This is a genomic window from Streptomyces sp. NPDC057694 (assembly GCF_042799415.1).
GTDB lineage: Bacteria > Actinomycetota > Actinomycetes > Streptomycetales > Streptomycetaceae > Streptomyces.
In genome coordinates, this window is the sequence record NZ_JBHVIX010000023.1 from 45,116 (window position 1) to 100,163 (window position 55,048).

The 55,048-nt window shown below is 70.7% G+C and carries 57 protein-coding genes; 38 read left to right on the forward strand and 19 right to left on the reverse strand.

The features are described from left to right. Positions 1-94: 94 nt before the first annotated feature. Both ACFVDP_RS34410 and ACFVDP_RS34415 read right to left on the reverse strand, forming a co-directional pair. Positions 95-1,117, reverse strand: coding sequence for a LacI family DNA-binding transcriptional regulator (locus tag ACFVDP_RS34410; protein WP_383498356.1), 1,023 nt, complete (start codon positions 1,115-1,117; stop codon positions 95-97). A 53-nt stretch (positions 1,118-1,170) separates the two neighbouring features. After that, positions 1,171-1,974 carry a response regulator transcription factor gene (locus tag ACFVDP_RS34415; protein WP_383498358.1) on the reverse strand — a complete coding sequence of 268 codons (804 nt, stop codon included), beginning with the start codon at positions 1,972-1,974 and terminating at the stop codon, positions 1,171-1,173. A gap of 275 nt (positions 1,975-2,249) precedes the next feature. Between ACFVDP_RS34415 and ACFVDP_RS34420 the strand changes: the two genes are divergently transcribed. The 14 genes from ACFVDP_RS34420 (at position 2,250) to ACFVDP_RS34485 (ending at position 12,299) form a co-directional block, all read left to right on the forward strand. Further along, positions 2,250-3,074 (forward strand): alpha/beta hydrolase, encoded by an 825-nt coding sequence (locus ACFVDP_RS34420; RefSeq protein WP_383498360.1) that lies wholly within the window; start codon positions 2,250-2,252, stop codon positions 3,072-3,074. A 48-nt stretch (positions 3,075-3,122) separates the two neighbouring features. Then, positions 3,123-3,377, forward strand: a complete 255-nt coding sequence (locus ACFVDP_RS34425) for a MoaD/ThiS family protein (protein ID WP_383498362.1) — start codon at positions 3,123-3,125, stop codon at positions 3,375-3,377. A 5-nt stretch (positions 3,378-3,382) separates the two neighbouring features. Next, positions 3,383-4,603, forward strand: coding sequence for a hypothetical protein (locus ACFVDP_RS34430; RefSeq protein ID WP_383498364.1), 1,221 nt, complete (start codon positions 3,383-3,385; stop codon positions 4,601-4,603). Positions 4,604-4,705: 102 nt separating this feature from the next. Continuing rightward, positions 4,706-5,434, forward strand: a complete 729-nt coding sequence (locus ACFVDP_RS34435; RefSeq protein WP_383498366.1) for a DUF2993 domain-containing protein — start codon at positions 4,706-4,708, stop codon at positions 5,432-5,434. Positions 5,435-5,637: 203 nt separating this feature from the next. After that, positions 5,638-5,718, forward strand: coding sequence for a putative leader peptide (locus ACFVDP_RS34440; RefSeq protein WP_351257108.1), 81 nt, complete (start codon positions 5,638-5,640; stop codon positions 5,716-5,718). Between the two features lie 141 nt (positions 5,719-5,859). Then, entirely contained in the window at positions 5,860-6,705 is an 846-nt protein-coding gene (locus ACFVDP_RS34445; protein ID WP_383498368.1) for a sulfurtransferase, read from the forward strand. A gap of 35 nt (positions 6,706-6,740) precedes the next feature. Then, positions 6,741-7,028, forward strand: coding sequence for a DUF1416 domain-containing protein (locus ACFVDP_RS34450; protein WP_054232391.1), 288 nt, complete (start codon positions 6,741-6,743; stop codon positions 7,026-7,028). Positions 7,029-7,158: 130 nt separating this feature from the next. Continuing rightward, entirely contained in the window at positions 7,159-7,422 is a 264-nt protein-coding gene (locus ACFVDP_RS34455) for a DUF3099 domain-containing protein (protein WP_383498370.1), read from the forward strand. Between the two features lie 255 nt (positions 7,423-7,677). Then, positions 7,678-8,331 (forward strand): hypothetical protein, encoded by a 654-nt coding sequence (locus ACFVDP_RS34460; protein ID WP_383498372.1) that lies wholly within the window; start codon positions 7,678-7,680, stop codon positions 8,329-8,331. Continuing rightward, entirely contained in the window at positions 8,328-9,149 is an 822-nt protein-coding gene (locus ACFVDP_RS34465) for a hypothetical protein (RefSeq protein WP_383498374.1), read from the forward strand. The genes ACFVDP_RS34460 and ACFVDP_RS34465 overlap by 4 nt, the downstream gene beginning before the upstream one ends. Beyond that, complete coding sequence (locus ACFVDP_RS34470; protein ID WP_383498376.1) at positions 9,146-10,018, forward strand: hypothetical protein; 873 nt, start codon at positions 9,146-9,148, stop codon at positions 10,016-10,018. The genes ACFVDP_RS34465 and ACFVDP_RS34470 overlap by 4 nt, the downstream gene beginning before the upstream one ends. Positions 10,019-10,230: 212 nt before the next feature. Next, entirely contained in the window at positions 10,231-10,803 is a 573-nt protein-coding gene (locus ACFVDP_RS34475; protein ID WP_383498378.1) for an FABP family protein, read from the forward strand. Positions 10,804-10,819: 16 nt separating this feature from the next. Continuing rightward, a complete protein-coding gene (locus tag ACFVDP_RS34480) occupies positions 10,820-11,266 on the forward strand; it encodes a Fur family transcriptional regulator (protein ID WP_383498380.1) in 447 nt (148 codons plus the stop codon). 52 nt (positions 11,267-11,318) lie between these two features. Beyond that, a complete protein-coding gene (locus ACFVDP_RS34485) occupies positions 11,319-12,299 on the forward strand; it encodes a YgfZ/GcvT domain-containing protein (RefSeq protein WP_383498382.1) in 981 nt (326 codons plus the stop codon). A gap of 14 nt (positions 12,300-12,313) precedes the next feature. Here ACFVDP_RS34485 and dtd read toward each other — a convergent pair whose 3' ends face one another. Next, on the reverse strand, positions 12,314-12,739 hold the full coding sequence (gene dtd, locus ACFVDP_RS34490; RefSeq protein ID WP_383498384.1) for a D-aminoacyl-tRNA deacylase: 426 nt from the start codon (positions 12,737-12,739) through the stop codon (positions 12,314-12,316). Between the two features lie 179 nt (positions 12,740-12,918). On the opposite strand from dtd, the gene ACFVDP_RS34495 reads away from it, so the two are divergent. Then, entirely contained in the window at positions 12,919-13,512 is a 594-nt protein-coding gene (locus ACFVDP_RS34495; RefSeq protein WP_383498386.1) for an ABC transporter substrate-binding protein, read from the forward strand. A gap of 505 nt (positions 13,513-14,017) precedes the next feature. Here ACFVDP_RS34495 and ACFVDP_RS34500 read toward each other — a convergent pair. Then, positions 14,018-14,203 (reverse strand): hypothetical protein, encoded by a 186-nt coding sequence (locus ACFVDP_RS34500; protein WP_111665464.1) that lies wholly within the window; start codon positions 14,201-14,203, stop codon positions 14,018-14,020. Positions 14,204-14,416: 213 nt separating this feature from the next. Here ACFVDP_RS34500 and ACFVDP_RS34505 point away from each other — a divergent pair, with 213 nt between their 5' ends. Further along, a complete protein-coding gene (locus ACFVDP_RS34505; protein WP_383498388.1) occupies positions 14,417-15,343 on the forward strand; it encodes a winged helix-turn-helix domain-containing protein in 927 nt (308 codons plus the stop codon). Positions 15,344-15,365: 22 nt separating this feature from the next. On the opposite strand, the gene ACFVDP_RS34510 is transcribed toward ACFVDP_RS34505, so the two are convergent. Further along, positions 15,366-15,557 carry a hypothetical protein gene (locus ACFVDP_RS34510; RefSeq protein WP_111665462.1) on the reverse strand — a complete coding sequence of 64 codons (192 nt, stop codon included), beginning with the start codon at positions 15,555-15,557 and terminating at the stop codon, positions 15,366-15,368. 174 nt (positions 15,558-15,731) lie between these two features. On the opposite strand from ACFVDP_RS34510, the gene ACFVDP_RS34515 reads away from it, so the two are divergent. From ACFVDP_RS34515 to ACFVDP_RS34545, 7 genes are all read left to right on the forward strand, one after another. Continuing rightward, positions 15,732-16,658, forward strand: a complete 927-nt coding sequence (locus ACFVDP_RS34515; RefSeq protein WP_383498525.1) for a GntR family transcriptional regulator — start codon at positions 15,732-15,734, stop codon at positions 16,656-16,658. Continuing rightward, positions 16,607-17,419 (forward strand): HAD family hydrolase, encoded by an 813-nt coding sequence (locus ACFVDP_RS34520; protein WP_383498390.1) that lies wholly within the window; start codon positions 16,607-16,609, stop codon positions 17,417-17,419. Before ACFVDP_RS34515 ends, ACFVDP_RS34520 begins: the two co-directional genes overlap by 52 nt. Before the next feature lie 98 nt (positions 17,420-17,517). Continuing rightward, complete coding sequence (locus tag ACFVDP_RS34525; protein WP_383498392.1) at positions 17,518-18,411, forward strand: winged helix-turn-helix domain-containing protein; 894 nt, start codon at positions 17,518-17,520, stop codon at positions 18,409-18,411. 306 nt (positions 18,412-18,717) lie between these two features. Next, positions 18,718-20,988, forward strand: coding sequence for a phosphotransferase (locus ACFVDP_RS34530; protein ID WP_383498394.1), 2,271 nt, complete (start codon positions 18,718-18,720; stop codon positions 20,986-20,988). Between the two features lie 38 nt (positions 20,989-21,026). Further along, positions 21,027-21,914: a hypothetical protein gene (locus ACFVDP_RS34535; RefSeq protein ID WP_383498396.1), complete on the forward strand. Its 888-nt coding sequence runs from the start codon at positions 21,027-21,029 to the stop codon at positions 21,912-21,914. Positions 21,915-21,946: 32 nt separating this feature from the next. After that, on the forward strand, positions 21,947-22,588 hold the full coding sequence (locus ACFVDP_RS34540; RefSeq protein WP_383498398.1) for a TetR/AcrR family transcriptional regulator: 642 nt from the start codon (positions 21,947-21,949) through the stop codon (positions 22,586-22,588). 41 nt (positions 22,589-22,629) lie between these two features. Beyond that, a complete protein-coding gene (locus ACFVDP_RS34545) occupies positions 22,630-24,705 on the forward strand; it encodes a HelD family protein (protein ID WP_383498400.1) in 2,076 nt (691 codons plus the stop codon). 442 nt (positions 24,706-25,147) lie between these two features. On the opposite strand, the gene ACFVDP_RS34550 is transcribed toward ACFVDP_RS34545, so the two are convergent. Further along, positions 25,148-25,639 (reverse strand): MarR family winged helix-turn-helix transcriptional regulator, encoded by a 492-nt coding sequence (locus tag ACFVDP_RS34550; RefSeq protein ID WP_383498402.1) that lies wholly within the window; start codon positions 25,637-25,639, stop codon positions 25,148-25,150. 136 nt (positions 25,640-25,775) lie between these two features. On the opposite strand from ACFVDP_RS34550, the gene ACFVDP_RS34555 reads away from it, so the two are divergent. Beyond that, positions 25,776-27,227, forward strand: coding sequence for an MFS transporter (locus ACFVDP_RS34555; protein ID WP_383498528.1), 1,452 nt, complete (start codon positions 25,776-25,778; stop codon positions 27,225-27,227). Between the two features lie 146 nt (positions 27,228-27,373). Then, positions 27,374-28,735 carry an MFS transporter gene (locus ACFVDP_RS34560; RefSeq protein WP_383498531.1) on the forward strand — a complete coding sequence of 454 codons (1,362 nt, stop codon included), beginning with the start codon at positions 27,374-27,376 and terminating at the stop codon, positions 28,733-28,735. A 467-nt stretch (positions 28,736-29,202) separates the two neighbouring features. Here ACFVDP_RS34560 and ACFVDP_RS34565 read toward each other — a convergent pair whose 3' ends face one another. Beyond that, entirely contained in the window at positions 29,203-31,605 is a 2,403-nt protein-coding gene (locus tag ACFVDP_RS34565) for an ATP-binding cassette domain-containing protein (RefSeq protein ID WP_383498404.1), read from the reverse strand. Between the two features lie 47 nt (positions 31,606-31,652). Beyond that, entirely contained in the window at positions 31,653-31,997 is a 345-nt protein-coding gene (locus ACFVDP_RS34570) for a VOC family protein (RefSeq protein WP_383498534.1), read from the reverse strand. 458 nt (positions 31,998-32,455) lie between these two features. Between ACFVDP_RS34570 and ACFVDP_RS34575 the strand changes: the two genes are divergently transcribed. From ACFVDP_RS34575 to ACFVDP_RS34590, 4 genes are all read left to right on the forward strand, one after another. Then, entirely contained in the window at positions 32,456-32,845 is a 390-nt protein-coding gene (locus ACFVDP_RS34575) for a DUF805 domain-containing protein (protein WP_383498538.1), read from the forward strand. Between the two features lie 194 nt (positions 32,846-33,039). Beyond that, positions 33,040-33,456 (forward strand): helix-turn-helix domain-containing protein, encoded by a 417-nt coding sequence (locus tag ACFVDP_RS34580; protein ID WP_383498406.1) that lies wholly within the window; start codon positions 33,040-33,042, stop codon positions 33,454-33,456. A 29-nt stretch (positions 33,457-33,485) separates the two neighbouring features. After that, positions 33,486-34,094, forward strand: coding sequence for a hypothetical protein (locus ACFVDP_RS34585; protein ID WP_383498408.1), 609 nt, complete (start codon positions 33,486-33,488; stop codon positions 34,092-34,094). A 117-nt stretch (positions 34,095-34,211) separates the two neighbouring features. Next, entirely contained in the window at positions 34,212-34,547 is a 336-nt protein-coding gene (locus ACFVDP_RS34590) for a DUF2516 family protein (protein ID WP_383498410.1), read from the forward strand. A gap of 48 nt (positions 34,548-34,595) precedes the next feature. Here ACFVDP_RS34590 and ACFVDP_RS34595 read toward each other — a convergent pair whose 3' ends face one another. From ACFVDP_RS34595 to ACFVDP_RS34605, 3 genes are all read right to left on the reverse strand, one after another. Further along, positions 34,596-36,005, reverse strand: coding sequence for a SpoIIE family protein phosphatase (locus ACFVDP_RS34595; RefSeq protein WP_383498412.1), 1,410 nt, complete (start codon positions 36,003-36,005; stop codon positions 34,596-34,598). 308 nt (positions 36,006-36,313) lie between these two features. Further along, positions 36,314-37,402 carry an NlpC/P60 family protein gene (locus ACFVDP_RS34600; protein WP_383498414.1) on the reverse strand — a complete coding sequence of 363 codons (1,089 nt, stop codon included), beginning with the start codon at positions 37,400-37,402 and terminating at the stop codon, positions 36,314-36,316. Positions 37,403-37,569: 167 nt separating this feature from the next. Continuing rightward, positions 37,570-38,301, reverse strand: a complete 732-nt coding sequence (locus ACFVDP_RS34605) for a class I SAM-dependent methyltransferase (protein WP_383498541.1) — start codon at positions 38,299-38,301, stop codon at positions 37,570-37,572. Between the two features lie 266 nt (positions 38,302-38,567). Here ACFVDP_RS34605 and mshA point away from each other — a divergent pair, with 266 nt between their 5' ends. From mshA to ACFVDP_RS34620, 3 genes are all read left to right on the forward strand, one after another. Further along, positions 38,568-39,917 (forward strand): D-inositol-3-phosphate glycosyltransferase, encoded by a 1,350-nt coding sequence (mshA, locus tag ACFVDP_RS34610; protein WP_383498416.1) that lies wholly within the window; start codon positions 38,568-38,570, stop codon positions 39,915-39,917. Then, on the forward strand, positions 39,910-40,410 hold the full coding sequence (locus ACFVDP_RS34615) for a YbjN domain-containing protein (protein ID WP_383498418.1): 501 nt from the start codon (positions 39,910-39,912) through the stop codon (positions 40,408-40,410). Before mshA ends, ACFVDP_RS34615 begins: the two co-directional genes overlap by 8 nt. 156 nt (positions 40,411-40,566) lie before the next feature. Continuing rightward, positions 40,567-42,228, forward strand: coding sequence for a glycosyl hydrolase family 28-related protein (locus ACFVDP_RS34620; RefSeq protein ID WP_383498420.1), 1,662 nt, complete (start codon positions 40,567-40,569; stop codon positions 42,226-42,228). Positions 42,229-42,246: 18 nt separating this feature from the next. On the opposite strand, the gene ACFVDP_RS34625 is transcribed toward ACFVDP_RS34620, so the two are convergent. The 3 genes from ACFVDP_RS34625 to ACFVDP_RS34635 all read right to left on the reverse strand — a co-directional run bounded on the left by ACFVDP_RS34625 (position 42,247) and on the right by ACFVDP_RS34635 (position 44,129). Further along, the gene (locus ACFVDP_RS34625) at positions 42,247-42,438 is read right to left on the reverse strand and encodes a hypothetical protein (RefSeq protein WP_383498544.1); all 192 of its coding nucleotides are present in this window, start codon (positions 42,436-42,438) and stop codon (positions 42,247-42,249) included. A 68-nt stretch (positions 42,439-42,506) separates the two neighbouring features. Then, positions 42,507-42,785 (reverse strand): hypothetical protein, encoded by a 279-nt coding sequence (locus tag ACFVDP_RS34630; RefSeq protein WP_383498422.1) that lies wholly within the window; start codon positions 42,783-42,785, stop codon positions 42,507-42,509. A 30-nt stretch (positions 42,786-42,815) separates the two neighbouring features. Then, positions 42,816-44,129 (reverse strand): MDR family MFS transporter, encoded by a 1,314-nt coding sequence (locus ACFVDP_RS34635; RefSeq protein ID WP_383498424.1) that lies wholly within the window; start codon positions 44,127-44,129, stop codon positions 42,816-42,818. A 135-nt stretch (positions 44,130-44,264) separates the two neighbouring features. On the opposite strand from ACFVDP_RS34635, the gene ACFVDP_RS34640 reads away from it, so the two are divergent. The 3 genes from ACFVDP_RS34640 to ACFVDP_RS34650 all read left to right on the forward strand — a co-directional run bounded on the left by ACFVDP_RS34640 (position 44,265) and on the right by ACFVDP_RS34650 (position 48,897). After that, complete coding sequence (locus ACFVDP_RS34640; protein ID WP_383498426.1) at positions 44,265-45,026, forward strand: phosphoglyceromutase; 762 nt, start codon at positions 44,265-44,267, stop codon at positions 45,024-45,026. Between the two features lie 174 nt (positions 45,027-45,200). Continuing rightward, positions 45,201-47,774 carry a serine/threonine-protein kinase gene (locus ACFVDP_RS34645; RefSeq protein ID WP_383498428.1) on the forward strand — a complete coding sequence of 858 codons (2,574 nt, stop codon included), beginning with the start codon at positions 45,201-45,203 and terminating at the stop codon, positions 47,772-47,774. 46 nt (positions 47,775-47,820) lie between these two features. Next, positions 47,821-48,897: a MerR family transcriptional regulator gene (locus ACFVDP_RS34650; protein WP_383498430.1), complete on the forward strand. Its 1,077-nt coding sequence runs from the start codon at positions 47,821-47,823 to the stop codon at positions 48,895-48,897. Positions 48,898-48,920: 23 nt separating this feature from the next. Here the strand turns inward: ACFVDP_RS34650 and ACFVDP_RS34655 are convergent, their stop codons facing one another. Further along, entirely contained in the window at positions 48,921-49,727 is an 807-nt protein-coding gene (locus ACFVDP_RS34655; protein ID WP_383498432.1) for an SDR family NAD(P)-dependent oxidoreductase, read from the reverse strand. A gap of 125 nt (positions 49,728-49,852) precedes the next feature. Between ACFVDP_RS34655 and ACFVDP_RS34660 the strand changes: the two genes are divergently transcribed. Then, positions 49,853-50,449, forward strand: a complete 597-nt coding sequence (locus ACFVDP_RS34660; RefSeq protein WP_383498434.1) for a TetR/AcrR family transcriptional regulator — start codon at positions 49,853-49,855, stop codon at positions 50,447-50,449. Between the two features lies 1 nt (position 50,450). Here ACFVDP_RS34660 and ACFVDP_RS34665 read toward each other — a convergent pair whose 3' ends face one another. Both ACFVDP_RS34665 and ACFVDP_RS34670 read right to left on the reverse strand, forming a co-directional pair. After that, a complete protein-coding gene (locus ACFVDP_RS34665) occupies positions 50,451-50,867 on the reverse strand; it encodes a hypothetical protein (protein ID WP_383498436.1) in 417 nt (138 codons plus the stop codon). Positions 50,868-50,872: 5 nt separating this feature from the next. Continuing rightward, on the reverse strand, positions 50,873-51,400 hold the full coding sequence (locus ACFVDP_RS34670; RefSeq protein ID WP_383498438.1) for an HAD domain-containing protein: 528 nt from the start codon (positions 51,398-51,400) through the stop codon (positions 50,873-50,875). Between the two features lie 74 nt (positions 51,401-51,474). Here ACFVDP_RS34670 and ACFVDP_RS34675 point away from each other — a divergent pair, with 74 nt between their 5' ends. Further along, positions 51,475-51,942: a hypothetical protein gene (locus tag ACFVDP_RS34675; RefSeq protein WP_383498440.1), complete on the forward strand. Its 468-nt coding sequence runs from the start codon at positions 51,475-51,477 to the stop codon at positions 51,940-51,942. A gap of 150 nt (positions 51,943-52,092) precedes the next feature. Here the strand turns inward: ACFVDP_RS34675 and ACFVDP_RS34680 are convergent, their stop codons facing one another. Then, the gene (locus ACFVDP_RS34680; protein WP_383498442.1) at positions 52,093-52,617 is read right to left on the reverse strand and encodes a chloramphenicol phosphotransferase CPT family protein; all 525 of its coding nucleotides are present in this window, start codon (positions 52,615-52,617) and stop codon (positions 52,093-52,095) included. 25 nt (positions 52,618-52,642) lie between these two features. Beyond that, positions 52,643-54,592, reverse strand: a complete 1,950-nt coding sequence (locus tag ACFVDP_RS34685; protein WP_383498444.1) for a YncE family protein — start codon at positions 54,590-54,592, stop codon at positions 52,643-52,645. Positions 54,593-54,869: 277 nt separating this feature from the next. On the opposite strand from ACFVDP_RS34685, the gene ACFVDP_RS34690 reads away from it, so the two are divergent. After that, a complete protein-coding gene (locus ACFVDP_RS34690; RefSeq protein WP_383498446.1) occupies positions 54,870-55,034 on the forward strand; it encodes a hypothetical protein in 165 nt (54 codons plus the stop codon). The last annotated feature ends 14 nt before the right edge of the window (positions 55,035-55,048 follow it).

Consider the following 55,048-nt stretch of genomic DNA (forward strand, 5'->3'; position numbering starts at 1 on the left):
CTCTCTTGCTCTCCCCCCCCCCCTCCCCCCCCCCCCCCCCCCCCCGCGACCAGCCACGACGAGAGCCGCAGCCGACGACGAACCCGACGGAGTCCTACGCGCAGCCGCAGGACTGCCGGACGACCAGCCGGGACGGGAAGAGCTTCAGGCGTTCGCGCCGCGACCCGGCGACCCGCAATGAGTCGTCCAGGACGAGATCCACCGCGGCCCGCGCCATGGCCGGCCGGTCCGAGGCGACCGTGGTCAGCGGCGGATCGGTGAGCCCGGCCTCCTTCACGTCGTCGAACCCGGCGACGGCCAGCTCGCTCGGCACCTCGATGCGCAGCTCGCGCGCGGCCCGCAGCACCCCGATGGCCTGGTCGTCGGTGGAGCAGAAGATGGCCGGCGGCCGGTGCGGCCCGGCGAGCAGTTCGAGCCCCACCTTGTACGCGTCGTAACGGTTGTAGGGGGCCTCGAAGAGCCGCCCCTCCGTGGACTTGCCCGCTTCCTGCATCGCGCGCCGCCAGCCCTCGACGTGGTCGGAGACCGGGTCGCCGACGGACGGCGTCTCGGCGGTACCGCCCAGGCAGGCCACGTACTCGTAACCGTGTTCGAGGAGGTGGCGGGTGGCCAGCTGCGCGCCGCCGAGGTCGTCGGTCACCACGGCGACGTCGTCGATGGCTTCGGGCCGCTCGTGCAGCAGCACCACGCGGGCGTCCCACGCCTCGATCTCGGTCGCCGCCAGATCGTTCAGACCGTGACTGACGAGGATCAGGCCGGAGACCCGCATGCCGAGGAACGCGCGCAGATGGTGCACCTCGCGGTCGCTGACGTAGTCGGAGTTGCCGACGAGCACCATTTTTCCGCGCTCGGACGCCGCCTGTTCCACCGCGTGCGCCATCTCCGCGAAGAACGGCTGGCGCGAGTCCGGCACGATCATGCCTATGAGGTCGGTACGGCGCGACGCCATCGCCTGGGCGACTCTGTCGGGCCGGTACCCCAGCTCTTTGATGGCGGCGAGAACGCGCTCGCGCGTGGCCGGGGCGACCGGCCGGGGTCCGTTGTTGATCACGTAGGACACGACGGCGGTCGAAGTACCCGCCAGTCGCGCAACGTCGTCCCGAGTCACCTTGGCCACGCGCGGAGTCTACGCGGATGGACCACCCTCTGGGCAGGGCGTAAACCTGCTCGCTACGAGTCGGCCGAAACGGCTTCCGTGCGCCGGGCGGCCGACGTGTCCGCTTCGCCCTGGTTGGTGGTGGAGGCGGGCTTCTCGCTGTTCCCGGCCGCCTTCTCCTTGTCCGCCCGCTCACCCTTCTCCGGCTTCTCCGGGGTGACGAACCGGTAGCCCACGTTGCGCACGGTGCCGATCAGCGACTCGTGCTCCGGGCCGAGCTTGGCGCGCAGCCGTCGTACGTGGACGTCGACGGTCCGGGTGCCGCCGAAGTAGTCGTAGCCCCAGACCTCCTGGAGCAGCTGGGCGCGGGTGAAGACCCGGCCCGGGTGCTGCGCGAGGTACTTCAGGAGCTCGAACTCCTTGAAGGTGAGGTCGAGGACGCGCCCCTTGAGCTTGGCGCTGTACGTCGCCTCGTCCACCGACAGGTCGCCGTTGCGGATCTCCATGGGGGAGTCGTCGGCGACGATCTGCTGGCGGCCCATCGCGAGGCGCAGGCGCGCCTCCACCTCGGCCGGTCCCGCCGTGTCGAGGAGTACGTCGTCGATGCCCCAGTCGGCGGTGACGGCGGCGAGGCCGCCCTCGGTCACGACCAGGACCAGCGGGCAGCCGGGCCCGGTGGAGCGGAGCAGCTGACAGAGGCTGCGGACCTGCGGGAGGTCGCGTCGGCCGTCGATCAGGATCACGTCGGCGCCGGGGGTGTCGACGAGGGCCGGGCCCTCCGCCGGAGCCACCCGCACGTTGTGCAGAAGCAGGCCGAGAGCGGGCAGCACCTCCGTCGACGGCTGAAGGGCATTCGTCAGGAGCAGCAATGAACTCATCGCGCCCCACCTGCCTGGGTCGTCCTACGTTCGTGCACGGTTCGCTCGCCCATAACGTCTGGTTCCTCCTCGGTCCCTGCGAGGACGTTTGCGGCACTGCTTCGTGTTGCTCTACTGCGGTACTGCTCTGTTTCGTGCTGCTGTACGGCCTTGTTCGCGGGCCCGCGCCCCGGGCCCCGCACCGTCGGGAGTGAGGTCGTATACAACGCTCCTGAAAGCACAAAAGGACCCGGGGGCTGCACTGCCCGAGTCCTTCGCCCAGCAGAATAGCCCACATGAGTAGGGGTCCGGCAGGTGAAGGACGTGGATCTTCTGTGCGGCCGATCACTGAACGAGCGCGGCGTGTGATGCTCCGGACACAGGACGGAGTCGCGATCGACGCGGCTTACGAGCCCGGATCAGGGCCCGCCGACGGGCCGGTGATCGTGCTCGCGCACGGGTTCACCGGCGATCTGGAGCGGCCCCATGTACGCCGTGCGGCCGAGGTGTTCGCGCAGGGTGGGGCGGTGGTCACGTTCACGTTCCGCGGGCACGGGCGCTCGGGTGGGCGCTCCACGGTGGGCGACCGGGAGGTGCTCGATCTCGCGGCGGCCGTCGCCTGGGCGCGTTCCCTCGGGCACGCGCGTGTCGTGACGGTCGGATTTTCGATGGGTGGTTCCGTCGTGCTCCGGCACGCCGCGTTGCACAGGGGGCGCACGGAAGCGCGTACCGACGCCGTCGTCGCGGTCAGCGCCCCGGCACGCTGGTTCTACCGCGGGACCGCTCCGATGCGGCGTCTGCACTGGGTCGTCACGCGGCGCACGGGACGCATGGTGGGCCGGCTCGGCCTGCGCACCCGCATCCACCCGTACGACTGGGACCCGATCCCGCTCTCGCCGGTCGAGTCGGTACCGATGATCGCGCCGACGCCGCTGCTCGTGGTGCACGGCGACCGCGACCCGTACTTTCCCGTCGACCATCCCCGGATGCTGGCCGAGGCCGCCGCGGGCGGCGCCGAACTGTGGCTGGAGGAAGGGATGGGGCACGCGGAGCACGCGGCGAGCGACGCGCTGCTCGCCCGGATCGGGGAGTGGGCCCGCATCGCGGGTACCGCACAATAGGACGCCGACCGGAGAACCGGACCGTGGAACCGTGGAGAGGAGCGCCCTGTGGCAACCGGCACCCTTCGTTACTGGGCGGCGGCCAAGTCCGCCGCCGGTGTGGCCGAGGAACCGTACGACGCCGACGACCTGGGCGCGGCCCTGGCCGCGGCCCGCGAGCGGCACCCCGGAGAACTGGTCCGGGTGCTGTTGCGCTGCTCGTTCCTCGTCGACGGGAACCCCGTCGGGACGCGCGGTCATGAGACGGTACGGCTGGCCGAGGGCGGCACGGTCGAGGTGCTCCCGCCGTTCGCAGGAGGGTGACACCGATGAGCGACAACGAGCAGTACCCGTACGACCCGTCCCAGCAGTACGACCAGTACGGGCAGCAGCAGCCCTACGAGGCCGAGCCCACCCAGTACTGGCAGGCGCAGACCTGGGACACCCAGGTCCAGCCCGCGCCCGTGCAGCAGCAGTACCAACAGCAACAGCAACAACAGCAACAACAGCAACAACAGCAGTATCAGCAGCCACAGGCGCAGGCTCAGCAGCCGCAGCAGTACCAGCAGCCGCAGGCTCAGCAGCAGTACCAGCAGCAGTCGTATCTGCCGCAGCAGCAACAGGAGTACGGGTACGGCGAGCAGCCGGCCCAGCCGTTGCCCCCGCAGCAGGAGTGGGCGTACGAGCCGGCGGCGCAGGCCCCGGCCCCCGCTCCGGCCCCCGAGCCCGCCGCGCAGGCCGCCGCGGGCGACGAGCCCGGCTACGGCCCGGCCACCGTCACCGGCAACACCCGCGTCACCGACGCCCAGCGGGCCCGCGCCGAGGGCCGCTCGCCGGTCATCGAGCCGGGCATCCAGCCGGCCGGTCTGACCGCCGTGCTCGGTCTGCTCCTCGCGGGCGGCGCCGCCGTCGGCCCGTACGCGCTGCTCGTCCCGCTGGTGCTGCTCCAGGCGGTCACCGCCGCGGGCTGGTTCCGGCTCAACGGCATGTGGCCCGCCCGCCAGGGCATCGCGCTCGCCTTCATGGGCGGCGTCGTCGCGGACATCGCGCTGCTCGCGGCCGGCCGGGAGCACGGGCCCGCCGCGATCCTCGGCACCCTCGGCGTCTGGGTGCTGCTCACCCTCGTCCTGCAACTGCGCTCGCACGCCTCGCCGGACGAGCGGATGTACGGCCTGATGGCGACCGTCGTCTCGGCGGCGCTCGCGATCGTGGCGACCGGGCATCTCGCGGCCGAGCCCGACGCGGTGACGGTGGGCGCGATCGCGGTGGCCGTCGCCGTCGTGGCCCGCGCGCTGCCGCTGCCGACCGCGGCGTCCGTCGTGGTCGCGCTGCTCGCCGGGGCCGGAGCCGGGGTCGCCGTCGGCGGGATGACCGGGGTCGGGTCGGGCGGGGCGCTGCTCGGGGTCGGGGCCGCCGCGGCCGCGCTGATCGGGCACCGGGTCGCTTCGTACGACTATCCGTCGCGGTTCGTTCACATGACGGCGGGGGTTGCCCTGCCGCTGGCTGCTGCGGCGCCGGTTGTTTATGTGCTGGGGCGGGTCGTCGGCTGACGGGCGGTGGGCACGGGGCTCCGCCCCGGACCCCGCTCCTCAATCGCCGGAGGGGCTTGTTTTCCCCCCGGGACCCGTCCGGCCCCGCGTACGCTCCCGAACATGCGTGCACTGCGAATACTGCTGATCCTCGTCGTGATCCTCGGCGGGCTGTTCGTGATTGCCGACCGGGTCGCGGTGAACATCGCCGAGAGCAAGGCCGCCGACAAGATCCGGGAGAGCGAGGGCCTCGCGAGCACTCCGTCCGTGTCGATCGAGGGGTTCCCGTTCCTGACCCAGGTCGCCGACGGCACCCTGGACGACGTCAAGATCGGCATCGACGACTACGAGGCGAAGAACGCCGACGGCAACATCCGCATCGCGGACATGAACGCCGAGATGCACGGCGTGAAGTTCGACAGCAGCTACAGCTCGGCCACCGCCGACTCCGCCAGCGGCACCGCCCGCGTCTCCTACGCCGAACTCCTCAAGGCCGTACGGAAGGCGGGCCCGGCCCAGGTCGCCCCCGGTGTGAGCGCGCAGATCGACGGGCTGTCGTACGGCGGCGGCCACAAGGTCAAGGTGACGATCGCCTTCAAGACGCCGCTGGGCACCCTGCGTCCCACCGTCACCAGCGCCGTCAAGGTCAGCGGCGGCAAGCTCTCGGCCCGCGCCGACAGCCTCCCCAAGGTCGGCTCGTTCGACCTCGGCGAATCCGCGCTGCGCGGGGTCACCGACTTCCAGCAGGCGATCGACAACCTGCCCGCGGGCATCAAGCTGGACAAGGTCGAGGCGGTCGAGGACGGCATCGAAATCTCGGTGACGGGTTCGGACCTGCATCTCGTCGGGTAGGGCAGATCAGGTAGCCGGAAAGGGCGGGCGTCCGCAGTTCGAGACGGACCTGTCCGCCCATCAGGAGTGAGCGGGGCCACGGCGCGTCCGGACCCCGGCGGGGGCGGCCCCGACAGACGATCGATCTCACATGTCGGGCGATCGCGTCTCATTATTCGACACGTCGGTGACACGGCCGCCGACGGGTCCTTACGATCGGAACCATGAAGCGACAGGCGGATCTCACGAAGCGGCGGGCAGTAGACCTGTGCCGCGTCGCCGCCATGCTCTGTCGCACCGCCTGAGCGGGGCGGTCGGCCACCGGGCCGCATTCCCGATTCCCGCTTTCCGGGCCCCTTGAGACGAGACACACGACTCGGGGTCACCGTGCGCACCCGCACACATCCGTTCCCCATGCTTGCCGCAACTGCCCCGGAGGAATCAGCATGAGCCGCAGCGACGTCCTGGTCGACGCCGACTGGGTCGAGGCCAACCTCGACAACGACAACGTGGCGATCGTCGAGGTGGACGAAGACACGTCCGCGTACGACAAGAACCACATCAAGAACGCGATCCGGATCGACTGGACCAAGGACCTCCAGGACCCGGTCCGCCGTGACTTCATCGACCAGGCCGGCTTCGAGGAGCTGCTGTCGAAGAAGGGCATCGGCAACGACACGACCGTCGTCCTCTACGGCGGCAACAACAACTGGTTCGCGTCCTACGCGTTCTGGTACTTCAAGCTCTACGGCCACCGGGACGTGAAGCTCCTCGACGGCGGCCGCAAGAAGTGGGAGCTCGACTCCCGCGACCTGGTCGACGGCGACAAGGTCCCGAACCGCGCGGCCACGCAGTACAAGGCCAAGCCGCAGGACACCTCGATCCGCGCCTTCCGCGACGACGTCGTGAACGCGATCGGCAACAAGAACCTCGTCGACGTGCGCTCGCCCGACGAGTTCTCCGGCAAGCTGCTCGCCCCGGCCCACCTCCCGCAGGAGCAGTCGCAGCGTCCGGGCCACGTCCCGTCCGCGCGCAACATCCCGTGGTCGAAGAACGCCAACGACGACGGCACCTTCAAGTCGGACGACGAGCTCAAGGCCCTCTACGAGGACGAGCAGGTCGACCTGGCCAAGGACACCGTCGCGTACTGCCGCATCGGTGAGCGCTCCGCGCTCACCTGGTTCGTGCTGCACGAGCTGCTCGGCCAGGAGAACGTCAAGAACTACGACGGCTCGTGGACCGAGTACGGCTCCCTCGTCGGCGTGCCGATCGAGCTCGGCGCCAACAAGTAATTCGTCAACCGACCTCTCGTATCTAGGAGTTCAGCATGTGTGGAGCGAAGGCCGGCGGTCCCGACGCCTCGACGATCAAGCCCGGTGAGACCACCATCCAGGGTCAGGTCACCCGTGACGGCGAGCCGGTGACGGGCTACGTCCGGCTGCTCGACTCGACCGGCGAGTTCACCGCCGAGGTCCCGACCTCGGCCACCGGCCAGTTCCGCTTCTACGCGGCCGAGGGCACCTGGACCGTGCGCGCGCTGGTCCCCGGCGGCACGGCGGACCGCACGGTCGTCGCCCAGACCGGTGGGCTCGCGGAGGTCGCGATCGCCGTCTGATCGCTGTCCGGTCGAGGCAGCGATCACTCGTGACGGCTGAAGGGCCGCACCCCAGGGGGTTGGACGCCACTGGACGGGGTGCGGCCCTTCGGCTTGCCCGGAGCGCGGCGGGCGGGCTTACGCTGAATACATGTACGCGCGGCGGAAGCACGCCTACTTCGCCATGATGGGCGTCTGCATCGCCCTCTTCGTCCTGGCCTGGGGCGTCGTACGCCTCTGGTCGGTCCCCGCTGCCGTGGCCATGTGCGTCGTCGCCATGGTCATCCCGCCCTTCGCCGCCATCGTCGCCAACCGGCACGGGCCCGACGACCGCTGGTGGGACGACCCCTCCGGAGACCGGAAGTCCGACGAGTGGTGGGACGAACTGGACGGCAAGAAGCGGCCGCCCCGCTGACCACTCTCCGGTGTGGCTGATTCGTGATCAATTTGCGTGCAACCCTCAAGTACCCCTGTGGGTCTCCTGTGGGCGCGGAGAACGGAATCCGCGCTTCGAGTTCCGTGGGGGGACCTGTTGGATTACGAAAAAGCACCACAAACCGCGCCTCTGGCGCCACCGCCTCAGCCGCCTCAGCCGCCTGAGTCGCCTGAGCCCGTCGAGAGACCCCGGCGCGGACGTGGCCGCACACTCGCCCTGATCGGCGCGGCCGCCGTGCTCGGCGTCGTCGCGGGGCTGTGCACCGGGTACGTCCGGCAGGCGGGCCGCGACCCCGACCCGCTGCCGCCGCTCGCCCAGCAGAAGGTCACCCAGGCCAAGGGCGGCAAGGCCCCCGAGGCCCTGTCCGCGGCGCAGGACCGGCGCGTCAAGACCGACGGCGACCTGCGCAAGCTGCTCGTGCCGCGGCCGTCGGGCACCCAGAAGGCGGACCTCGACCAGGGCTGGCTCGATCAGTACGGGTTCGCCTCGGCCTACGACCGGCCGGCCGACGCGTTCCGCAGCCTCTCCGACGACTCCTTCCGGCGGGCCGCGACCGTCTCCTGGGAGCGCGGTCAGTCGATGACAGAGATCAACCTCGTCCAGTTCCGCGAGACCGAGCACCTCGCCTCCCGCGACTACGTCAGCGTGCAGGGCGACTACGCCGTCGACGACGCGGGCAACGACGGCGAGCCCATCCCCGGCAGCGCCGAGGGCCGCGTCTACGTCTACGACGAACCCGACAGGGAGCCCGGCTACCTGCCGATGTACATGTCCCGGACGCTCGCCGCGCGCGGCGACATCGCGATGGACATCTGGATCTACGACACCAAGCCGATCTCGAAGAAGACCGCGATGGATCTCGCCAAGCGGCAGTTGGAGCGCCTGTGAGCGACCAGTCTCCGCAGTTCGAAGCGCAGCCTTCCGTGGTTCCGGTGCCGGAATCCGGAGCGCCGGTCTTCGAAGGTCCGGAATCCGAAGCGCCGCGGCCGCCGCGCCGCCGCCGGTGGCCCGCCGTCACCGTCGCCTGCGTCGTCGTGCTCGCCGTGGCGGGCGGCGCCGGTTTCACCGTGATGAAGGTGAACGACGCCGACCGCACCGTCCGCACCAAGGTGTGGGGCAAGCCGGAACAAGGGAAGCAGCGCGCGGCCGGTTCCGCTGACAGCGACCTGATGAAGCGGTTGCTGCCCATGCCCGACGGTTACGTCCCCGGGCCCGACATCGACGAGTTCGGCAACGACAAGGTGATCACCGGCAAGGAGGCCACCGCCCGCTTCAAGAAGGGCGCCGACAACCTCCCCTCCCGCCAGCGTGAGGCCCAGCACAAGTCGATCGACAAACTGAAGCTCAAGGGCCTGGCGGTGCGCAGCTACTCCGCGGACTCCTCCGACCTCGTCGTCGAGACCCAGCTCGCCGAGATCCAGAACCGGCAGGCCGGCCGCGACATGAAGCGGTTCCAGTCCGAGTTCCTGCGGGCGCTCGGCGTCTTCACCAAGGGCCCGAAGATCAAGGGGCACCGCAACGCGGACTGCTTCCTCGCGCCCCGGGGCAAGGACGGCAAGCTCGATCTGCTGATGTGCAGCGCGTACGAGGACGACCTCCTGGTCTCCGTCACCGCGTACGGCCCGAAGGCGATCGACAAGCAGTCCGTCGCCGAACTCCTCGCCCAGCAGCTCGACCACATCTCCTCACGGGGTGAGCTCGTATGACGTCCCAGCCCACAGAACAGTCCACAGAGCAGCCCGCGCCCGAGGTACCGGCTCGGACGACCGTGCCGCCTCTCCCTGACACCCCGCCGCTCCTCTTCCCGCCGGCCGTCGTCAAGAAGGACCGGCGCGTGCTGCGTGCCGCCCTGCGCTGGACCGCCGCCGTCGTCGTGTTCGCGGCCGTCGGCGCCGGCGTCGCGTACGGCGTCACCGAGCGCGAGCGCGGCGACCTGCCGGGGCTCTCGACCAAGAGCGACGGGCGCTGGGAGTACCCGCGGATCGTCAGGCCGCCGCTGCCTAAGGACGCCCCGGCCGCGTTCGCCGAGGACAACCTCCGCGAGGAGCACTTCGCCGATCTGCGCGCCCTGGTCCTGCCCGCCCCCGAAGGGGCCGAGGAGGACAAGGCGCTCGCCGGCAAGGACGGCTGGCTGCCCACGGCCTCGTACCTGAAGGTGTACGGCAAGGACGCGCGGGGCGACCTCGCCCAGTCCCTGAAGGAAGGCGGCCTGCGGCACATCGCGGCGCGCGGCTGGACCATGCCCGACGGCACGCACACCAGCGTCTACCTGCTGCGTTTCAACACGGGCGCGTTCGCACGCGAGTACCGCGGCGAGTTGAACACGGCGCTGGCGACCCTGGTCGGGGCCCCGAAGTTCGACGAGGAGTACTCGCTCCAGGGCAACGCCGACGCGGTGCCGCACACCCATCTGTACGTCTACGGCGAGCAGAAGCCGTACGGCAAGGAGCGCGTCCGGTACGCGTACATCGAGGCCGGTGACGTGCTGGGGCTGGTGGTCCAGTCGGACGACGGGCACGGCCCCGCCGCCCCGTTCCGGCAGACCGTCGCGCTGCAGAACCAGCTGCTCGGCTGACCTCGCCGAGTGCGCCGGGCCCCACCCGACTACAGTGGGGCCCGGCTCTGTATCCGCATACGTTCCGCTCACCGAGGAGCACCCCGTGCTTGAGGCTTTCTTCTCCGCTCTGCTCGTGCTGGTCTGCGTCGGCGTCCTCGCCTTCGCCGGTCTGACCGTGAAGAAGCTGTACCAGGGCCAGCGCTGACCTACCCCACCTGATTGAGCACTCCATGATCCAGATCCCGTCGGACCTGCACCCCGACCTCGTTCCCCTCGCGTTCCTCCTGGGCAACTGGGCAGGCGCGGGCGTCACCGACTTCCCGGGCGCCGAGAAGGCCAACTTCGGCCAGGAGGTCTCCTTCACCCACGACGGGCGGGACTTCCTGGAGTACCACTCGCACACCTGGGTCCTCGACGCCGAGGGCAACAAGGTGAAGCCGCTGGAGTCGGAGTCCGGCTTCTGGCGCGTCGGCAAGGACCGCACCGTCGAGGTCGTCATGGTCCGCGACGACGGCGTCGTCGAGGTCTGGTACGGCGAGCTGGCCGACAAGAAGCCGCAGATCGACCTCGCGACGGACGCGGTCGCCCGCACCGAGGCCTCCGGCCCCTACAGCGGCGGCAAGCGCCTGTACGGCTACGTGAAGAGCGACCTGATGTGGGTCGGCGAGAAGCAGACCCCCGAGGTTCCGCTGCGTCCCTACATGTCGGCCCAGCTGAAGAAGGTCGTCTCCCCGGAGGAGGTCGCCGAGATGGCGCGCAACCTCCCGGACATGCCGGACGACGGCATCGCCTTCTTCAAGTAGTCCTAGACTCGACGGTGTGGTGAGCACCGAAGGCGTCGAAGGCACCGACTGGAAGAGCGATCTGCGGCAGCGCGGCTACCGGCTGACGCCGCAGCGCCAGCTTGTCCTGGAAGCCGTGGACACCCTGGAGCACGCGACCCCCGACGACATCCTGAGCGAAGTGCGCAGGACGGCGTCGGGGATCAACATCTCCACGGTCTACCGGACCCTTGAGCTCCTGGAGGAGCTCGGGCTCGTCAGCCACGCGCACCTGGGCCACGGCGCCCCCACGTACCACCTCGCCGACCGGCACCACCACATCCACATGGTGTGCCGGGACTGCACGAGCGTGATCGAGGCCGATGTCGACGTGGCCCGCGAGTTCACCGACAAGCTGCGCTCCCAGTACGGCTTCGACACCGATCTGAAGCACTTCGCGATCTTCGGCCGCTGCGAGAAGTGCACCAAGGAGAAGCAGCAGTAGGTGCGGACGCAGGAATAAGCGCGTCCGCCCACTCGTCGTAGTGTGTGTGAACATGCAGCGAACCTCACCGAGCAGCCCTCTGCTGACCCTGCCCGGCGCCGTTCCCGCCGAGGGCGTGGACGAAGGCGTCGCCGCCCACTACGGCGACCTGTTCCGCGAGCAGCGCGCCCTCGCCGACGGATCGGGCGTCGTCGACCTCTCGCACCGCGGCGTCATCGCCGTCACCGGTGACGACCGGCTGAGCTGGCTGCACCTGCTGCTCACCCAGCACGTCAGCGACCTGCCCACCGGCCAGGCCACGGAAGCGCTGATCCTGTCCGCCAACGGACACATCGAGCACGCCCTGTACCTGGTGGACGACGGCGCGACCACCTGGGCGCACGTGGAGCCCGGCACGCAGGAGGCGCTCCTCGCGTACCTGGAGTCCATGAAGTTCTTCTACCGGGTCGAAGTCGCCGACCGGACGGACGAGTTCGCGGTCGTGCACCTGCCGGCCGGCTCCATCGCCCCGGTGCCCGACGGCGCCGCCGTGCGCGAGACGGCGCACGGGCGCGACCTGTTCCTGCCGCGCGCCGACCTGGAGTCCTACGCGGCCGAGCACGGCCCCGCCGCGGGCCTGCTGGCGTACGAGGCGCTGCGCGTGGAGCAGCACCGGCCGCGCCTCGGCTTCGAGACCGACCACCGCACCATCCCGCACGAGCTGGGCTGGATCGGCAGCGCCGTACACCTGCAGAAGGGCTGCTACCGCGGGCAGGAGACCGTCGCCCGGGTCCAGAACCTCGGCAAGCCGCCGCGGCGGCTCGTCTTCCTGCACCTGGACGGCAGCGAGGTGCACCTGCCGGGGCACGGCGCCGAGGTGCGGCTGGCCGCCGACGGTCCCGAGGGCCGCAAGATCGGCTTCGTCACCACGTCCGTACGCCATCACGAGCTGGGCCCGATCGCCCTCGCCCTGGTGAAGCGGAACGTGCCGGCCGACGCCGAACTGCTCGCCGAGACCACGGCGGCGGCACAGGAAGTGGTCGTCGAGCCGTAGGGCTTTTTTGGGGACTACATCTCCAGCAGGACGGTGAACGGGCCGTCGTTCGTCAGGGACACCCGCATCTGTGCCCCGAACCGGCCCGTCGCCACGGTCGCGCCCAGCGCCCGCAGCCGGGCCACGACCTCGTCGACCAGCGGCTCGGCGACGTCGCCGGGCGCCGCCGCGTTCCAGGTGGGGCGGCGGCCCTTGCGGGCGTCGCCGTAGAGCGTGAACTGGCTGATTACCAGCAGCGGGGCGTCGATGTCGCTGCACGACCTCTCATCGGCGAGCATCCGCACCGACCAGAGTTTGCGGGCCAGCCGGGCCGCGTCCTCGGGGGTGTCCTCGTGGGTCACCCCGACCAGGACGCACAGCCCCTCGCCCTTGATCTCGCCCACGGTCTCGCCGTCCACGACGACGCTCGCGCCGTCCACCCGCTGTACCACTGCTCGCATACGGTCATCATGCCGTGCCCGCCACAGTGTGCTCCCGAACCCCCCATCCGGGGCCGATATGGGGCACTCGTACCCTAAGTGGCCACTCGGGGTGGCACCATGCTCACACGTGGTGCGCCGGTGGCGTACGGCGGCAGTCCGGTCGAGGGGACGGTAAGCACACCATGGATGCCCATGCCATGAGCCACACAACGAGTACGGGGCCGCCCGCAGAGCCCGCCACCGTGTCGCTGACGCACCTGGCGCGGCCGCCGGTCCAGCGCACCGACAGCCCCGAACTGCCGCCCGTTCCCGCGCCCGACCTGGCCACGCTGCGGCTGCCCGAACTGCGCACGCTGCGGCGGGACTCCCAGCAGGACGAGGCCGACCTGAGCTATGTGCGGCGGCTGCTCCAGGGCCGGATCGACATCCTGCGGGCCGAGCTGGCGCGGCGACGGGATCCCGAGAGCCCGGTCGTGGACCGCCTCTCGGAGATCCTGCGGGACCAGCCGACGCGCTACCGCTCCTCGGCCCGGCACGTCACGCTCGGCACCCCGCGCAGCGAGGAGTTCCGGCGGCTCGCCTCGGACATGCTCTCCGAGGTGGAGCTGTCCGACCTGGAGGCGCGGACGGACGACGAGTTGCATGCCGGGATGGGGCGGCTCGTGCGGTACGAGCAGCAGGTGTCGCGCAGGCGGCAGCAGTTGCAGCGCACCGCCGACGACTGCAGTGGTGAGATCGCGCGGCGGTACCGGGAGGGCGAGGCGCAGGTCGCCGATCTGCTCGGGGGGTGACCGGGGGCGTCGCCGGGTGCGGGTCGGGTGGGGGCTGGTTGCGCAGTTCCCCGCGCTTGCGCTCCGCGCTCCCGGGTTGTAGGTGGGGTGCGGGTCTCGTCGTGGCTGGTCGCGCAGTTCCCCGCGCCCCTGAGGCTGCGCTACGCGCCTGCCTCCCCCTGAGGCTGCGCTCCGCGCGCCTCCACACGAGACAGGGGCGCGTGCCTCTCCTGGGGAGGCGGCGGGCGCGTCGCCTCTGACGAGATGGCGCACGAAGTGCGCATCTCAGGGGCGCGGGGAACTGCGCGAGAAGCGGCCACCGGCCCGCAGATCGCAACGAACCCCGTGGGGCAGACGCGGATCTTCCAGGGGCGCGGGCCCCCACCCCGCCCCCGGCGGAGATCACCGCCCTGGGCCAGGTGGTGGAGTAGGAGGCGGGCGCCGCCGCGACGGCCCCGAAGGCCGGCGGCGCCCCCTCGGACGAAGACCGACCGGACTCCCGGCTCCCCTCCGGAAGGGAGCCCGGTCAGCCGCTCTGGGCCAGCAGCATCACGAGGGCGACCGCCCCGATGCCGCTGATCACGGTGTTCTTGGCCTTGAGGCCGACGGACAGCAGGATGAAGGCGATGATGCCCACGGGCCCGTACTTCCACTGGATGAGCTGCTCGAATCCGATGGCCAGCGCGGCGACGACGATGGCGAAGACCGGCATGTCCCTACCCCCTTAGGTGGGAGTGGTGACCAACTCTGGTGCCAAAGCGATGGCGTAGACCAACCTCTGTGGTCGACGCCAACCCCCGTGGTTGTCCGACCATGTCTTCCAAGTTGGTCACCAACTCACTGTTACTTATCTCCGCTGAACCGCGACTTATAACCATCCTTCCTTCAACTCCCTTGAGATGGCGTGAAGTTGTACCGTTGAACCGTGAGCGTGGAGCATGCCGCCGTCAATGGACGGCCAGAGGTGCCGCGGGCGCAGTGGACGTACCGCGAGGTGGCGGACGAGCTGCGGGCCCGGATCCGCTCCGGGCAGCTGCGTCCCGGCCAGCGGATGCCAACTCAGGCGCAGTTGGCGGACGACTTCGGCGTGGAGCGCTCGGCGGTGCGCCAGGCGCTGCGCATCCTGCAGTCCGAGCACCTGCTGGCCAACGTGTCGAAGGGCAGCCCGGCCACCGTCGCGGAGAACACGCAGTCCGTGTTCCGCGGGCCCGGCGCACCTCCGCAGCCGACGATGGTGGGGCTCGGGCCGCGGGTCACGGCCGCCTTCCGGCAGCAGGACGTGGAGATCGACGCCCTGTGCCTGACGTCGGTCTCGCTGACCCTCGCGATGGGCGAACCGCTCCGGCAGATCCACGCGGGCCGCATGAAACCGGCCAAGGTCAGGGTCCGGGTGCTGATGCCCAGCCGGGACATCGACCTCGCCTTCCCGACACCGGCCGCGGACCTGGAGGCCGAGCAGGAGGCGGCCCTGGGCGGCAGGCTCCAGCGCCACTGGCTGGCGCAGCGCAACGCGCAGGGCCAAGTGCTCAGGCACAACCTGATGGCCCTGCGCGCCACGCACGGCATGGACGTCCGGGTGGAGTTCCGCGCCCTGCCTTTCACGCCACCCGTCAAGCTCTACCTGCTCAACGGCAATGAGGCGCTCTTCGCCTACTACACGCTGAGCAGGCGCGGGGAGCAGATCGACCACGAGCGGGTCGACGTGTACGACGCGACGGGCGTCCAGCAGATGCTGTTCGCCTTCGAGCAGGGGGCAGGACTGCGGGACACCACCTTCGTCGAGCAATCCCACCTGTGGTTCAACAGCCTCTGGAACACGATCAGCACGGATCTGACGCTGATCGGGCCCTGACCCGGTTCCGGGCGGGCCGGGGCTAGTGGAGCGCGGGGCCGGCCACCATGATCGCGAGCAGTACGCCACCGATGGAACTGCAGGTGGCGTTCCTTGCCTTGACACCCACGGCCAGCAGGAGAAGGCCCGCGATGCCGGCCGGGCCGTAGTGCCACTGGACGAGCTGCTCGAAGGTGATCACGAAGACCGCGGAGAGGAGGCTCAGGAAGGGCATGACGGTTCCTCCTTCATCGGCTTCGGCAGTGCTGAGGCGGGTTGGCAGAGTGAGCGCCATCCAGTAGCCATCCTGGGCCAAGTTGGTTACCAACCCACGATAGTTGTCCCCAACTCCCGGTGTAGAAAAACAAGTCTTCAACAACTCCCGCCAAATGGACGGGAGTTGTACCATTTGGTTGTGACCCGGGAGAGCGTGGCGGACATGACGGACACGATGGACGTGACACTGAACGGAAGCAGAAGGCGCGGACCGCAGGAGATCGCCGACGATCTGCGCCGCCGTATCAAGGCGGGTGAACTCAGGGCGGGCGACCGGCTGCCCACCCAGGCGGTGCTGGCCGAGGAGTTCGGGGTCGAGCGCGGCACGGTCCGCCAGGCGCTCCAACTCCTGGAGGCGGACGGTCTGTTGAGCAGCCGCAGCAAGGGCAGCCCGCCGCGCATCGCCTCCGCGGCCACCGCTCCCGACGGGCCGCAGCCCACGATGGTCGCCCTGGCCCCCCGGCTCGTCGAGGCGTTCCAGGCGCCCGAGGTGCGCATCGACGCGGTGTGCATGACCTCCGAGTCCCTGATGCTGGCCCTCGGCGAACCGCTCCGGCTGATCCACGAGGGCCGGATGCGCCCGAGCTCCGTCGACGTGCGCATCCTGCTGCCCGGCCGCGACATCGACCTCGCCTTCCCGGTGCCGGTCCCGGACCCGGGCGACGGCACCGACCGGGCCGACGACGTGGCGGTCCACCAGCGCTGGCTGGCCCAGCGCAACGCCCAGGGCCAGGTGCTGCGCCACAATCTCCGCTCGCTGCGCTCCTCGCACGGCATCGACGTCCGGGTGACCTTTCGTGCCCTGCCGTTCACCCCTCCCGTCAAGCTCTACCTGCTCAACGACGAGGAGGCGCTCCTCTCGTACTACATGGTCACCAAGCGCGAGGAGGAGATCGACAGCGGCACCAAGTTGGAGATGTACGCGGCCACGGGCACCCAGGCGCTGCTGTTCTCCTTCGAGAAGCGCGCGGGCCACCGGGACCGCGCCTTCGTGGAGGAGTCGCAGAAATGGTTCGACGCGCTCTGGGCAACCATCACGTCGGACCTGACACTCTCCTAGTGACTTCTGATCTGGCGAAGCAGACTGAATCCGTGACCGAATCCGTGGCTGAAGAGACGGATCCCCGCGGGGAGCTGACCGGGCTGGTGCGAGGGGCGCGCTACGTGCTCTTCGACTTCGACGGGCCGATCTGCCGGCTGTTCGCCGGCCGGCCGGCCGCACGGATCGCGCAGGAGCAGGTGGCCTGGCTGGACGCGCAGGGGCTCGGCGACGCCCTGACGGAGGCTGAGCGGGCGGACACGGATCCGCACAGCGCGCTGCGCAGTCTGGGTCTGCAGCGGCCGTCCAGCGACCTGGTCGTGGAGATGGAGAAACGTCTCACCGACCAGGAACTGAGAGCCGTCCCCACGGCCTGGCCCACCCCGTACGCGGACCCGCTGATCCGTACCTGGTCCGCGGTCGACGCCAAGCTCGCCATCACCACCAACAACTCGCCCGAGGTGGCCCGCACCTATCTGGAGGGCCGCGGGCTCTCCCCCTGCTTCGAGCCGCACATCTACGGCCGCACGCAGAACCTGGAACTCCTCAAGCCCGACCCGTACTGCCTCAACCGCGCGCTGAACGCCATGGGCGCGGCCCCCGCCACCGCCCTGATGATCGGTGACACCCCCACGGACCTGTACGCGGCACAGGCCGCGGGCGTCGCCTTTCTCGGCTACGCGCGTAACGAGGACAAGAAGCGGAAGCTGCGGGAGGCCGGCGCTTCTCAGGTGATCGACTCGTTGCAAGAGCTGCTGGACATTCTGCTGAACCGGGTCTGAGCTGCGAGTCCACCGATCTGGCTGACAAGTCGGTGGAGTTGGCTGCCAACTGGCGTAGAGTTGACGCGACTTGGTACTGCGGAGGTGATCGTGTCGTGGTGAACGACAAGAGCGTTCCGTCGCTCCGTCCGACCTCCGAGGGCATAGCCGACGAACTGCGGGAACGCATCAGGACCGGTGTGCTCGGGGCCGGTGACCGGCTGCCCACGCAGGCCGCGCTCGCCGAGGAGTTCGGGGTGGAGCGCGGAGCCGTGCGGGGCGCGCTGCAACTGCTGCGGGCGGACGGCCTGCTGACCAACGTGAGCAAGGGCAGCCCGCCCCAGGTGGCCCAGCGGGCCACGGCGGCCCTGCCCGGCGGATCCCGCTCGGCGCGCAGCATCCTCGGCCCCCGCCTCGTCGCCGCGTTCCAGGAGTCCGAGGTGCGCCTCGACGTGGTGTGTCTGACGGCGGAGACCCTGATGGTGTCGCTGGGCGAGCCGCTGCGCCAGGTCTTCGAAGGGGCGAGCCGGCCCGCGTCGGTCCATGTGCGCGTCCTGCTCCCGGCGAGCGACCAGCACCTGGACTACCCGGCGCCGGAGAAGGGCTGGGGCCACGACGCCGAGCTCGACGCGGCCCTCCACCGTCGCAACCGCAACCAACTGGCCGCACAACAGCAGGTCCTGGAGCAGAACTTCACGCTGCTGCGCCGGATGGGCGGCATCGACGTCACGACGGAGTTCCGCCGCCTGACGGGCACCCCCACCCGGAAGGTCTACCTCCTCAACCGGCAGGAGGCGCTCATCGGTCACTACATCCCGCAGCGCATCATGCGGGAGGTCGACGACTACGACAACGGCAGTCCGGTGCCCCTGCGCGACGTGCGGGGCTTCGAGACCCCGATGTTCGTCTTCGACCGGAACGGGGGCCCGATGGAGGCCGCCTTCGTCGAGGCCGAGCAGCAGATGTTCGACGGGCTGTGGGAGTACGTGGCGCGGGAGGCCGGTCAGGCCTGAGCGAGGGCCGGCAGGTGTCTCGGGTGAAGACGCAGAATCCCGGCCTCGCGAGGGCCGGCCCTCGTGGCCTTCTGGCGGTGATTATTCGATTCCGTTTGGGAGTACCTCGCTCTGTGAACGGGGTCGGCCGAGACTGGACCGGAACCGTTCGGCTATCGAACGCGGATCTCGGAAGAGTGGCATTCCCGCACCGGTATCAGCCGTTTGAGCTTCAGGGAGTGCTGAGTCCTTCTGCGGGTCGATACGGTGAGGCGTTTCCGTCCGGGCTTTCGTCCGGGCTTCCGTTTGGCCATGCAGGAGACGCCTGTGTCCGCCTCTTCCCCCGCGCGCCCGATCAAGGGCGCGACGCTGGATGACTCCCAATGGGCCGCGCTCATGAAGTACGCGGGCAACAAGGGAGCTGTGATGGAGGGCCATCACAACACCAACCGGGTGGTGGATCTGCCGTCCGCCATGGCCGGTTGGTTCGGCGGCGGTCTCGGGGCGCCGGCCCTGGTGACCGTACGGGTCCGCAAGTCGGACGCCCTGCCGGTGGTGATCCGCATGTGGCAGGACGAGTCGCCGGTTCTGGACGCGGTCGGCCCGGTCCTCGAGAACGTTCCGCGCTGTCTTGCGCGGCGGGACGACGTGGCGATTCACAGCTATGTCCAGGGGGTCCCCCTGTCGCTGACCTGCCCGGCCGGCGAGTTCCTGGAGTCCGAGATGGTGCGGGCCCTGGCCGGGGAGCTCGCGCGGATGACGAGGGTACGGGCGGACGAGCTTCCGCCGCTGCCTGCCGCGTGGTCCCGGCTGAGCCAACTGCCGGGGAAGAGCGCGGAGTTCCTGCGGACTCTCGCGCTGGCCGCCGACACGCAGATCCGCCGGCCCAACTGGGCTGTTTTCGGTGGTCTGTTCGCGTCTTTGGGGGTGGCCGAGCGGGCGCTGGTCGGCTTTGCGGAGAGGGTACCCAAGCTCCATGACCGCCCGTTCAGCCTGCTGCACGGAGATCTTCACCGGGACAACGTGATCGTGGCCTTCGACCAGCCGAGGCGCCCCTTGATCTGCGTCGACTGGGAACTCGCGATGTACGGGGACCCGTTGCACGATCTCGCGACACATCTGGTCCGCATGGGCTACCCCCACAAGCAGTGGGACGAGGTCGTCGAGGCGTGGTGCCGTGCCATGAAGGGGGAGGGACGGGAGCAGGCGGCGGACGGTGTGACGAGTGACCTCCCCCACTACGTCGACTTCGAGCGCGCGCAGTCCGTGTACCCGGATGTGATGCGGGCGGTGTCGGCGCTCGGTTCCTCGATCGGCCCCGGCGATCTGGAGCTGGCGGCCCTGGAGGTGCACCGGGCGCTGGAGGCGGCCGAGCGGCCGCTGCGGCTGCGCGGGCTGCCGAAGGTGAGCACGATCGAGCAGCTGATCCTTCGATGGTGCAAAGGCCGCGGGGCGCGGTTCCTGGAGAAGGAACCGGGGGCGCGCTGGACCTGGGAACGTGACGAACGGGTGCCGCTGCGCCCGGAGTTCGATGAGGAGGTGGTGGAGGAGGCGCTGTGGGCCGAGGCGCTGGCCTCCGCCCGGCAGGTGTTCAAGGGCGCGACCCATCTCAGCACCGTGGTGAACGCGGGAGGCGCGGATGTGGTCGTACGCCGCAAGCTGGGGGCCGTGACGCTGCGGGAACCCCGCTTCCTCCTGGAGCACGAGGTCCTGGGCGCGATCGAGGCGGCCGGGGTGGCGGTGCGTGCCCCGCGGGTGATGGCGCTGGGTAAGAGCGAGCTGGGCGACGAGTTCACCCTGCACACCTACGAGGGCCGCGGCGGTCCCGGCCACCGCGCCGAACACCCCGAATGGGGCCTGCTGCCGGGAGAGGCCGACGATCTGGTGGATCAGCTGTACGCACTGTCGAAGGTCGACACCCGGCCGCTGGATCAGCACCGTGGCGGCGTCAGTTTCTACCGCTGGCTCTGTCTGAAGCTCGTCCGGATGGTGGAGGGGCTTCCCGTCGAATCGGCCCGTGTGGCAAGCAAGTTGGGTCTTCCGGGGGCGCGCTGGCTGACGATGGCGCTCGCGCCGCGCGATGTGACACCGCGACGGAAAGTCCTGCTGCACGGCGATCTGAACCCGTGGAACCTGGTCCGTCTCGGCAAGCGGGGCGACGGGCATCGGCTGGCGCTGATCGACTGGGAGATGGCCCTGGTCGGCGACCCGCTCTACGACCTGGTCCGGCACATGCATCTCTCGCCGACCAGGCCGGAGACTCGCGAGCGGATGCTCCGGCGGTGGTCCGCCGTGATGCCGGCCGACCACACCCGGGGCTGGCAGAAGGACTGCGAGACGTACCGGCAGCTCGAAGTGGTCCGCTCGGCCTACGTCGACCTGGACCGGCTGGTCACCGGTGAGGGCCTGGACGCGCCCAACGTCCGTCGCGCGGTCGGCTCGTACGCGACCACGCTGCGCCATGCGCTGCACTACCTGGGCATGGGCAGTGCGGGCCAGGCGGCCCTCTCCAACCCCTATCTTGTTTTTGCCCTGCCGCGCGCGGACGATGAGATGCGGGGGACAGGCGCGGCGTTCGCTGCGCTGGAGCGGGCCTGAGCGTCGTGTGAGCCCCCATCCGGAGGGGGAGGCGGCGGATGCCCAACCGTACGGGGGACGGGGAGAACGGCGCGGGAGTGTTGCGTGCGTTACGGCGGTTCCAGGAGCGATTCGAGCCGGTGGCCGTCCGTGCGCTGCTGGCGGCCATCTTCGTCACGGGGCTGCTGGCCCAGTTCGTCAAACCCGTCGGGGACGCCCTGGAAGGCAAGGCATTCTTGGGCGGTGCGCTGCTCAGTCTCGTCGGGTACGTCCTCTACGACGCGCTCCGTAACCTGACCGAATCCGCCCGGGTTCCGGCAGGTGCCCAGGTCAACTCGCGTGACCTGGGCAGCTTCGTGGCGGAGGCTTTCCAGGCCCGGCGGGTCGAGATCAGCTTCTACGGTTACACGGGGGAGACCCTCTACAACGAGCTGTACCACCGTCTCGAACGGCTCGCGGACAATCCCGGTCCCACCCGCCGGGTGGTCATCCGGGTCATGGTGCCGGACTTCTCCCGGCCGATGCGGGTGCCCTCGCGCGTGGGGCCCGACGACGAGCCCGAGGACGCGCCGGAGTTCCGGGACCGTGCCGAGCGCCGGTGCCAGGAGTACGACCAGATCCTCTCCGAACTCGCCCAGGGCCTCACCCGGATCGGACGCATGGACGTGACCTGCGAATATCGCGTCTACCAGGGACCTCCCGTGCACAAGCTGTGCATCTTCAACCGCAAGCGTGTCCTGCACGGCCTGTACAACGTGTCGACCCGGATGCCGCTGCGCGGCCCCGAGTACTACGACCCCAAGGGGTACGACACGGATCTCAGCGTCCTCGCGGGCGATCACGGCACCCAGGACGAGGCCGCGATCGCCATGTGGGTCAGACACTTCGACGACATGTGGCGGCTGGTGGCCGAGGTGCCCTCCTGGCGCCGCGCCGCCGCTGCCTGAGCTGCCGCGCCCGGCCCCGTACCCTCCTCCCCATGACCACCCCACCCCCCTCCCTCCGCGAACTGAAGAAGCAGCGCACGCGCGAGACGCTCTCCGAGACCGCTGTCCGGCTCTTCATGGAGCGGGGGTACGACCAGGTGTCCGTGGCCGAGGTGGCCGCCGCCGCCGAGGTGTCCAAGCCGACGTTGTTCCGGTACTTCGCGGCCAAGGAGGACCTGGTCCTGCACCGATTCGCCGATCATGAGGACGAGGCGGCCCGCGTCGTGGCGGGGCGGGCGGCGGGGGAGAGCGCGCTGGAGGCGTTGCGGCGGCATTTTCTGGCGGGCCTCGAACGGCGGGATCCGGTGACCGGGCTGTGTGATCACCCGGCGGTGCTGGCCTATCAGCGGCTGTTGTACGGGACTCCGGCGCTCGTCGCGCGGTTGTACGGGTATCAGGAGCGGTCCGAGAAGGCGCTGGCCGCGGCGCTGGGCGGGCCGGAGTTCGAGGCGCGGCTCGCGGCCGGGCAGATCGTGGCGGTGCAGCGGGTGCTCGCGCAGGAGAACGGGCGGCGGATCGCGGCCGGGGAGTCCGCCGACGCGATCGCGGCGGACGCGGTGCGCGCCGCCGGGCTGGGGTTCGGGCAGCTGGCCCGGGGGCTGGGGGAGACGGTCACAGGCGGCGTGACAGAGTAAAGAATGTAACTCGGTAACGTTATTCGGTTATCGTGGGTGTCATGAGTGATGGCTCCGATGACTCCGCTGGCTTTGATGACTCTCTTGATCTCGCGCTCGGCGCCGAACGCCGTTTCCACGACACCTGCCGTGCCGCCCTCGCCGCCATGGTCGAGGGCGCCGACGAGCAGGTCGTCATCGGGGAGAATGCCTCCGCCTCCGGTGCCGACGCCGAGGTGCTCGGCTATCAACTGCGCAGCAGGGCAAAGGAGATGAGGGAGCTGCCGGCGGCGCCGTTGTTCTTCGGGCGGCTCGACTTCGGGGCCGTGGGGGAGCACGCCGGGCAGAGCTATCACGTGGGGCGGCTGCGCATCACCGAGCATCCGGCCGCGCCGCCGCTCGTCGTGGACTGGCGGGCGCCGGTGTCGCGGGCCTTCTACCAGGCGAGCGCCAAGGATCCACAGGGTGTGGATGTACGGCGCCGGTTCGGGTGGGCGCCGGGGAGCGTGGGGGCGACCGCGGATCTGACGAGCCTGGAGGACGAGCGGATCGGCGCCGGAGAGGCGGATTCCGGGAGCCGGATTCTCGCCGGGGAGATCGAGCGGCCGCGCGTCGGGCCGATGCGGGACATCGCCGCGACCATCCAGCCGGAACAGGACGACCTGGTGCGGGAGGCGCTCGCCGCGTCCGTGTGTGTGCAGGGTGCCCCCGGGACCGGCAAGACCGCCGTGGGGCTGCACCGGGCCGCGTACCTCCTCTATACGTTCCCGCAGCGCATCCAGCGCGGCGGACTGCTGGTCGTCGGGCCCAACCGGACCTTCCTCTCCTACATCTCCGCGGTGCTGCCCGCGCTCGGCGAGACCGGTGTGCGGCAGTCGACCGTGGAGGAGTTGGTGGGGGCGGAGGCGTTGGCTGTGCGGGCGTACGACGACGAGGGCGCCGCCGTCGTCAAGCACGACGCCCGGATGGCCGAGGTGCTGCGGCGGGCCCTGTACGCGCGGGTGTCGGCGGCGGGACTCGTCGAGGCAGGCTCCCTCGCGGTTCCCGATCCGCAGGTCACCTACCGGTGGCGGGTGCCGGCCGAGGTGCTGGTGCGGATCGTCGAAGGGGTGCTCGCGGAGGCGCCGCCGTACGCCGTCGGGCGCGAGCGGGTTCGCAGCCGGGCCGTGCGGTACATCCAGGAGCGCGCCGAGCGGCGGGCCGTCCATGTCAATCGCGTCTGGCTGCAGAAGATCGAACGGTCGCGGGCCATGAGCGCGTACGTGGATGCCGTGTGGCCCCGGGTGCGGGCCGAGGAGGTCGTTCATCAACTGCTGTCGGATTCGGAGGAGTTGGCGCGGGCCGCGGACGGGGTGCTCGACGCGGCGGAGCAGGAGGCGCTGCTGTGGGCGCGGCCGGCGCGTTCGTACAAGTCCGCCCGGTGGTCCGCCGCCGATCTCGTACTCGTCGACGAGGTCGCCGGGCTGCTCGCGCATCCCGAGGGGTACGGGCACATCGTCGTCGACGAGGCGCAGGATCTGTCCCCGATGCAGGCCCGGGTCATCGCGCGCCGCGCCGCTTTCGGTTCGCTGACCGTGCTCGGGGATCTGGCGCAGGGGACCACGCCCTGGGCGGCGCGGAGCTGGGACGTGCTGCTCGGGCATCTCGGCCGGCCGGAGGCGCGGGTGGTGCCGCTGACCGTGGGGTTCCGGGTGCCCGCGGCCGTCGTCGCGCTGGCCAACCAGGTGCTGGACCGCATCGACGTGGACGTGCCCGCGGCGCGGTCGCTGCGCGGGGACGGGGAGTTGCGGGTGCGGGAGGTGGGCGATGTGGTGGGCGGGGCCGTGGACGCCGTGCGGCGGGCGCTCGGGTACGAGGGGTCGGTCGGGGTGATCGCGGCCGAGGGGGATGTGGGGCGGGTGCGGGCTGCGCTGGTCGGCGCCGGGGTCGCTGTCGCGGGGGCTGATGAACTCGGGGCTCGGGTCAGTGTGCTGGGGGCTGGGGAGGCCAAGGGGCTTGAGTACGACCATGTCGTCGCTGTCGAGCCTGCGGCGATCGTGGAGGCGGAGGCGCGGGGGCTCGAGCGGTTGTATGTGGTGCTGACCCGGGCTGTGTCGCGGCTCGATGTGGTGCATACGCGGGGTCTGCCCTTCGGCTAGCCGCCGTTGGGGGGCACGGATTCGCTGCCGGGTGCGGCTCGCGTCGTGGCTTGTCGCGCAGTTCCCCGCGCCCCTGATGGGTTGACGGTCGGGTGTCGGCCGGTGGGGGTTCTCGCGCAGTTCCCCGCGCCCCTGAGATGCGCACTTCGTGCGGCATCTCATCAACCGAGGCGCCGCCTCCGAAGGGGAGGCTGCGCGAAGCGCATGCCTCAGGGGCGCGGGGAACTGCGCGAGAAGAGGCCGCCGGGGCGCGGACGAATGGCTACCTAGGGGCGCGGGGAACTGCGCGAGAAGAGGCCACCGGGCCGCGGACGAACGGCTGCCCAGGGGCGCGGGGAACTGCGCGGGAAGCGGCCGCCGGGGCGCGGACGAACGGCTACCGAGGGGCGCGGGGAACTGCGCGACCAGCCCCCACCGGAGTCGCACTCGGCGACGAGAGTTCTCAGGCCCGCTGTCGGGCCCTCCGTGCCGGAGTGGGGCCGGGGGTCGGGGTGCTCAAGTGGCCCTCGGCCAGGTGGGTCATCAGGCGGAGGAACACCTCCTGGTCACCCGGCGAGAACGCGGCCAGCGCCTCTTCGTGCACCCCGTCCACGATCTTCTGGCTGCGCGCCGCGACCTTGGCGCCCTCTTCCGTCACCGCGATGATCCGCGCCCGCCGGTCGGTGCTCGACGGCCTGCGCTCCGCGAGGCCCGCCTTCTCCAGGGCGTCGACCGTGACGACCATCGTGGTCTTGTCCATGTCCCCGATCTCGGCGAGCTGGTTCTGGGTGCGCTCCTCCTCCAGGGCGTGCACGAGAACGCAGTGCATCCGTGCCGTCAGACCGATCTCGGCGAGCGCCGCCGCCATCCGCGTACGCAGCACATGGCTCGTGTGGTCCAGGAGGTACGAGAGGTCGGGCCTGGTCCGGGTGGGGGCGGGCTTCATCGCGGTCATGGGGCAAGGGTAGTCCACCAATGGTTCCGAGAAATATAGTCTGCAACAGAACTATCTGTTACGGTCGTGTTGTCGTCGCCGCCCGGTAGGGGCGGCGACCCGACTCGGAGGGACCCCTGCCGTGTCCGCCGTATCCATGCGTTCCGCAGTCGCCGACCCGGCGCCCCGCAATCGTCTGCACAGCCGCTGGCTCGCCCTCGGCGTCATCGCCGCCGGGACCCTGATGATCATCCTCGACGGCTCCATCGTCACCGTCGCCCTGCCGGCGATCCAGCAGGACCTCGGGTTCTCCGCCACCGCCCTGAGCTGGGTGGTCAACGCCTACCTCATCGCCTTCGGCAGCCTGCTGCTGCTCGCCGGGCGGCTCGGTGACCTGGTCGGGCGCAAGCGGATGTTCCTCGCGGGCACCGTCGTCTTCACGGTCGCCTCCCTCCTGGCGGGTCTCGCCACGACGCCCGCCGTGCTGCTCGCGGCCCGTTTCCTTCAGGGGGTCGGCAGCGCCATGGCCGCCGCCGTGGGACTCGGCATCCTCGTCACGCTCTTCGCCGATCCGCGCGAACGGGCCCGCGCGATAGGGGTGTTCAGCTTCACCGGCGCCGCCGGGGCGTCGATCGGGCAGGTGCTGGGCGGCGTACTGACCGACGTGCTCGACTGGCACTGGATCTTCTTCATCAACCTGCCCATCGGCGCCGCCGTCCTCGCCCTCGCCGTGCCCGCGCTGCCGGGGGACCGGGGCGCCGGACTGCGGGCGGGAGCGGACGTGTGGGGCGCCGCGCTGATCACCGTCGGACTGATGCTGGCCATCTTCGGGGTCGTCAACATCGAGGCGTACGGGGTGAGTTCACCGCGGGCGGGCGGGGCGATGGGTGCGGGGCTCGTGCTCGTCGCCGGGTTCTTCGTGCGGCAGGCCCGCGCCCGTACGCCGCTCATGCCGCTGCGCATCCTGCGCTCGCGCACCGTCGCCGGTGCCAACATCGCCCAAGTCCTCACCCTGGCCGCGATGTTCGCCTTCCAGGTCCTGGCCGCGCTCTACATGCAGCGCGTCCTCGGCTACGGGGCGCTGCGCACCGGCCTCGCGATGCTGCCCGCCGCCGTACTGATCGGGGCCGTGTCGCTCGGTGTCTCGGCGCGGCTGGCGGCGCGGTTCGGGGAGCGGGCGGTGCTGCTCGCGGGCCTCGTCCTGCTGGCGGGCGCCCTTGGATATCTGGCGCGCGTACCCGTCCACGGGCAGTACGTCACCGATCTGCTGCCCGTGATGCTGCTGATCTCCGGAGGCGGTCTGGTGCTTCCGGCGCTCGCGGGGCTCGGGATGTCGGCGGCGAGCGAGAAGGACGCGGGGCTGGCCTCCGGTCTGTTCAACACCACCCAGCAGATCGGCATGGCCCTCGGCGTCGCCGTCCTGTCGACACTCGCCGCGACACGCGCCAACTCGCTCGCCGAGAGCGGCAGTTCCCAGGCCGCCGCACTGACCGAGGGGTACCGGCTCGCGTTCGGGATCGGGGCCGGGCTGATCGGGGCGGCGTTCGTGGTGGCGCTGGTCGTGCTGCGGCCGACGGGGGCGGGGGCGGGTGCGCGGGACCCGCGCTGATCGACGTACGGCGAGCGGGAAAAGGCGTGGCAGGCGGCGCTGATTGGTGTGTACCTTTCCCGCTCGTGACGAGACGCGCTCCAACTGATTCCGCGGGGCTCTTCTCCCGTACGTATCTGCCCGCCACCGCCAGCTTCGCCGCCGTGATGTTCCTGACCGGGTTCGCGGCGCTCGCCGTGATGCCGCTGCTGCCGGTGGCGGCCCGGGATCTCGACGGGGTGGGGCTGTATCCGCTGGTGGCGGGGGCGTTCGTCGCCGCGAGTCTGCTGGGCGGGGTGCTCGGCGGGGCGTGGGCGGACCGGGTGGGGGCGCGGCTGCCGCTGATGGTGGGCGTGGTGCTCACCGTCGCCACGCTCCTCATCTCCGCGACCAGCGGCAGCATCTGGCAGCTGGCGTTTGGGCGGTTCACGGACGGGATCGCGGCCGGGCTCGTGGCGGTGTCCGTGAACGCCGCCATCGGGCAGTCGTACCCCGACCGCATACGGGCCAAGGCCCTCGCCCTGATGAGCACCTGCTGGATCGTGCCGTCGCTCGCCGGGCCGCCGCTCGCCGGGCTCGTGGCGGCCTGGTCGTCGTGGCGGACGGTGTTCTTCGGGCTCGCCGTGCTCACCGTGATCCCGGCGGCGGCCGCCGTCCTGCTGCTGCGCGGGCGGCCGATGCGGGCCGACGCGGTGTCCGCCGGACCGCCGCCCCGGCCGCCGTTGCTGGTCGCGGGTGCGGTGAGTGTGGCGGCGGCGCTCACCCAGTTCGGGGTCTCGGAGTGGGACGTCGCGCACCTGCTGTGTACGGGGGCCGGCCTCGCGGCGCTGGTCGTGCTCGCCCCGCGCCTGTTGCCGCCCGGGACCTGGCGGGCCGCCCGCGGGCTTCCGGCGACGGCGTTGCTGCGGGCGCTGACCTCGGGCGCGTACTTCACGCTCGAAGCCTTCGTGCCGCTGATGCTGACGACCGCGCGGCGGGTGCCCGAGGTGGTCGTCGGGCTCGCGTTCACCGGGGCCGCGCTGGCGTGGGCCGGGGCGTCGTGGTTGCAGGGGCGCCTGCAGGAACGGGTGCCCCGGCATCTGATGGTGCGGGTGGGGGCCGGGGTGATGGCGGTGGCCGTGGTGCTCGCCGGCCTCTGCACGCTGCCCTCGGTGCCGGCCGCGGCCGCTGTGGCGTCGATGGTGCTGGCCGCCGTGGGGATGGGCTGGGCCGCGCCCTCCCTGACCCTGCTCTCGCTCGCCCACAGCCCGGCGGACCGGCAGGGGGCGGCGAGCAGCGCGATGCAGACGTCGCAGAATCTGGGGCAGACCGTGGTGTTGGCTGTGGCGTCGGGGCTGTTCAGTGCCGTGGGCGCGGTGGCCGACGGTCGGCTTCCTGCGTTCGCGGGGGCGTTCGTGTTGTTGCTGCTGCCGGCTGTCGCAGCGGGGGCGCTGGCCGCGCGGACCCGGGTGGTTGTGGGGGCCGCCCCCGGTCCTGACTTCGTCCGCGGCTCTCGTCGTGGCTGGTCGCGCAGTTCCCCGCGCCCCTGAGGCATGCGCTCCGCGCAGCCTCCCCTCGAAGGCTGCGCTGCGCGCGCCTTCGTCTGGAGGCCCCTCTTCGCGCACCGTCCTTTGGAGGCTGCGCTGCGCGCCTTCCCCCGGAGGCTTCGCTCCGCTCGCCGCCCCTGGGCGAGCGCAGCTCGCTCCCAGGGGGCGCGGGGAACTGCGCGGGAAGCGGCCACCGTCCCGCAGGCAGCGATGAATCCCCGTGGGGCAGACGCGGATCTTTCAGGGGCGCGGGGAACTGCGCGAGAGGCGGCCACCGGCGCGCAGGTTGCGATGAATCCCCGTGGGGCAGATGCGGATCTCTCAGGGGCGCGGGGAACTGCGCGAGAGGCGGCCACCGGCGCGCAGGTTGCGATGAATCCCCGTGGGGCAGACGCGGGTCTGTCAGGGGCGCGGGGAACTGCGCAACCAGCCCCCGCCGAAGCCGCCCCCACCCGAGCCGCCCCGCACGCTCACACCCCCACGTACCGAGCCAAATGCTCCCCGGTCAGTGTGGAACGCCCCGCGACCAGGTCCCCCGGCGTGCCCTCGAAGACGACCCGGCCGCCGTCGTGGCCGGCCCCAGGGCCCAGGTCGATGATCCAGTCCGCGTGGGCCATCACCGCGGGATGGTGCTCGACCACGATCACGGTCCTGCCCGAGTCGACCAACCGGTCGAGCAGCCCGAGGAGTTGCTCCACGTCGGCCAGGTGCAGCCCGGTCGTCGGCTCGTCGATGACGTATACGGTGCCGGCACCGCCCGCCCTGTCCGTCATCTGCGTCGCCAGCTTCAGCCGCTGCCGCTCGCCCCCGGAGAGCGTGGTGAGCGGCTGGCCGAGCGTGAGGTAGCCGAGGCCGACGTCCGCGAGCCGGGTGAGGATCTTGTGGGCGGCCGGGGTGCGGGCGGGACCGTCGGCAAAGAAGGCCTCGGCCTCCGCGACCGGCATGGCCAGCACCTCACTGATGTCACGGCCGCCGAACTTGTACTCCAGGACCGACGAGTCGAACCGGCGCCCCTCGCAGTCCTCACAGGTCGACGAGACGCCCGCCATCATCGCCAGGTCGGTGAAGACGACCCCCGCGCCGTTGCAGGTGGGACAGGCGCCCTCGGAGTTGGCGGAGAAGAGCGCGGGCTTCACGCCGTTCTCCTTCGCGAACGCCTTGCGGATCGGCTCCAGCAGGCCCGTGTACGTCGCCGGGTTGCTGCGGCGCGAACCGCGGATCGGGGTCTGGTCGACGGAGACGACACCCTCGGCGCCCTCCTGGAGCGGGATCGACCCGTGCACCAGCGAGCTCTTGCCGGAGCCCGCGACACCCGTGACGACGGTCAGGACGCCCAGCGGTACGTCGACGCTCACGTCCTGGAGGTTGTGGGTGCGGGCGTCGCGAATGGCCAGCTTGCCGGTCGCCTCGCGCGGGCTCTCCTTGAGCGCCCTGCGGTCGTCCAGGTGGCGGCCGGTCACCGTGCCGCTCGCGCGCAGCCCGGCCACGTCCCCCTCGAAGCAGACCGTGCCGCCCGCCGTCCCCGCGCCGGGTCCGAGATCCACCACGTGGTCGGCGATCGCGATGACCTGCGGCTTGTGCTCGACCACGATCACCGTGTTGCCCTTGTCGCGCAGGCGAAGCAGCAAATTGTTCATGTTGCCGATGTCGTGCGGGTGCAGCCCCGTCGTCGGCTCGTCGAAGACGTACGTGACGTCGGTCAGGGACGAACCGAGGTGGCGGATCATCTTCACGCGCTGCGCCTCGCCGCCGGACAGCGTGCCGGACGGGCGGTCCAGGGAGAGATAGCCGAGCCCGATCTCCACGAACGAGTCCAGGCTCTGCTGGAGCGCTTCGAGGAGCGGGGCGACCGACGGTTCCTTCAGGGCGCGCACCCACTGGGCGAGGTCCCTGATCTCCATCCGGCAGGCGTCCGCGATCGAGATCTTCTTGATCTTGGAGGAACGGGCGCCCTCGGACAGCCGCGTCCCCTCGCACTCCGGGCAGACGGAGAAGGCCGTGGCCCGCTCGACGAACGCGCGTACGTGCGGCTGGAGCGAGTCGATGTCCTTCGACAGCATCGACTTCTGGATCTTCGGGATCAGGCCCTCGTACGTGAGGTTGATGCCCTCGACCTTGATCTTGGTCGGCTCCTTGTGGAGCAGGTCGTTCAGCTCGCGCTTGGTGTACTTGCGGATCGGCTTGTCCGGGTCGAAGAAGCCGCAGCCCCGGAAGATGCGCCCGTACCAGCCGTCCATCGTGTAGCCGGGGATGGTGAGTGCGCCCTCGTTGAGGGACTTGGAGTCGTCGTAGAGCTGGGTCAGGTCGATGTCGGAGACCGAGCCGCGGCCCTCGCACCGCGGACACATGCCGCCGACCCGCTCGAACGACGCCCTGACCGCCTTCTTGTTGCCGACGCTGATCGCGCCCGCGCCCTTCGCCGACGCGGTGTTGAAGGAGAACGCGCTCGGCGGCCCGATGTGCGGCTTGCCCAGTCGGCTGAACAGGATCCGCAGCATCGCGTGCGCGTCGGTCGCCGTGCCGACCGTCGAGCGCGGATCGGCGCCCATCCGCTGCTGGTCCACGATGATCGCCGTCGTCAGACCGTCCAGGACGTCCACCTCGGGACGGGACAGCGACGGCATGAAGCCCTGCACGAACGAGCTGTACGTCTCGTTGATCAGCCGCTGCGACTCGGCGGCGATGGTGTCGAAGACGAGCGAGCTCTTGCCCGAACCCGAGACGCCCGTGAACACCGTGAGGCGGCGCTTGGGGATCTCGATGCTGACGTCCTTGAGGTTGTTCTCGCGGGCGCCGTGCACACGGATCAGGTCGTGGCTGTCGGCGGCGTGCGGGGCCGCCGCTGTCGCAGCCGCTCTCTTGGCGGGGCTCATCGGTCTGGTCTCTCCCTGTGTCCGGTCCGTGCGTGCGGGCTGGCGCGTCAGCTGTCCTGGAGCACGCCCAGGACGTTGCCGTCGGGGTCGGTGAAGGTGGCCACCAGGCGGCCGCCGCCGACATCGTGCGCGGGCTCCTTCACAGTGCCACCCGCGGCGGTCACCTCGGAGAGCTTCGCCTCGATGTCCGATACGTGCCAGTAGGTCACCGGGGACGTCATGCCCTGCTGACCGCCGTTCGGCACGAGCCCGATGTGCTGCCCGGCGACGTCGAAGCCGACGTAGTAGGCCTCGTCGACCTGCGGCGCGGTGCCGAGCAGGGCCGCGTAGACCTCCTTGGCCTTCGCGACGTCGGAGACGGGGTGGAGGACGGTCTTGATGCCACTGTTCATCATGGTTGCTCCCGGTTCGGTGTCTGTACGAACGACGCTAACCGTGGCCGGGCCGCATCGCTTCTCGATTCCTGACCGCTTGCGTCGTCGCACGTCACAGCGTTCTTCGGGGGTCTTGTCGCGGACGCGCGGCCGCCGGTGTCCCTAGGGCCTGTCTTCAAACTCCCCTCGTCGCCCGGAGGGCGGCCCCGCGGCGTCTGGTGCGTGCTCTCGGCGTGCCGGGCGCACGGCCTCGTACTGGACGTACTTGGCCTTGTGCCCGGTGCGGCGAGAGTGCGTGCCAGGCGTCGCGGGGCAGAGGGGAGTTTGAAGACAGGCCCTAGGGCGCGTGGAGCGGGCCGAGCACCTCACCGGATAACACCGCGACAACTTTGTTGACCATGCTGGGTGTCTCGTCTAGGTTCAGCGGGAATCATGCGGATGTGAGCATGACATAAGCACGAATGCAGGGGGGACCTGTGCACTACTACACCGATGTCCTGAAGAAGTACGCGACGTTCCAGGGGCGGGCTCGGCGTTCCGAGTACTGGATGTTCGCTCTGTTCAACGTCATCATCGCGGTCATCCTGATGATCCTGGCCGCCGTCACGAAGAGCTCGGCCCTCTACGTCGTCTACGGCCTGTACATCCTGGCGACGCTGCTGCCCTCGCTGGGCGTTCTGGTGCGCCGGCTGCACGACACGGGGCGCTCCGGTGCCTGGTTCTTCATCAGCTTCGTTCCGTTCGTCGGTGGCATCTGGCTGCTCGTCCTGACCGTGCTGGAGGGGACTCCGGGGGACAACACCTACGGCCCGAACCCCAAGGGCCTGGGCGGACCCCAGCCGGGTCCCGGGGCGTACGCGGTCTGATCCCGCCCCGCCTCGTCGCCCGATCGCTCGCTCAAGTGCCCTGATCCGCTGTCGGATCAGGGCGCTCGTGCGTCCTGGCCGCTTCGCGGGGTACCCGCACATCCAGCGCGGGCGCGAGGCCGCCCGCTGAGACCCAGCACACTATTGCAAGCAACTGCTTGCAATAGTTAGCGCGGGTGCGGCAGTATCGGCGTATGGCATCGCTCAACGTCGGAAATCTCGGCGAATATCTGCGCGAGCAGCGTCGCACCGCGCAGCTGTCGCTCCGTCAGCTCGCTGATGCCGCGGGGGTGTCCAACCCGTACCTCAGCCAGATCGAGCGCGGGCTGCGCAAGCCGAGCGCGGAGGTGTTGCAGCAGGTCGCCAAGGCCCTGCGGATCTCCGCCGAGACGCTGTACGTGCGCGCCGGCATCCTCGACGCGGAGCGGGACCGGGACGAGATCGAGACACGTGCGGTGATTCTCGCCGACCCCTCGCTCGACGAGCGGCAGAAGCAAGTCCTGTTGCAGATCTACGAATCCTTCAGGAAAGAGAACGGGAACCACGACGGCGGGTCCGGCGACAGCCGGTCCGACGACGACGGCGACGATGCCGAGCCCTCACGCAAGTAGCAGTTGATGTGATCCGGGAGGACCACGCCATGGCCATCAAGGACGACCTGCGCAAGACCTTCTCCGACCCGACCCCGCTCTACTTCGCCGCGGGTGCCGCCGAGTTGACGTACCAGCAGGCGAAGAAGGTGCCGGGGATCGTCGAGCAGCTGCGTGCCGAGGCGCCCGCGCGGTTCGAGGCGGTGCGCAACACCGACCCCAAGGACGTGCAGGAGAAGGCGACGACCCGCGCCAAGGAGGCGCAGGCCACGCTCACCGCGAAGGTGAACGAGTTCGTCGCCGTCCTCGACACCGACCTGAAGAAGTTCGGCGAGTCGGCGCAGGAGTTCGCGCTGCGCGGTGTCGGCATCGCCGCCGAGGCCGCCGTCAAGGCGCGCGAGACGTACGAGAAGGTCGCCGAGCACGGCGAGGAGACCGTGAAGAGCTGGCGCGGTGAGGCGGCCGACGAGATCGTCGAGATCGCCGGTGCCGTCGAGCCCGACCCCGAGCCGGCCGCCGAACAGGCCCCGGCCGCCGCGGCGGACAAGCCCGCGCCCGCGAAGCGGACGACCACGACCACCACCACGAAGAAGACGACGGCGAAGAAGACCCCCGCCGCCAAGAAGCCCGGCTCCGGCACCGCGCCGGCGGGCAAGTAGGGCGTACGTCGACGGGCCGGGCACGTGTCGCGTGCCCGGCCCGTTGTACGGGTACGGTGACCGTGATGACCGGGCGCCGTGGCGCAGGCAGTCGATTCGGGTGGTGGCGTTGTGCTGATGCAGGGTTTCAACAGTTTCTTGTCGCTGCTGAACCTGGCGTTGATCGTGTTCAGCGGCTTCGCGCTGGTCGACGCCGCGATCCGCCGTGAGGACGCCTTCCGCGCCGCGGACAAGAAGACCAAGCCGTTCTGGCTGATCGTTCTCGCGCTCGCCTTCATCGTGAACTGGATCTTCGGGATCCTGTCGTTCCTGCCGATCATCGGGCTCATCGCGACGATCGTGTACATGGTCGACGTGCGGCCCGCGGTCCGGCAGATCAGCGGCGGCGGTGGCGGCCGCAGGGGCGGCTCCAGCAGCGACGGCCCGTACGGGCCGTACAACGGCGGACGCTGACCTCCTCGGAACGGCGACCGGCGATTCCGGCCCCGGGTGCGGGGCCGGTCAGCGGGCCAGGAGCAGGACCGCCACGTCGTCCGTCAGGTCGCCCCCGTTGAGGTCGCGCACCTCGTTCATCGCGGCCTCCAGAAGTTCCTCGCCGCCCAGGCCCTCGGCCTGCTGGCGGCGGATCATCTCCACCATGCCCTCCTGGCCGAGGCGCTGGTTCCCCTCGCCGATCCGGCCCTCGATCAGGCCGTCCGTGTAGAGCATCAGGTTCCACGACGGGCCCAGCTCCACCTGCATCCGCGGCCAGCGGGCCTTCGGCAGCAGCCCGAGGGCCGGGCCGCTGTTCTCGTACGGGAGCAGGGTCGCCGGACGGCCGGGGCTGGAGATCAGCGGCGACGGGTGGCCGGCGAGGCACAGGCCCGCGCGGCGGCCGTCCGGCGCGATGTCCACCGTGCACAGCGTCGCGAAGATCTCGTCGTCGGAGCGCTCGTGCTCCAGGACCCGCTGGAGGGTGGAGAGGAGTTCGTCGCCGCACAGGCCCGCGAACGTCAGGGCCCGCCAGGCGATGCGCAGCTGGACACCGAGCGCGGCCGCGTCGGGGCCGTGGCCGCAGACGTCGCCGATCATCGCGTGGACCGTGCCGTCGGGCGTGCGGACCGTGTCGTAGAAGTCGCCGCCGAGCAGCGCGCGGGAGCGGCCGGGCCGGTAGCCGGACGCGAACCGCAGGGACGATCCTTCGAGCAGCGGGGTCGGCAGCAGACCGCGCTCCAGGCGGACGTTCTCCTGGGCGCGCAGCCGGGACTCGGTGAGCTTGCGCTGTGCCACGTCGCCGCGCTTGCGCTCCACGGCGTAGCGGATGGCGCGGCCCAGGAGCCGGCCGTCCAGTTCGTCGCGGAACAGATAGTCCTGGGCGCCCACCCGGACCGCCTCGGCGCCGCGCTCGGCGTCGCCCGACGCGGTCAGCGCCAGGACGGCGTGCCGGGGCGCGAGGCGCAGCACGTGCCGCAGCGTCTCCAGCTCGTCCCCGCCCGCCCGGTCCGCCTTGCCGCCGGGCAGCGCCAGGTCGAGCAGGATGCAGTTGACGTCGTGCGTGAGCAGCCGCTCGGCCTCGGTGAGGTTGCGGGCGGTGCGGACGCGGATCGGCTTGCCCGCGGCGTCCGGCACCTCCGGAATCGTGAGGGACCCGGTCGGATCGTCCTCGATGACCAGGAGCGTGAGGCCGGTGGTCTGGCCGGCGGTCGAGCTGCTGGTGTCCTCTGTGGCCATGGTGCCTGTGGTGTTCTCCGTGACATCCGTGGTGCCGAGGGCTCGGGTCGTGGTGCTGGTGCCTTTCGCGGCCGTGGGGCCGGTGGTGTCGTGGGCGGTCGTCCGGCCGGCCGGTCCGGCGGACGGTGTCGTGGACGCAGCTCGAGCCTGACCGCTTTCCACGGCCGGGATCGCTCTCTGCCGCGGTACGGGTACGGGCATCGCTAGGTTTCCTTCCCTCCCCCCGAGGGCGCGGTGGGACGAAGGTCCTCGAACCACCGACGGGGACCATAGCGTCAGCCGCCGCTCCAACGGAATGGTGAGCGGCGGTCGGCCCCCGTCATATGCCGTGCCGGGGAGCGGAATTGGGCAGGTTCCGGCCCTTGGGGGCTGGATGGGGGATGACTAAGATCACGTCGGAACCGTGGAACTGGAGTGAAGGAAGTGTGATGCGTCACGTGGGGTGCGCCACCCGGTCCCGAACGGGACCCGACGCCCCCTCATGACGGGCGGGCGCCCCTCCGGTGCCCTCACGCGTCCGGCCGCACGACTCCCAGGATCGCCATCGAACCGGCGCCCGCGACGGTCACGGTCCGCCCGGGCCGCGGCGCGTGGATGATCGCGCCGTCGCCTATGTACATCCCGACGTGGCTCGCGTCGTCGTGGTAGATGATCAGGTCGCCGGGGCGCATGTCCTTCACGTCGATGTGCTTGAGCTGCTTCCACTGCTCCTGCGAGGTGCGCGGGATGCCGTGTCCTGCCGCGGCCCAGGCCTGTGAGGTGAGTCCCGAGCAGTCGTACGACTTCGGGCCCTCGGCGCCCCACACGTACGGCTTGCCGAGCTGGGCGGTGGCGTACTGGACCGCCTTCTTGCCCATCGGCGACGCCTTGCCGTCGATCTCCTTGAGGACGCCGGAGGAGAGCCAGTCGGTCTGCGCCTTCTGCTCGGCCTGCTCCTCCAGCTTGCGCAGCCGCTCGCGCTCCTTCTTCTCCAGCTTGTCCTCGAGCGCCTGCGCTTCCTCGATCTGCCGCTCGACCTTCTTCTTGGCCGCGGCCTTGTCCTTGGCGCCCTCGTCCAGCTCTTTCCACTTCGCGGAGGCGTCGTCGGCGTAGCGCGCGAGATCGTCCTGGGCGTCGGCCAGTTGGGACAGCAGGTTCTTCGTGGCCTGCTGGCCCTGGTACATCCGGCCCGCGTTGTCCAGGAACTGCTGCGGGTTGCCGGAGAGCAGGAACTGGGTCTCGCGGGGGATCCCGCCGGTGCGGTACTGCTCGCGGGCGGCCGCGCCCGCGCTGCTCTTGAGGCGGTCGAGCCGGGCCTGCCCGGCGGCGATCTTCCGGGCCAGCTGCACGATCGCGTCGGACTGCTTCTCGGCCTTCTCCTCCGCGGCGTTGTACTCGTCCGTCGCCACCGCCGCGTCGTGGTAGAGCTTGTCGATCTTCTCGCGGACGGCCTCGAGGTCTTTGCTCTTGAGGCTCTTCGAGCTCCCGGAACTCTTGGGGTCCGTCGAGGGGGAGGGCGTCGGCGCAGGTGCCGCGTAGGCCGCGCCGGGCGCCGCCAGGACGGTCACGGCGCAGACCAGCGCTATGGCCGCCATCGTCGTCGTGCTCCGCTTGCTCATCCGTCCGCCCCCACAGCCGAGACCGTCTCAGGCTCACCCTTCGGTGAAATCTGATTTACCGTCAGTAACTTGTGCGCGTTCGGTGGATGGTGCCACGTGTTCGCCAAATCCGACAGACCCCGCACGGTGTGACGAACGGCGTGCCGCGATCGTTCCCGCCGCCCCCGTCAGTCCCTCATGCCCCCGACGGGCGCCAACGCACCCCATGCCACGGTGACTTCGCCCTGTCGCCAGCGTGCCGGGGTGTCCACCACCGGCCAGTCGGCCGTCAGGGCGCGGACCGTGCGGATCCAGCGCTGCCGGGCGCCGTACGAGGCGTAGGGGGCGGCCGCCGCCCAGGCCCGGTCGAAGTCGCGCAGGAAGGCGTGCACCGGCTCGCCGGGGACGTTGCGGTGGATCAGCGCCTTGGGGAGGCGCTCGGCGAGGTCGGAGGGGGTGTGCAGGGAGCCGAGCCGGGTCGCGAAGGTCACGGTGCGCGGTCCTTCCGGGCCGAGCGCCACCCACACGTGCCGCCGCCCGATCTCGTCGCAGGTGCCCTCCACGAGGAGGCCGCCGGGCGCGAGCCGTCCGCACAGCCGCCGCCAGACGTCGGCGACCCGGTCCTCGTCGTACTGGCGCAGCACGTTCGCCGCGCGGATCAGGACCGGGGGAGCGGCCAGGGGCACCTCGAAGCCGCCGTGCCGGAACTCCAGGCCCTCGCGCTCGTACGGCTTCGCGGCGGCGACCCGCGCCGGTTCGATCTCGATGCCGACCACACGCGCGCGGGGCGCGGCCTCGCGCAGCCGGGCCAGCAGCTCCACGGCGGTCCAGGGGGCCGCCCCGTAGCCGAGGTCGACGGCCACCGGGTCGACGGCCCGGCGCAGCGCAGGGCCGTGCACGGCCGCGATCCAGCGGTCCATGCGGCGCAGGCGATTGGGGTTGGTGGTGCCTCGCGTCACCGTTCCTACGGGGCGGGACGGGGTACGCGGGTTCACAGGTACGAGAGTACGGGGCGACGGCACGCCGAGCCGCCACGCGGTCTCGTACGGTAATGATTCGGCAAAGTGGAAATGGAGGGGGGCAATCCGATGTTGCCGCTCTTGGACGAGGGCCTGCGCCCTCTTTCAGCCGTGCCCGCGCTCGGGTCCGGCAGAGCCGAGTAGAGCCGCCAGCAGGAGGACCGCACGTGAGTCAGTACGTGTCCAGGTTCCGCCGTACCGGAGCGGGTGCGGGCCCCGCCCGTCTGCGCTTTCCGGGCGCCCAGCGCCGCCCCCGCCGCATCGCCATGCTCAGCGTCCACACCTCGCCCCTGCACCAGCCGGGCACGGGCGACGCGGGCGGCATGAACGTGTACATCGTGGAGCTGGCCAAGCGGCTGGCCGCGATCAACATCGAGGTCGAGATCTTCACCCGGGCCACCACCGGCGGCCTGCCCCCCGAGGTCGAGCTGGCGCCGGGCGTGCTCGTCCGGCACGTCGACGCGGGCCCCTACGAGGGCCTGGCCAAGGAGGACCTCCCCGCGCAGCTGTGCGCCTTCACGCACGGCGTCATGCAGGCCTGGGCGGGCCACCGGCCCGGCTACTACGACCTGGTCCACTCGCACTACTGGCTCTCCGGGCACGTCGGCTGGCTGGCCGCCGAGCGCTGGGGCGCCCCTCTCGTGCACGCCATGCACACCATGGCCAAGGTCAAGAACGCCGCGCTCGCCGAGGGCGACACCCCCGAGCCGGCCGCACGCGTGATCGGCGAGACCCAGGTCGTGCGCGCCGCCGACCGGCTGATCGCCAACACCGCGGGTGAGGCCGACGAGCTGATCCACCACTACGAGGCCGACCCCGGCAAGGTCGCGATCGTCCACCCGGGGGTGAACCTGGAGCGGTTCCGGGTCGCCGACGGCCGCTCCGCCGCCCGCGCCCGGCTCGGCCTGCCCCAGGACGCGCTGATCCCGCTCTTCGCGGGCCGCATCCAGCCGCTGAAGGCCCCCGACATCCTGCTCAAGGCGGTCGCGGTGCTGCTCGACGAGCGCCCCGAGCTGCGCACGCGCATGGTCGTGCCGGTCGTCGGCGGCCCGAGCGGTTCCGGTCTCGCCAAGCCCGCCGCACTCCAGAAGCTCGCCGCCCAGCTGGGCATCTCGGACGTCGTGCGGTTCCACCCGCCGGTCGGCCAGGACCAGCTCGCGGACTGGTTCCGGGCCGCCTCCCTGCTCGTCATGCCCTCCTACAGCGAGTCGTTCGGGCTCGTCGCCATAGAGGCGCAGGCGACCGGGACGCCGGTGCTCGCCGCGTCCGTGGGCGGCCTGCCGGTGGCGGTGCGGGACGGGACGACCGGCTTCCTCGTCGACGGCCACGAACCGGCTGCCTACGCGCGCGTGCTGCGCGAGTTCGCCGACCATCCCCATCTTGTGGACAGCATGGGCGGCGCGGCGGCCCGCCACGCGCAGCACTTCGGCTGGGACACGGCCGCCGGCGCGACGGCCGACGTCTACTCCGCCGCGATGCAGGAACATCGCCGTCACGTACTCTCGCACCATGGCTGACCAGCACCCGGCACCCGAGGTCATCACGGCGTTCCTGAAGGAAGCCGAGCTGGAGTGGGAGAGCCCGGAGCCGGACACGTACGTCATCAAGCTGCCCGGCACCCGCAAGCTCTCCACGACGCTCTCGCTGCGGCTCGGCCGGCACAGCCTGTCCCTGAACGCCTTCGTGATCCGCCACCCGGACGAGAACGAGGCGGGGGTGCACCGCTGGCTCCTGGAGCGCAATCTGCGCCTGTACGGAGTCGGTTACGCCGTCGACCGGCTCGGCGACATCTACCTCACCGGCAAGCTCCCGCTGGCCGCCGTCACCCCCGACGAGCTCGACCGGCTCCTCGGCTCGGTCCTGGAGGCGTCCGACGGCGCCTTCAACACGCTTCTGGAGCTCGGTTTCGCGAGCGCGATCCGCCGTGAGTACGAGTGGCGGGTGACGCGCGGCGAATCGACCCGCAATCTGGACGCGTTCACACATCTGATCCAGCGCCCGTCCAAGTAGCGCCTTTCTTCTGCCACTTCGCTGCTGCACGCCTCTGTTCGGCGCCGCGGTCGTCGTGGCATGCTCGCGCCCGGCATTGACATGAACAGCGTTCACATATCTGTACCTCCGTGATCGGTACGTCGATGATCGGTACGTCGATGAAGGGTGGCAGGGATGCGGGACCTCAGTAGGCGCGGCGTTCTGGGCGGGGCGATCGCCGTGGCGGCCGGCGCGGTGACCGGAGCCGGGGCGGGTGTCGCCCAGGCCGCGTCCTCCGGCGAAGTCCCGGACATCTGGCGGGAGTTCACCAGGGCCCCGTACACCCACCCGCAGATCCCGTACATCGGCCGCGCCGGCCACCGGGCCGGGCGCGGGTCCCGCTTCGAGCGCCCCGGACGCGTGCTGCGGGCCGAGTCCTACGGCGCGGTCGCCGACGGCGTCACCGACTGCGCCCCCGCGATCAACCGTGCCCTCGCCGCCGCCGGACGGGCCGGCGGGGGCACGGTGCTGCTCGGCAAGGGCACGTACCGGATCGACGACCTCCTCCACATCGGGCACGACCATGTCGTCCTCAAGGGCGCGGGCAGCGCCGCCACCAAGCTCTACGCCACCAAGAACCTCACCGAGCTGATCGGCGTCTACGGCTCCCGCTACGGCGGCGACAAGTCGTCCTGGTCCTGGGCGGGCGGTCTGATCTGGCTCTGCCCTGCCGACCGGTTCCGTACGCTCACGGACGCGATCAGGGCGAAGGCCTGGCCGTTCGAGGGCTGGACCGGCAACAAGCGCGACGAGTGGCAGACCCTGACGACCGTCGCACCGGCGAAGCGGGGCGCGTGGTCGGTGACCGTCGCGGACCCGGCCCGCCTGCGCAAGGGCGACCTGATCCTGCTCCGCCTCGCCGACGACGCCGGTCACACCCTCCTGGAGCACATGGCGGGCGGCGGCCCGGGCCCGGAGGCGTACGTCTGGGACGACAAGACCAAGCTGACGTCCTACGTGCCCTACGAGTGGCCCGTGCGCATCGCCTCGGTCCGCGGCGACCGGGTCACCTTCGAGCGGCCCCTGCCGCTGGACGTGCGCCCCGAGTGGGACCCCCGGCTGACCACCCACGTGAAGGCGCTGACCGGCGCGGGTGTCGAGGGCCTGACCCTGGAGGCGGTGGAGACCCCGCAGTCCCCGCACCTCCTCGACAAGGGCCACAACGGCGTCGCGCTGCAATGCACGTACGACTGCTGGGTCGACGACGTCACCGTGTGGAACGTCGACAACGGCTTCGGGCTCGTCGCGGCCTCGGCCTCCACCCTGCGCCGCACCACCGTCGGCGGCCGCGGCGAGCACCACCCGTACTTCTGCCGCGAGGGCTCCCACGACAACCTGATCGAGGACTTCACCCTCACCGCGCGCACGGTCCCGGCCCCCTCCGGCACCCAGCTGCACGGCATCAACGTCGAGGGACTGTCCTCGTACAACGTCTGGTCGCGCGGCCGCATGGCGATGGGCACCTTCGACTCGCACCGCGGGATGCCGTTCGCGAACGTACGCACCGACATCACGGTGACCAACGACGGGCAGCACGGCGGCGACGCCTCGGCAGGGCCGCTGTTCGGGGCGCGCTTCACCCACTGGAACATCAGGGTCACCAATGAGCGCGCGGGACTCATGAAGATCGACGGGCTCGCGCCGTGGAGCGCGACGGTCGGCCTCAATACGGTCCGCGAGTTCGGGCAGATCGACGTCCCCGACTTCACGGGGGGACTGGACTCCCGTCTGGAGCTGTACGGGACCACGGACGTGGTCCGGCCGCGCAACCTGTACGACGCGCAACGGCAGTTGTAGTCGGCGCCGCCCGCCGGGTCAGCCGAGCGCGACCATGCGGACGACCGTGACCGTGAGGACGGATCCGGAGACGTAGTAGAGGACTATCGCCCCGCCGACCGTCGCCTCGCGGCGGTCGCGCTCGCCCGACACCGAGCAGGAGCCGTGCCCGTACGGGTCGTGGGCGAGGGTGCGGAGCATCTCGGCGCGGAAGGCGTCGGGGTTCGCCATCTTGACGAGGGTGTCGTCGGCGGGCGGTGCGTACGCGATGCGGCAGGGGCTGCGCCTGCGGCGACGGCTCAAGCCGGGCCCCGCCTCTCGGCCTCGTCGTGGGCGAGCCGGGCCAGGATCGCGTCGGCCTCCGGGTCGGGGACCGCCTCCAGCATCCAGTGCCGCATGACGGCGTGGATCTCGTCGACCCCGGCGCCGTTGATGTCCTTGTCGAACTCCGTGCGGCGCTCCGGCGTGAGCGCCGCACGGATCGCCGGAATGCTGTTCGGGACGTCGACCTCGATGCCGCCCACGAGCGTCCTGGGCGGTTCGTCCGTTCTCGGGGAGGTCCTCGGTGCTTCGGGCATGTTCGGGTACGTACCCGAACAAGTGCCGCTTCACGCCGGGGCGTTCTCCGGGGCGCTGGCCGGGGTGGTCGCCGACTCTCGTGCCGGGGCGGCCTGTTGGACCTGAGCCTGGACCTGGACCTCATGGACCTCGTGGGCGGGGCCCTCCGCGTGCAGTCCGCGCATCAGGGCCCAGTACCCGCCCGCGGTGAGCGTGCCGAGCGCGGCGCAGCCCGCCCACAGCCAGCCCGCGCCGGCGGAGTCGAGCACCCAGCCGCCGGCCAGCGGGGCGACGAGCGCGGCGGCGGACCAGGACATCGTGTAGACGCCCTGGTAGCGGCCGCGGCCCTCGGCGGGCGCGAGCCGGGCCACGAGTCCCGACTGGGTCGGGGCGTTGACCATCTCGCCCAGCGTCCACACCACGACGGTCAGCGCGTACGCGGCCAGCGATCCGGCGAACGCGGTGAGCGCGAAGCCGTAGCCGATGAGGAGCGAGGAGAAGGCGAGCAGCCGGCCCGGGTCGCGGCGCTGGATGTAGCGGGTCAGCGGGATCTGGAGGGCGACGATCACGGCGCCGTTCACGGCGGCGACGAGCCCGACGTCGGAGCTGCTCAGCCCGTTCTGGCCCATCACGATCGGCAGGCCGACCGAGCTCTGCGTGAAGACGACCGCGACCAGGAAGGACAGCCCCACCATGACCATGAACCGGCCGTCGCGCAGCACGGTGCCCATGGTGACCGCGGGCGCCGTCGAGATCCGCGGGCCCGGCTCGGGCCGCGACTCCTTCACCTTCACGAAGACGACGCAGGCGCAGGCCAGCGTCATGCCGGCCTCGACGAGGAAGCCGAGCGTATAGCTCTGGGCGACCAGGAAACCGGCGTACACCGACGAGATCGCGAACCCCAGGTTGATCGCCCAGTAGTTGAGCGAGAAGGCGCGCACCCGGTCCTCCGGGCGGACGATGTCGGCCATCATCGCCTGGATCGCGGGCCGCGAGGCGTTCGAGGCGAGGCCGAGCGCGAAGCCGGTGACGGCGATGGAGACGGGGTCGCGCACGAAGGCCAGGACGGCGACCGTCGCGGCCGTCGCGAGCTGCGCGCCGAGCAGGGTGGGCCGCCGTCCGAGCCGGTCGGCGAGCACTCCGCCCAGCATCGAGGCGATGACCCCGCCGGCCCCGATGAGCGAGGCGACCAGACCGGCGTACGCGGCCGAGAACCCGCGCGCGGCGGTCAGGTACAGGGCGAGGAAGGTGAGGACGAAGCCGCCGAGCCGGTTCACGAGGGTGCTGGTCCACAGCCACCAGAACTCGCGGGGGAGCCCGGCGACAGCCTCCTTGGAGGCACGTCTGAGCGCGGCGACTGACATGGGTGCATCCCCCGGGGCGTAAGTAAGTGGCGAAGAAGGTTTGCACAACTTACGTGCCGGGTAGCGGGAGTGGCCACTCAATTGACGGGGACCGTCAATCGGCGCGTGCCGGAGCCGTCGATTAGGCTCGGCCCCATGGCCGACGCACCGTACAAGCTGATCCTCCTCCGCCACGGCGAGAGCGAGTGGAACGCGAAGAACCTGTTCACCGGATGGGTGGACGTCAACCTGAACGAGAAGGGCGAGAAGGAGGCGGTCCGCGGCGGTGAGCTGCTCAAGGACGCCGGCCTGCTCCCCGACGTGGTGCACACCTCGCTCCAGAAGCGCGCGATCCGCACGGCCCAGCTGGCGCTGGAGTCCGCGGACCGCCACTGGGTCCCCGTCCACCGTTCGTGGCGCCTGAACGAGCGCCACTACGGCGCCCTCCAGGGCAAGGACAAGGCGCAGACCCTCGCGGAGTTCGGCGAGGAGCAGTTCATGCTGTGGCGCCGCTCGTACGACACCCCGCCGCCGCCCCTCGACGACGACGCCGAGTACTCGCAGTTCTCCGACCCGCGCTACGCGACGCTCCCGCCGGAGCTGCGCCCGCGCACGGAGTGCCTCAAGGACGTCGTCGTCCGCATGCTCCCGTACTGGTTCGACGGCATCGTCCCCGACCTGCTGACCGGCAAGACGGTCCTGGTCGCGGCCCACGGCAACTCGCTGCGCGCGCTGGTCAAGCACCTGGACGGCATCTCGGACGCGGACATCGCGGGCCTGAACATCCCGACGGGCATCCCGCTGGCCTACGAGCTGGACGCCGACTTCAAGCCGGTGAAGGCGGGCGGCACGTACCTGGACCCGGACGCGGCCGCTGCGGCGATCGAGGCTGTGAAGAACCAGGGCAAGAAGAAGTAAGCCCGACGCTTTCTAAGCCCCCTGTCTGCGGATTCTCCGTCGGAAGGGGGCTTAGGGCGTGTGTCGAAAGTCCTGCCGCTCGCGTGCCTGTTCATCGGGGGCGGACCCGGCGCCGCGGTCATACCATTGGGGCATCGCGGAGAATGCGTCGGGCCAGGGGGAATTGTGCTTCACGTGCCGCTGCACCGTGAGTTCCACTACATACACGAGCCGCTGCCCGTGGGCGATGCGTCGATTCCCGTACTCGGTCACGAAGACCTCGTGGAGTTGTTGTGCGAGCGGCTCATGCACTCGCACGGCGGGACGTTCCTCGTCACAGGGTTCCGTGGAGTGGGGAAGACGACTCTTGTCCTGCGCGCTCTGGAGAAGGCGGCGGCGGATTTCGGCAGGGGTGGCACCGCGCAGGGCGGAGCTGACCGCCGGGTCCTGTTGAGGGTGCATTTGAGTGTCGCGCGCAAGATGGCGCCGGACCAGCTTCTCTTCGCTGTCGTCCGGCGCGTCTTCGAGGCCCTTGATGATCAGGGCCTGTTCCAGCACCTTCCCTCAGAAGTGCGCGACTCCCTGCTGCTCGCCTACACCCGCACATCCTTGTCGTTCACCCAGACCCAGTCCGAGACCAGTGAGCGCAACGCGACGGCGGGCATGAAGCTGCAGAGCGGCCTGCTCGGCATGGCACCACCGACCTTGAGCGTGGGCGGCAAGAAGAGCAGGTCGCGGACGACCGAAGCGGCTTTTCTCGCCTATTCGGAGACCGATGTCGAGCACGATCTGGTGCGCATCATTCAACTGCTCAGCGGTTGGTCCGAGTACCGTTCCCGCCGAAGCCGCAGGTGGAGAAGGAGAGTGCCACGGCTGAGCGTGCATCCGGTCATCGTGCTCGACGAAATCGACAAGCTCACGGACAACGAGCCGGGTGCCATCGCCGATCTCGAAAAGCTGCTCGGATCGCTGAAGAACGTTTTCTCGACTCGTGGGGCCCATTTCATCCTGGTCGCGGGACCCGATCTTCACGACCGGGCCGTTTCGGACGCGGATCGAGGAACCGGCCTTTACGAGAGCGTCTTCGCATGGCGTATGTACGTACCGTGTCTGTGGACCGCGCCGGAGCGGCTCGTGCACGAGTCGGTCGCGTGGGCAAGGGTGGAACTGGGATTACCTCCGCTGCGTGTGCCCGCCACCGGGGCCGATGTACGCAACACGGTCGTCTTCAGGCTGCCGGAAAGTGAAACTCTCCCCTTGGCGCCCTTGGTTGCCCATTTGCGGTTCAAGTCGCGTGGTGTTCCCCGCAGACTGCTCCAGGAGTTCAACTCCATGGTCATGTGGGACGCATCGGAGCGCGCGTCCGTGCATGTGGGAGGCGATGACTGGCAACGAGTGCTCTTCTACGCCCAGTTGGACGAGATCCTGTCCCGCGATGGCGTGCTCGACGAAGTCTCCTCGGCGGCTTTCGTCCCCATCGACAGGGACAGGTGGCGGTTGGGCGCCTATCACTTGGCCGACTGGGTGCTGCGCAGCCGCGGGCGAGCCTTCTCGGCCCAGGACATCATGGTCGACGGTCAACTCGACCCGATGCTGTTGCTCGACGGGCCGTCGGCCGAGCGGTTCCTGGGGCATTTGGAACGCAGTGGCGTCCTTGAGGTGGTCAGTGATCCCGGCCGCATCGATGTGACGCAGTTCGGGAACCCGGCGAGCGCCGGACTGACCTACTACCGGCTCGCGGACGCCTATTCCCGCAGAGTCGCAGGATTCGCCCGTCGCAACGAGGACGAGCGGGCCCAGCATGGAATGCACACCCTCGTTCCCGGGCGGCGGGACAGCTCCTCGACCGTCGTCATCCGGCCGCGTGACGGCTCGGAGCCGACACCCGCCCCGCCTGCGCTCCCCGCGATCACGCGGCTCGGAGACCGGTACGAGGTGCGTGAACTCATCGGAGCCGGTGGCATGGGGGCGGTGTATCGGGGCATCGACCTGCGCACGGGTGAGGGTGTGGCGATCAAGCTGTTGCACCCCGGGTTGGCGGAGGACCCCACGTTCCGCGCCCGCTTCCAGCGCGAAGGGGAGATCGGTACGCGCATACGGCACCCCAACATCCTGCGCGTGATCGAAGCCTTCGACCGACTGGCGGTCCCGGCTCTGATCATGGAGCTGACCGAAGGGCCCTCGCTCGAGCAACTGCTCATCCAGCACCGAACGTTGCCACCACCGGATGTGGCCGGGCTCGGACGGACGCTCGGCCAGGCACTGGACTATCTGCATTCCTTGGGCCTGTCACGCATCGACCTCAAACCGGCCAACATCGTCGTGACTCCGGGGCGAGGTCCCGTCGTCGTCGATCTCGGTCTGATGCGTCCGGTGGAGACGAGTCTCAGTATCACCACCGCGGGAGCCGTCATGGGCACGATCCCCTACATGGCCCCCGAGCAGGTGCAGGGCAACCACGTCGCGGACATCCGGTCGGACATCTACGCGCTCGGCGCGGTGCTCTATCAATGCGTCGTCGGCCGGCGCCTCTACGAGGGGGACAATCCTTTGGACGTCGTCTTCGCGATCCTCCGGGAACCCGTCACCGTGGTGGACCTTCCGGTCTCTCCCGCCCTGAACGACGTCCTGTGGACCTGCCTCGCGCGCGACCCGTCGCACCGCTACCAGGACCCGGCCCAGTTCCTCCTGGCTCTGGAAGCCACGCCGGAAGCCCGGCAGGAGCCGCGACTGCTGCCGCCCCTCATCGTCCGTGGTCCGGCCCGTTGACCCTCGACCTGGTGCAGGGGCCAGAGTGCCGGGGGTGGAGAACGACATGCGCAGCATCGGGGAGATGGCCCGGGACAGCGGGCTCGGGGTGAGTGCCCTGCGGTTCTACGACCGGGCCGGGGTGCTGGTGCCCGCCTGGGTCGATCCGGTGAGCGGGTATCGGTGGTACGAGCCCGGGCAGCTCGACGAGGCGCGGGTGCTGGTGCGGCTGCGGCGGGCCGGGATGCCGCTGGCGGACGTCCGGCTGGTGCTGGCCGGCTGGTCGGGGGCGGACGGTGAGCTGGTCCGCGGGCTGCTCGACGCGCACCTGAGCCGCCTGGAGCGGGGGCTGTCCGATGCCCGTAGCGAGTTCTCCGCACTCCGAGCGCGACTCGATCACAGGGAGAACGTCATGACTTCGCTCCGCACCGACACCGTCCAGGCCGGCACCGTCCGGCTGTCCGTCGACGCGAACGCGCTGGCCGCCGCGCTGGACGCCGTCCGGTTCGCCGTGAGCGGCGATCCTGAGCTGCCGATGCTCGGCGGGGTGCTGTTCGACATCGAGGGCGAGAGCCTGCGGGTGGTGGCCACCGACCGGTACCGGATGGCTCTCGCGCGGGTCCGGGCCACCGGGGGCGGCGAGGGCCGCGTGCGGGTCGTCGTGCCCACCGCGCTCGTCGACGCGATGCGGGCGCTGGTGGGCGGTGCGGGGCCCGTGCTGCTTACCGTCGACGGGGGCCGGGTGACCCTGGAGTCCGGGGACCGGCAGGTGGCCGGGCAGGGCCTTGACCACGACTTCCCCGACTATCGCCGCCTTCTCGCCCTGCCCGCGGGACATCGCGCCGACATCGAGGTGGCGGCGTTCCGGAAGACCCTGGAGGCCGGTCCTGTCCGGTCCGCGGAATCCGGCGACCTCAGCGTGCTCCGGCCGGCGGACGACGGCACGGTGGCCCTCTGCGCGGACGGGACGGAGGGCCCCGACCGCGTCGCGGTCAACCGTCAGTACCTGCTGGACGCGCTGCGTGCCGGGGCCCGGGACCGCCTGATCCTGGAGCTCGGCGCCCCCGCGGCGCCGATCGCGGTCCGGCGGCCCGACGACGAGGACTCCTTCTCGATCCTGATGCCGGTTCGGCTCGAGGACTAGGGCCCGCCCTCGGGTGCTCCGGGCTACGCCGCGATCACCGCCACCCCCGTCCGGCCGCCGTCCACGTCCACCACGGTTCCGTGCACGAACGACGCCTCGTCGCTCGCCAGCCAGAGGGCCGCGTGGGCGATGGCGTCGGGGGTGCCGACCGTGCCCGCCGGGGTGCCGTGCATCATCGCCTCGCCGGGGTGGGGGTCGGTGCCCTCGGGGGACGGCGGGAGGACGACGCCGGGGGAGATCGCGTTGACCCGGACGCCCTGCGGGCCGAACTCGGCGGACCAGGCGCGGGTCAGGGTCTCCATCGCGCCCTTCGTGGAGCTGTAGAGGGCGCCGAGCGGGACGGCGAGGCGCGTGATCCACGAGCCGAGGTTGATGATCGTGCCGCCGCCCGCGGCCGCCATGGCCGGGGCCACGGTGGCGGTCAGGAAGAAGGGGGCCTTCACGTTCACGCCGTAGACGCGGTCGAAGGTCTCCTCGGTGGTGTCGGCCGTGCCGGGCGCCGGGTAGACGCCGGCGTTGTTGACCAGGATGTCGATGCGGCCGCCCAGGGCCTCGGTCGCCCGGTCGGCCAGGTCGCGGGAGGCCCGCGGGGTGCCGTCCAGGTCCGCCGCCACGAAGTCGGCCCGGCCGCCGGCCGCGCGGATGCCGTCGACGACGGCGGCGCCCCGGTCGGCGTTGCGTCCGGATACGACGACGTGGGCGCCCTCGGCGGCGAACACCTCGGCGATGGCCTGGCCGATGTTGCTCGTCGAGCCCGTGACCAGCGCCGTCCTGCCGTGCAGCCGTCCACTCGTGCGTCCGGTCGTGCGTTCACTCGTGCGTCCACTCATGACGTGCTTCCCCTCGGGGTCGTGATCGGTCGGTCGGTCCTGATGACGTCGACCACGGTGCTCCGTATAAAATGGACCAGCAAGTCCAGATTTTGGGGCGAGGCGATGAGAGGGAGAGGTCGGTCGTGGCCGAGACGTTGACCGCGAAGGGGCGTGCCACCCGGGGCCGGATCGTCGAGGGTGCGGCGGAGGTGCTGCGCGAGCAGGGCGTCTCCCTGACGACGCTCGACGACATCCGCGCCCGCACCGGCACCAGCAAGAGCCAGCTCTTCCACTACTTCCCCGGCGGCAAGGACGAACTGCTCCTCGCCGTCGCCCGGTTCGAGGCCGGCCGGGTGATCGAGGACCAGCAGCCGCACCTGGGCCGCCTCGACTCGTGGGAGTCATGGCAAGCGTGGCGGGACGTGGTGGTGCGGCGCTACGAACTCCAGGGCGACCACTGCCCGTTGGGCGCGCTGTTCCTCCAGGTCGGGCGGTCGAGTCCGGGCGCGCGGGCGATCGTCACGGAGCTGATGCGGCAGTGGCAGGCGGAGCTGGCCCGGGGTGTCCGTGCCGTGCAGGCGGCCGGTCTGGTGCGGGCCTCCCTCGACGCGGACCGCACGGCGGGGGCGCTGCTCGCCGGGATCCAGGGCGGAGTCACGATCATGATGTCCACCGGTGACTCCACCCACCTCAGGGCCGCGCTCGACACCGGCATCGCGTATCTGCGCGGCCAGGACTGACCTACGGCAGCGCTCCGGCGGCGCCGAGCCGGTCGAGCACGCGCCCGCGCAGCAGCTCGTACTCCTCCCGGAGTCTGCGCAGCTCGGAATTGGGCGGCCGCGGGATCACCGTCCCCGGCGTGACGATCTCGTGCGGCGCGAACTGCTCCCGCGTGAGGTCGATCTCAAGTCCCTCACCGAGTCTGTTCCACCAGTGATAGTCGACCCACGCACCGTCGACATGCACCTCGCCGCGCAGCAGATCGCCGCCGACCAGATCGTTGACGACCAGCGCGGTCACCCCGCACTGATCCCGCGCGGGGTTCTCCCCCGTCCAGCGCGCGCGGTACTCGGGCGTACAGGTCTCGGCATCCCAACTGGCGCGTACAGCACGCTCGATGTCGGTCAGCAACAGCGGTTTCGTGGCAGCGTCCGTCATACCCGTCACTGTGGCACCCGGCACTGACAATCGGCCCGGGCCGGCCCGCGCAGCCAGTCGGCGAGCGCCGTGAAGTCGTCGTCGGCCAGCCCGGTCGCCGGGGCGACGCGGTGCAGCAGGGCGGGCCCGGGATGCTGCGCCGCGACCCACTCGCGGTCCATCGCGCCGATCTCGTCGTCGACCCAGACGAACGGGCGTCCAGCGGCCCGCGCGACGAGGGCGGGGGTCTTCCAGTGCAGGCCGCGCGGGACGCCGACGGCCGGGGAGGCCGGCCACTCGATCACCGGCAGCGGCGGCAGACCGATGCGCGGGGCTACCACTTCGTTCGCCTCGTGCTCCCAGGTCGTGGCCCAGACGAGGGTGCAGCCGAGCGCCAGCAGGCGGGGGCCGATCGTCGGGTCGAGCCGGCCGAGCAGGGGATGTCCGGGCCCCGCGTCCGGGGCGGGACCGGCGCCGGAGGCCGGGGAACCGAACGGGATCAGCGGTCCGTCGATGTCGAGGAAGAGCAGCGGGGGCCCGGGCGTGTGCGTCACGGAAGCACGGTAGTTCCCGGGGCTGTTGGGCTTCCCCTGGGCAACCCTTCCCGGCCGCGCGGAGTCGGACCGGCGTGACGAGTCTGTTGAGTGTTCTCTTTCTGGCCCTGACCTTCGCGCCGTTCGTGACGCCGTTCCTGGTGGCGGGGGCCGGCGCGGCGCTTGCCAAGCGCGGGTATCAGCGGCTGCGGCTCGGTACGTTGCGGTGGCATCCGCCGAGCGGTCGGACCTGTGTGCTGGTGCTGGTCATGGCGGGGTCGGCGGCGTTCGGGGCGTATGCGTGGGGGCTCATGTCCGGCTTCTACATCCTGGACCCGGACCAGATGTGTGCCGCCCGCGGTGTGCCCGGGGACCATGTGGTGACGCGGGCGATGTTGCCCGTGAGTTCTCAGTGCGTCACCTCGGCGGGGGAGGGGACCGAACTCGTTCCGGGCTGGGTGAATCCGGTCGTCTTCGTGGGGCTCGCGCTGTGCGGGCTCGCCCTCGGGGCGAGCGGGGACGCCGTGCGGCGCAAGGTGCGGGCCCGGGCCCGGGTGGCGTGATGTGTGTCGGGTGCGGCGTGCGTCGTGGCTGGTCGCGCAGTTCCCCGCGCCCCTGAGGCGTGCGGCTTCGCCGCTGCCTCCCCACTGACGTGCCCCCGAGATGCGTACAGGGGCGCGGGAACCGCGAAACCGGCACCATCCCACCGGCCGTCACCCCACCCACTCCGCGATCTCCCGCGCACACACCTCCGCACCGCTCGACCCCGTATCGACCGCCACGTCGTAGGCGACCCCCACATGCACCGACTCGGCCTGCTTCACCGCCATCCCGGTGATCCGGTCGCCCCGCGCCGCCTCCCGGCGTGCCGCCACCTCCGGGGCGCAGCGCACCGCCACCCAGAGGACGTCCAGGCCGTGCGCGGCGAGGGCCGTGCGCCAGCGGGCCTGGGAGGCCGCGCCGCCGAGGAACACCTCGTCCACGACGATCCGCGCCCCGGCCGCCGCCATCGCCGCGACGCCCGCGATCCACGCCGCCTCCACCGTGCGGAACTCCGGGCCGACGGTCACCGTCCCGTCCGCGCCGAACTCGATCCCGGCGTCCGCCGAGGGCAGCGCCGCCACGAACGTGTCGGTGCCCAGGGTCAGCCACAGAGACGGCAACAGCTCCTGCAAGGACCGCGCGATGCTGGTCTTGCCGGAGCTGGAGCCGCCGTTGAGGACGATCACGTCAGTCATGGAGCGAACGTAACCGCGGGACGCGCTACTTGGTGAAGTACAGGTACTTCCAGGAGCTGTGCGTCGTCGAGTTCACGTTGTCCCCGGACGAGTTGTTGATGTACGAGGTGCGCACGCGCGCCTTGATGCCCGCCTCACCGGGGGCGCCGAGGCTGACGGCCACCTTGCCGTTCGTGCCGAGCTTGAAGTACTCCGAGCCGGAGTCGTACCACTTGCCGTTGTAGTAGACCTCGACCTGCAGGCGCTCCTTGCGGCCCTTGTAGTACGACATCGTCGTGGTCACCACAGGGCTCGTCTTCTTGTGGAACCAGTAGTAGGAGTGCGAGCCGATCTTCCCCGTCTTGTAGTGCTTGGAGATCGAGTTCGACACCGTCACGCGCGCGTAGGCGGTCGACTTCGCCGTCTTGGCCGCGGTCCGCGCGTCCCCGGCGAACACCGCGGTCACCGTCGTGTCGCGCTTCATGTCCACGGTCGCGGAGACGTTTCCGCTGGAGTTGACCTTGGCCGTCCTGATCAGCTTGTTCGGCTTGTCGCTGCCGTACGGGTTCGCCCAGATCTCCACCGTGCGGTTCTTGTACGTCGAGCCGAGGTGCGCGGTGAAGGAGACGTCGGCGCCGTACGAGTAGACGTTGCCGTTCTTGTTCAGCGTCAGGGACGGCGTGGTGCGCGAGACCGCCACCTTGTCGGACGCGGAGACCGCCGAGTGCGTGGCGTCGCCCGCGTACGACACCGTGTAGGTGACCGTGCCGCCGGCCGGCGGGGTGTCGCTGAAGGCGTAGGTGCCGTCGCTCTTCACCGTGACGGAGGCGAGCGCCTTGCCGTTCGGGGACTCCAGGTCGGTGCGGGTGACGGCGAGCTTCACGCCGGCCGGCAGGGCGACGGTCGCGGAGAGCTTGCCGCTGACGGTGAGCTTCTTGGCGCGGGTCGCCTTCGACGGGGCGCTGACCGTCAGAGTCGGGTTGTTGAGCGTCGGGTCGGTGAGCACCTTGAGCGCGTAGCCGGTGCCGCTCGCCACGAGCGTGAACACCCGGGACAGGTCGGGGGCCCACTCCAGCGCCGCCACCTCGGTGCTCTGCGGGTAACTGTGCACGACCTTGGAGGAGTTCGGCGCGTACGTCACCACCTTGCTGCCGGTGTACTGCGCGACCACGCCGTTCGGCGCGATGTCGGCGCGCAGCCCGCTGGGGTAGGAGCCGGCCTCGTGGAACTTCCCGTCCGCGTACGCGTCCCGCACGGCGCCGTTGACCAGCACCTCGCTGCCGCCGGGGACCAGGTCGATGTCGCCGATGCCGCTGTTCAGCGTGTAGTCGCCCCCGTAATAGGCGACCGCCGTCGGCGCGGCGCCCGACACGTCGACCACCGCCATGGAGTCCGTGGAGATGCCGGTCTCACCGATCGCGAGGATGCCAGGCTGCGACGGGTCGGTGTCGAGCAGGCCCTGGCCCCAGATGCCGATGGAGGTGCCCTCGGTGGGGAACTGCTGGAGCGCCACCGGGTCGGTGCCGCTCGCCGGGTCCACGCCCGGGTCGACCGAGCCGAGGTCGCCGTCCCACTGGTCGCCGTACGTGAACCACGCCTTGCCGGCGCTGAACGCGACGTAGGTGGGCCCGGTGTCGGTGGCGACCGGGTAGCGCCGGACCACGTCGAGCGTGGCCGCGTCGAGCGCCACGATCTCGTGGCTGTCCCGCACGGCCGCGTACAGCGTGGCGCCGTCGTCGGAGACCGCGATGTCGCTGAGGGCGCCGAGACCGCTCGTCGAGTCGACGAGCTTGCCCGTGTAGTCGACGGCCAGGATCTTGCCGCCCGAGGTGTCCCCGAGGAAGACGCGCTTCAGCGCGCCGTCGGCGACGAGACCGGCCGGTGAGGCGACGGTGGCCGTGGCCGCCGATGCGGTGCCGGCCGCGACGGCGCTCAGCGCCGCCGATGAGAAAAGGACCGCGAGCGCCGTCGCGGTAGAGATGCTGCGCGTACGCACAGTCGTGTACCCCCACAAAGGATCCCGGCGGACGGCCGGGAGATGAGAGCGCCGCGCGACGCCCGTGTCCGTCCGGCGGAGGGACCGGGGCGCGGCTGCTGGGGGCAGCGTATGGCATGCCTGTGACAGTTGGGGAGAGGGTTTTCCCGGTGGTGCGTGGTGCGGTGCGGCCGGGCTCTCTGCTCATGTGCGCCGTTGATGCGCCCACCGGGATGGGCATGCAATGGATGAGGCTCTCCGCCACGGAGGTCCACACAGGTCCATCGAGGAGGGAACCATGGCTGCCGAGTCCACCAGGCCCGACCAGACACCCGAGACGCTCGTCGAAGTGAGCCGGCCCGTACCGGAGTTGGTGATCGTCGGAGCCTGCGGTTGCGGCTCCGGCTGTGGCTGCGGCTGCCAGTCCGGCGCGCCGTGCCAGTGCGGCGGCTGCTCCGGCTGACCGCTGACGGACGA

Coding starts and splice junctions, on each gene's coding strand:
- ACFVDP_RS34585 (WP_383498408.1), top strand. CDS start 33,486: ATGGCCATCAAGGACGACCTGCGCAAGACCTTCTCCGACCCGACCCCG.
- ACFVDP_RS34595 (WP_383498412.1), bottom strand. CDS start 36,005: ATGCCCGTACCCGTACCGCGGCAGAGAGCGATCCCGGCCGTGGAAAGC.
- ACFVDP_RS34570 (WP_383498534.1), bottom strand. CDS start 31,997: ATGAACAGTGGCATCAAGACCGTCCTCCACCCCGTCTCCGACGTCGCG.
- ACFVDP_RS34680 (WP_383498442.1), bottom strand. CDS start 52,617: ATGACTGACGTGATCGTCCTCAACGGCGGCTCCAGCTCCGGCAAGACC.
- ACFVDP_RS34440 (WP_351257108.1), top strand. CDS start 5,638: ATGAAGCGACAGGCGGATCTCACGAAGCGGCGGGCAGTAGACCTGTGC.
- ACFVDP_RS34630 (WP_383498422.1), bottom strand. CDS start 42,785: ATGCCCGAAGCACCGAGGACCTCCCCGAGAACGGACGAACCGCCCAGG.
- ACFVDP_RS34580 (WP_383498406.1), top strand. CDS start 33,040: ATGGCATCGCTCAACGTCGGAAATCTCGGCGAATATCTGCGCGAGCAG.
- ACFVDP_RS34495 (WP_383498386.1), top strand. CDS start 12,919: ATGAGCCACACAACGAGTACGGGGCCGCCCGCAGAGCCCGCCACCGTG.
- ACFVDP_RS34445 (WP_383498368.1), top strand. CDS start 5,860: ATGAGCCGCAGCGACGTCCTGGTCGACGCCGACTGGGTCGAGGCCAAC.
- ACFVDP_RS34500 (WP_111665464.1), bottom strand. CDS start 14,203: ATGCCGGTCTTCGCCATCGTCGTCGCCGCGCTGGCCATCGGATTCGAG.
- ACFVDP_RS34510 (WP_111665462.1), bottom strand. CDS start 15,557: ATGCCCTTCCTGAGCCTCCTCTCCGCGGTCTTCGTGATCACCTTCGAG.
- ACFVDP_RS34650 (WP_383498430.1), top strand. CDS start 47,821: ATGCGCAGCATCGGGGAGATGGCCCGGGACAGCGGGCTCGGGGTGAGT.
- ACFVDP_RS34535 (WP_383498396.1), top strand. CDS start 21,027: ATGCCCAACCGTACGGGGGACGGGGAGAACGGCGCGGGAGTGTTGCGT.
- ACFVDP_RS34620 (WP_383498420.1), top strand. CDS start 40,567: ATGCGGGACCTCAGTAGGCGCGGCGTTCTGGGCGGGGCGATCGCCGTG.
- ACFVDP_RS34475 (WP_383498378.1), top strand. CDS start 10,231: ATGATCCAGATCCCGTCGGACCTGCACCCCGACCTCGTTCCCCTCGCG.
- ACFVDP_RS34470 (WP_383498376.1), top strand. CDS start 9,146: ATGACGTCCCAGCCCACAGAACAGTCCACAGAGCAGCCCGCGCCCGAG.
- ACFVDP_RS34485 (WP_383498382.1), top strand. CDS start 11,319: ATGCAGCGAACCTCACCGAGCAGCCCTCTGCTGACCCTGCCCGGCGCC.
- ACFVDP_RS34565 (WP_383498404.1), bottom strand. CDS start 31,605: ATGAGCCCCGCCAAGAGAGCGGCTGCGACAGCGGCGGCCCCGCACGCC.
- ACFVDP_RS34450 (WP_054232391.1), top strand. CDS start 6,741: ATGTGTGGAGCGAAGGCCGGCGGTCCCGACGCCTCGACGATCAAGCCC.
- ACFVDP_RS34690 (WP_383498446.1), top strand. CDS start 54,870: ATGGCTGCCGAGTCCACCAGGCCCGACCAGACACCCGAGACGCTCGTC.
- ACFVDP_RS34455 (WP_383498370.1), top strand. CDS start 7,159: ATGTACGCGCGGCGGAAGCACGCCTACTTCGCCATGATGGGCGTCTGC.
- ACFVDP_RS34520 (WP_383498390.1), top strand. CDS start 16,607: ATGGTTCGACGCGCTCTGGGCAACCATCACGTCGGACCTGACACTCTC.
- ACFVDP_RS34545 (WP_383498400.1), top strand. CDS start 22,630: ATGAGTGATGGCTCCGATGACTCCGCTGGCTTTGATGACTCTCTTGAT.
- ACFVDP_RS34655 (WP_383498432.1), bottom strand. CDS start 49,727: ATGAGTGGACGCACGAGTGAACGCACGACCGGACGCACGAGTGGACGG.
- ACFVDP_RS34420 (WP_383498360.1), top strand. CDS start 2,250: ATGAGTAGGGGTCCGGCAGGTGAAGGACGTGGATCTTCTGTGCGGCCG.
- ACFVDP_RS34640 (WP_383498426.1), top strand. CDS start 44,265: ATGGCCGACGCACCGTACAAGCTGATCCTCCTCCGCCACGGCGAGAGC.
- ACFVDP_RS34600 (WP_383498414.1), bottom strand. CDS start 37,402: ATGAGCAAGCGGAGCACGACGACGATGGCGGCCATAGCGCTGGTCTGC.
- ACFVDP_RS34430 (WP_383498364.1), top strand. CDS start 3,383: ATGAGCGACAACGAGCAGTACCCGTACGACCCGTCCCAGCAGTACGAC.
- ACFVDP_RS34415 (WP_383498358.1), bottom strand. CDS start 1,974: ATGAGTTCATTGCTGCTCCTGACGAATGCCCTTCAGCCGTCGACGGAG.
- ACFVDP_RS34590 (WP_383498410.1), top strand. CDS start 34,212: ATGCAGGGTTTCAACAGTTTCTTGTCGCTGCTGAACCTGGCGTTGATC.
- ACFVDP_RS34635 (WP_383498424.1), bottom strand. CDS start 44,129: ATGTCAGTCGCCGCGCTCAGACGTGCCTCCAAGGAGGCTGTCGCCGGG.
- ACFVDP_RS34605 (WP_383498541.1), bottom strand. CDS start 38,301: ATGGACCGCTGGATCGCGGCCGTGCACGGCCCTGCGCTGCGCCGGGCC.
- ACFVDP_RS34560 (WP_383498531.1), top strand. CDS start 27,374: ATGTTCCTGACCGGGTTCGCGGCGCTCGCCGTGATGCCGCTGCTGCCG.
- ACFVDP_RS34435 (WP_383498366.1), top strand. CDS start 4,706: ATGCGTGCACTGCGAATACTGCTGATCCTCGTCGTGATCCTCGGCGGG.
- ACFVDP_RS34615 (WP_383498418.1), top strand. CDS start 39,910: ATGGCTGACCAGCACCCGGCACCCGAGGTCATCACGGCGTTCCTGAAG.
- ACFVDP_RS34665 (WP_383498436.1), bottom strand. CDS start 50,867: ATGACGGACGCTGCCACGAAACCGCTGTTGCTGACCGACATCGAGCGT.
- ACFVDP_RS34550 (WP_383498402.1), bottom strand. CDS start 25,639: ATGACCGCGATGAAGCCCGCCCCCACCCGGACCAGGCCCGACCTCTCG.
- ACFVDP_RS34540 (WP_383498398.1), top strand. CDS start 21,947: ATGACCACCCCACCCCCCTCCCTCCGCGAACTGAAGAAGCAGCGCACG.
- dtd (WP_383498384.1), bottom strand. CDS start 12,739: ATGCGAGCAGTGGTACAGCGGGTGGACGGCGCGAGCGTCGTCGTGGAC.
- ACFVDP_RS34625 (WP_383498544.1), bottom strand. CDS start 42,438: ATGGCGAACCCCGACGCCTTCCGCGCCGAGATGCTCCGCACCCTCGCC.
- ACFVDP_RS34555 (WP_383498528.1), top strand. CDS start 25,776: ATGCGTTCCGCAGTCGCCGACCCGGCGCCCCGCAATCGTCTGCACAGC.